This is a genomic window from Enterococcus sp. AZ177 (assembly GCF_050544585.1).
Lineage (GTDB): Bacteria > Bacillota > Bacilli > Lactobacillales > Enterococcaceae > Enterococcus_L > Enterococcus_L plantarum.
The window spans coordinates 2,935,268-2,992,938 of sequence record NZ_CP172944.1 but is presented as its reverse complement, the minus strand read 5'-3'; the positions used below and the strand labels follow the sequence as shown (position 1 = coordinate 2,992,938).

Annotated in this window: 55 protein-coding genes and 1 pseudogene (2 of these 56 running past the window's edge); 33 read left to right on the top strand and 23 right to left on the bottom strand. The window is 36.7% G+C overall.

Annotated elements, in window-relative coordinates; genetic code table 11:
* The 3 genes from IGJ34_RS14670 to ruvB all read left to right on the top strand — a co-directional run.
* Positions 1 to 1,541: the 3' portion of a peptide ABC transporter substrate-binding protein gene (locus IGJ34_RS14670; RefSeq protein ID WP_111246846.1), read on the top strand. Its footprint begins 127 nt before the window's first position; the window shows 1,541 of its 1,668 coding nt (coding positions 128–1,668); its start codon lies beyond the left edge, outside the window; it ends in the stop codon at positions 1,539 to 1,541.
* A gap of 206 nt (positions 1,542 to 1,747) precedes the next feature.
* Positions 1,748 to 2,359: a Holliday junction branch migration protein RuvA gene (ruvA, locus tag IGJ34_RS14665; RefSeq protein ID WP_069653407.1), complete on the top strand. Its 612-nt coding sequence runs from the start codon at positions 1,748 to 1,750 to the stop codon at positions 2,357 to 2,359.
* Between the two features lie 12 nt (positions 2,360 to 2,371).
* On the top strand, positions 2,372 to 3,382 hold the full coding sequence (gene ruvB / locus IGJ34_RS14660) for a Holliday junction branch migration DNA helicase RuvB (RefSeq protein ID WP_430597756.1): 1,011 nt from the start codon (positions 2,372 to 2,374) through the stop codon (positions 3,380 to 3,382).
* A 185-nt stretch (positions 3,383 to 3,567) separates the two neighbouring features.
* Here ruvB and IGJ34_RS14655 read toward each other — a convergent pair whose 3' ends face one another.
* Complete coding sequence (locus IGJ34_RS14655; protein WP_430597755.1) at positions 3,568 to 3,921, bottom strand: hypothetical protein; 354 nt, start codon at positions 3,919 to 3,921, stop codon at positions 3,568 to 3,570.
* A gap of 669 nt (positions 3,922 to 4,590) precedes the next feature.
* Here IGJ34_RS14655 and IGJ34_RS14650 point away from each other — a divergent pair.
* From IGJ34_RS14650 to lepB, 12 genes are all read left to right on the top strand, one after another.
* A complete protein-coding gene (locus tag IGJ34_RS14650; RefSeq protein ID WP_430597754.1) occupies positions 4,591 to 5,268 on the top strand; it encodes a CPBP family intramembrane glutamic endopeptidase in 678 nt (225 codons plus the stop codon).
* Positions 5,269 to 5,485: 217 nt separating this feature from the next.
* Entirely contained in the window at positions 5,486 to 6,544 is a 1,059-nt protein-coding gene (locus IGJ34_RS14645; protein WP_430597753.1) for a hypothetical protein, read from the top strand.
* 328 nt (positions 6,545 to 6,872) lie between these two features.
* Entirely contained in the window at positions 6,873 to 7,031 is a 159-nt protein-coding gene (locus IGJ34_RS14640) for a transposase (protein ID WP_430597752.1), read from the top strand.
* Positions 7,032 to 7,449: 418 nt separating this feature from the next.
* Complete coding sequence (locus IGJ34_RS14635) at positions 7,450 to 8,559, top strand: tyrosine-type recombinase/integrase (protein ID WP_069654923.1); 1,110 nt, start codon at positions 7,450 to 7,452, stop codon at positions 8,557 to 8,559.
* A gap of 351 nt (positions 8,560 to 8,910) precedes the next feature.
* Complete coding sequence (locus tag IGJ34_RS14630) at positions 8,911 to 9,582, top strand: helix-turn-helix domain-containing protein (RefSeq protein ID WP_069654723.1); 672 nt, start codon at positions 8,911 to 8,913, stop codon at positions 9,580 to 9,582.
* Positions 9,583 to 9,722: 140 nt separating this feature from the next.
* Positions 9,723 to 13,391 carry a pectate lyase-like adhesive domain-containing protein gene (locus IGJ34_RS14625; RefSeq protein WP_430597751.1) on the top strand — a complete coding sequence of 1,223 codons (3,669 nt, stop codon included), beginning with the start codon at positions 9,723 to 9,725 and terminating at the stop codon, positions 13,389 to 13,391.
* Between the two features lie 14 nt (positions 13,392 to 13,405).
* Positions 13,406 to 13,729 carry an LPXTG cell wall anchor domain-containing protein gene (locus IGJ34_RS14620; protein ID WP_206837875.1) on the top strand — a complete coding sequence of 108 codons (324 nt, stop codon included), beginning with the start codon at positions 13,406 to 13,408 and terminating at the stop codon, positions 13,727 to 13,729.
* Complete coding sequence (locus tag IGJ34_RS14615) at positions 13,726 to 14,535, top strand: WxL domain-containing protein (protein WP_069640336.1); 810 nt, start codon at positions 13,726 to 13,728, stop codon at positions 14,533 to 14,535. The genes IGJ34_RS14620 and IGJ34_RS14615 overlap by 4 nt, the downstream gene beginning before the upstream one ends.
* Before the next feature lie 32 nt (positions 14,536 to 14,567).
* Positions 14,568 to 15,389 carry a WxL domain-containing protein gene (locus IGJ34_RS14610; protein ID WP_430597750.1) on the top strand — a complete coding sequence of 274 codons (822 nt, stop codon included), beginning with the start codon at positions 14,568 to 14,570 and terminating at the stop codon, positions 15,387 to 15,389.
* An 88-nt stretch (positions 15,390 to 15,477) separates the two neighbouring features.
* Complete coding sequence (locus IGJ34_RS14605; RefSeq protein WP_111248933.1) at positions 15,478 to 16,626, top strand: DUF916 and DUF3324 domain-containing protein; 1,149 nt, start codon at positions 15,478 to 15,480, stop codon at positions 16,624 to 16,626.
* 22 nt (positions 16,627 to 16,648) lie between these two features.
* Positions 16,649 to 17,317 (top strand): hypothetical protein, encoded by a 669-nt coding sequence (locus IGJ34_RS14600; RefSeq protein ID WP_111248932.1) that lies wholly within the window; start codon positions 16,649 to 16,651, stop codon positions 17,315 to 17,317.
* A 15-nt stretch (positions 17,318 to 17,332) separates the two neighbouring features.
* Positions 17,333 to 17,983 (top strand): signal peptidase I, encoded by a 651-nt coding sequence (gene lepB / locus IGJ34_RS14595; protein ID WP_111248931.1) that lies wholly within the window; start codon positions 17,333 to 17,335, stop codon positions 17,981 to 17,983.
* A gap of 141 nt (positions 17,984 to 18,124) precedes the next feature.
* Here the strand turns inward: lepB and IGJ34_RS14590 are convergent, their stop codons facing one another.
* Both IGJ34_RS14590 and IGJ34_RS14585 read right to left on the bottom strand, forming a co-directional pair.
* The gene (locus IGJ34_RS14590; protein ID WP_430597749.1) at positions 18,125 to 19,402 is read right to left on the bottom strand and encodes an ISL3 family transposase; all 1,278 of its coding nucleotides are present in this window, start codon (positions 19,400 to 19,402) and stop codon (positions 18,125 to 18,127) included.
* 190 nt (positions 19,403 to 19,592) lie between these two features.
* On the bottom strand, positions 19,593 to 19,955 hold the full coding sequence (locus IGJ34_RS14585) for a hypothetical protein (RefSeq protein ID WP_430597748.1): 363 nt from the start codon (positions 19,953 to 19,955) through the stop codon (positions 19,593 to 19,595).
* Positions 19,956 to 20,388: 433 nt separating this feature from the next.
* Between IGJ34_RS14585 and IGJ34_RS14580 the strand changes: the two genes are divergently transcribed.
* The 3 genes from IGJ34_RS14580 to IGJ34_RS14570 all read left to right on the top strand — a co-directional run bounded on the left by IGJ34_RS14580 (position 20,389) and on the right by IGJ34_RS14570 (position 23,218).
* Positions 20,389 to 20,964: a TetR/AcrR family transcriptional regulator gene (locus tag IGJ34_RS14580; protein ID WP_069654936.1), complete on the top strand. Its 576-nt coding sequence runs from the start codon at positions 20,389 to 20,391 to the stop codon at positions 20,962 to 20,964.
* Positions 20,965 to 21,072: 108 nt separating this feature from the next.
* Positions 21,073 to 22,767, top strand: coding sequence for an oleate hydratase (locus IGJ34_RS14575; RefSeq protein WP_430597747.1), 1,695 nt, complete (start codon positions 21,073 to 21,075; stop codon positions 22,765 to 22,767).
* Positions 22,768 to 22,996: 229 nt separating this feature from the next.
* The gene (locus IGJ34_RS14570) at positions 22,997 to 23,218 is read left to right on the top strand and encodes a hypothetical protein (RefSeq protein ID WP_069654938.1); all 222 of its coding nucleotides are present in this window, start codon (positions 22,997 to 22,999) and stop codon (positions 23,216 to 23,218) included.
* Between the two features lie 64 nt (positions 23,219 to 23,282).
* Here the strand turns inward: IGJ34_RS14570 and IGJ34_RS14565 are convergent, their stop codons facing one another.
* Positions 23,283 to 24,020 carry a class A sortase gene (locus IGJ34_RS14565; protein ID WP_069654939.1) on the bottom strand — a complete coding sequence of 246 codons (738 nt, stop codon included), beginning with the start codon at positions 24,018 to 24,020 and terminating at the stop codon, positions 23,283 to 23,285.
* 271 nt (positions 24,021 to 24,291) lie between these two features.
* On the opposite strand from IGJ34_RS14565, the gene IGJ34_RS14560 reads away from it, so the two are divergent.
* On the top strand, positions 24,292 to 25,074 hold the full coding sequence (locus IGJ34_RS14560; RefSeq protein WP_111248928.1) for a hypothetical protein: 783 nt from the start codon (positions 24,292 to 24,294) through the stop codon (positions 25,072 to 25,074).
* Between the two features lie 104 nt (positions 25,075 to 25,178).
* Here IGJ34_RS14560 and IGJ34_RS14555 read toward each other — a convergent pair whose 3' ends face one another.
* The 5 genes from IGJ34_RS14555 to IGJ34_RS14535 all read right to left on the bottom strand — a co-directional run bounded on the left by IGJ34_RS14555 (position 25,179) and on the right by IGJ34_RS14535 (position 28,018).
* Complete coding sequence (locus IGJ34_RS14555; RefSeq protein ID WP_069654941.1) at positions 25,179 to 25,577, bottom strand: DUF1622 domain-containing protein; 399 nt, start codon at positions 25,575 to 25,577, stop codon at positions 25,179 to 25,181.
* Positions 25,578 to 25,615: 38 nt separating this feature from the next.
* Positions 25,616 to 26,359, bottom strand: a complete 744-nt coding sequence (locus IGJ34_RS14550; RefSeq protein ID WP_430597746.1) for a class I SAM-dependent methyltransferase — start codon at positions 26,357 to 26,359, stop codon at positions 25,616 to 25,618.
* A gap of 128 nt (positions 26,360 to 26,487) precedes the next feature.
* Entirely contained in the window at positions 26,488 to 26,871 is a 384-nt protein-coding gene (locus IGJ34_RS14545) for an ACT domain-containing protein (protein WP_430597745.1), read from the bottom strand.
* 27 nt (positions 26,872 to 26,898) lie between these two features.
* Entirely contained in the window at positions 26,899 to 27,402 is a 504-nt protein-coding gene (locus tag IGJ34_RS14540; protein WP_430597744.1) for a GNAT family N-acetyltransferase, read from the bottom strand.
* Between the two features lie 250 nt (positions 27,403 to 27,652).
* Complete coding sequence (locus IGJ34_RS14535; protein ID WP_206836907.1) at positions 27,653 to 28,018, bottom strand: hypothetical protein; 366 nt, start codon at positions 28,016 to 28,018, stop codon at positions 27,653 to 27,655.
* Between the two features lie 241 nt (positions 28,019 to 28,259).
* Here IGJ34_RS14535 and IGJ34_RS14530 point away from each other — a divergent pair, with 241 nt between their 5' ends.
* The 5 genes from IGJ34_RS14530 to IGJ34_RS14510 all read left to right on the top strand — a co-directional run bounded on the left by IGJ34_RS14530 (position 28,260) and on the right by IGJ34_RS14510 (position 32,209).
* Entirely contained in the window at positions 28,260 to 29,024 is a 765-nt protein-coding gene (locus IGJ34_RS14530; protein WP_111248923.1) for a C39 family peptidase, read from the top strand.
* Between the two features lie 198 nt (positions 29,025 to 29,222).
* Positions 29,223 to 29,921, top strand: a complete 699-nt coding sequence (locus tag IGJ34_RS14525; RefSeq protein ID WP_069654947.1) for a glucosamine-6-phosphate deaminase — start codon at positions 29,223 to 29,225, stop codon at positions 29,919 to 29,921.
* A gap of 112 nt (positions 29,922 to 30,033) precedes the next feature.
* A complete protein-coding gene (locus IGJ34_RS14520; RefSeq protein WP_069654948.1) occupies positions 30,034 to 30,597 on the top strand; it encodes a DNA-3-methyladenine glycosylase I in 564 nt (187 codons plus the stop codon).
* Between the two features lie 474 nt (positions 30,598 to 31,071).
* Entirely contained in the window at positions 31,072 to 31,308 is a 237-nt protein-coding gene (locus IGJ34_RS14515; protein ID WP_206836904.1) for a hypothetical protein, read from the top strand.
* A gap of 127 nt (positions 31,309 to 31,435) precedes the next feature.
* Positions 31,436 to 32,209 (top strand): MurR/RpiR family transcriptional regulator, encoded by a 774-nt coding sequence (locus IGJ34_RS14510; protein WP_111248919.1) that lies wholly within the window; start codon positions 31,436 to 31,438, stop codon positions 32,207 to 32,209.
* 163 nt (positions 32,210 to 32,372) lie between these two features.
* Here IGJ34_RS14510 and IGJ34_RS14505 read toward each other — a convergent pair whose 3' ends face one another.
* Entirely contained in the window at positions 32,373 to 35,363 is a 2,991-nt protein-coding gene (locus IGJ34_RS14505; protein ID WP_430597743.1) for an LTA synthase family protein, read from the bottom strand.
* A gap of 229 nt (positions 35,364 to 35,592) precedes the next feature.
* Positions 35,593 to 37,056, bottom strand: coding sequence for a helix-turn-helix domain-containing protein (locus tag IGJ34_RS14500; RefSeq protein ID WP_206850782.1), 1,464 nt, complete (start codon positions 37,054 to 37,056; stop codon positions 35,593 to 35,595).
* 390 nt (positions 37,057 to 37,446) lie between these two features.
* Between IGJ34_RS14500 and IGJ34_RS14495 the strand changes: the two genes are divergently transcribed.
* On the top strand, positions 37,447 to 38,931 hold the full coding sequence (locus IGJ34_RS14495) for a lytic polysaccharide monooxygenase (protein ID WP_430597742.1): 1,485 nt from the start codon (positions 37,447 to 37,449) through the stop codon (positions 38,929 to 38,931).
* Positions 38,932 to 39,135: 204 nt separating this feature from the next.
* Here the strand turns inward: IGJ34_RS14495 and IGJ34_RS14490 are convergent, their stop codons facing one another.
* The 7 genes from IGJ34_RS14490 to IGJ34_RS14460 form a co-directional block, all read right to left on the bottom strand.
* On the bottom strand, positions 39,136 to 39,405 hold the full coding sequence (locus IGJ34_RS14490) for a hypothetical protein (protein WP_086443686.1): 270 nt from the start codon (positions 39,403 to 39,405) through the stop codon (positions 39,136 to 39,138).
* Between the two features lie 12 nt (positions 39,406 to 39,417).
* Positions 39,418 to 39,726, bottom strand: a complete 309-nt coding sequence (locus IGJ34_RS14485; protein ID WP_430597741.1) for a hypothetical protein — start codon at positions 39,724 to 39,726, stop codon at positions 39,418 to 39,420.
* A 14-nt stretch (positions 39,727 to 39,740) separates the two neighbouring features.
* Positions 39,741 to 40,937 (bottom strand): hypothetical protein, encoded by a 1,197-nt coding sequence (locus IGJ34_RS14480; protein WP_430597740.1) that lies wholly within the window; start codon positions 40,935 to 40,937, stop codon positions 39,741 to 39,743.
* A gap of 2 nt (positions 40,938 to 40,939) precedes the next feature.
* On the bottom strand, positions 40,940 to 41,353 hold the full coding sequence (locus IGJ34_RS14475; protein ID WP_430597739.1) for a hypothetical protein: 414 nt from the start codon (positions 41,351 to 41,353) through the stop codon (positions 40,940 to 40,942).
* A complete protein-coding gene (locus tag IGJ34_RS14470) occupies positions 41,350 to 41,478 on the bottom strand; it encodes a hypothetical protein (protein ID WP_430597738.1) in 129 nt (42 codons plus the stop codon). Before IGJ34_RS14470 ends, IGJ34_RS14475 begins: the two co-directional genes overlap by 4 nt.
* Positions 41,478 to 41,873, bottom strand: a complete 396-nt coding sequence (locus tag IGJ34_RS14465; protein ID WP_430597737.1) for a hypothetical protein — start codon at positions 41,871 to 41,873, stop codon at positions 41,478 to 41,480. The genes IGJ34_RS14470 and IGJ34_RS14465 overlap by 1 nt, the downstream gene beginning before the upstream one ends.
* Positions 41,874 to 42,230: 357 nt before the next feature.
* On the bottom strand, positions 42,231 to 42,866 hold the full coding sequence (locus IGJ34_RS14460; RefSeq protein ID WP_069654958.1) for an NAD-dependent epimerase/dehydratase family protein: 636 nt from the start codon (positions 42,864 to 42,866) through the stop codon (positions 42,231 to 42,233).
* Positions 42,867 to 43,126: 260 nt separating this feature from the next.
* Between IGJ34_RS14460 and IGJ34_RS14455 the strand changes: the two are divergent.
* Positions 43,127 to 43,558 (top strand): annotated as a pseudogene (locus IGJ34_RS14455) (glycoside hydrolase family 65 protein); the annotation flags it as partial.
* A gap of 170 nt (positions 43,559 to 43,728) precedes the next feature.
* Positions 43,729 to 46,194 (top strand): heavy metal translocating P-type ATPase, encoded by a 2,466-nt coding sequence (locus IGJ34_RS14450; protein WP_430597736.1) that lies wholly within the window; start codon positions 43,729 to 43,731, stop codon positions 46,192 to 46,194.
* 101 nt (positions 46,195 to 46,295) lie between these two features.
* Here the strand turns inward: IGJ34_RS14450 and IGJ34_RS14445 are convergent, their stop codons facing one another.
* The 3 genes from IGJ34_RS14445 to IGJ34_RS14435 form a co-directional block, all read right to left on the bottom strand.
* The gene (locus IGJ34_RS14445; protein WP_240485879.1) at positions 46,296 to 46,967 is read right to left on the bottom strand and encodes an NAD(P)H-dependent oxidoreductase; all 672 of its coding nucleotides are present in this window, start codon (positions 46,965 to 46,967) and stop codon (positions 46,296 to 46,298) included.
* Positions 46,968 to 47,074: 107 nt separating this feature from the next.
* Positions 47,075 to 47,428, bottom strand: coding sequence for a winged helix-turn-helix transcriptional regulator (locus tag IGJ34_RS14440; protein ID WP_430597735.1), 354 nt, complete (start codon positions 47,426 to 47,428; stop codon positions 47,075 to 47,077).
* Between the two features lie 46 nt (positions 47,429 to 47,474).
* Positions 47,475 to 48,458 carry a serine hydrolase domain-containing protein gene (locus IGJ34_RS14435; RefSeq protein ID WP_430597734.1) on the bottom strand — a complete coding sequence of 328 codons (984 nt, stop codon included), beginning with the start codon at positions 48,456 to 48,458 and terminating at the stop codon, positions 47,475 to 47,477.
* Between the two features lie 438 nt (positions 48,459 to 48,896).
* On the opposite strand from IGJ34_RS14435, the gene IGJ34_RS14430 reads away from it, so the two are divergent.
* Positions 48,897 to 49,805, top strand: coding sequence for an AEC family transporter (locus IGJ34_RS14430; protein ID WP_111248907.1), 909 nt, complete (start codon positions 48,897 to 48,899; stop codon positions 49,803 to 49,805).
* A gap of 58 nt (positions 49,806 to 49,863) precedes the next feature.
* On the opposite strand, the gene IGJ34_RS14425 is transcribed toward IGJ34_RS14430, so the two are convergent.
* Positions 49,864 to 51,381 (bottom strand): UDP-N-acetylmuramoyl-L-alanyl-D-glutamate--L-lysine ligase, encoded by a 1,518-nt coding sequence (locus IGJ34_RS14425; RefSeq protein WP_430597733.1) that lies wholly within the window; start codon positions 51,379 to 51,381, stop codon positions 49,864 to 49,866.
* Positions 51,382 to 51,844: 463 nt separating this feature from the next.
* On the opposite strand from IGJ34_RS14425, the gene IGJ34_RS14420 reads away from it, so the two are divergent.
* From IGJ34_RS14420 to IGJ34_RS14405, 4 genes are all read left to right on the top strand, one after another.
* On the top strand, positions 51,845 to 53,494 hold the full coding sequence (locus IGJ34_RS14420; protein WP_069654965.1) for a putative polysaccharide biosynthesis protein: 1,650 nt from the start codon (positions 51,845 to 51,847) through the stop codon (positions 53,492 to 53,494).
* A 130-nt stretch (positions 53,495 to 53,624) separates the two neighbouring features.
* The gene (locus tag IGJ34_RS14415) at positions 53,625 to 54,347 is read left to right on the top strand and encodes a pseudouridine synthase (RefSeq protein ID WP_206850045.1); all 723 of its coding nucleotides are present in this window, start codon (positions 53,625 to 53,627) and stop codon (positions 54,345 to 54,347) included.
* Between the two features lie 124 nt (positions 54,348 to 54,471).
* Positions 54,472 to 55,359 carry an ABC transporter ATP-binding protein gene (locus IGJ34_RS14410; RefSeq protein ID WP_206850043.1) on the top strand — a complete coding sequence of 296 codons (888 nt, stop codon included), beginning with the start codon at positions 54,472 to 54,474 and terminating at the stop codon, positions 55,357 to 55,359.
* Positions 55,356 to 56,177: an ABC transporter permease subunit gene (locus IGJ34_RS14405; protein ID WP_430597732.1), complete on the top strand. Its 822-nt coding sequence runs from the start codon at positions 55,356 to 55,358 to the stop codon at positions 56,175 to 56,177. Before IGJ34_RS14410 ends, IGJ34_RS14405 begins: the two co-directional genes overlap by 4 nt.
* Positions 56,178 to 56,347: 170 nt before the next feature.
* On the opposite strand, the gene IGJ34_RS14400 is transcribed toward IGJ34_RS14405, so the two are convergent.
* Positions 56,348 to 57,190: an NAD(P)H-hydrate dehydratase gene (locus IGJ34_RS14400; protein WP_069654969.1), complete on the bottom strand. Its 843-nt coding sequence runs from the start codon at positions 57,188 to 57,190 to the stop codon at positions 56,348 to 56,350.
* A 150-nt stretch (positions 57,191 to 57,340) separates the two neighbouring features.
* Here IGJ34_RS14400 and pepV point away from each other — a divergent pair, with 150 nt between their 5' ends.
* On the top strand, positions 57,341 to 57,671 hold the 5' end (the start) of the coding sequence (gene pepV / locus IGJ34_RS14395; RefSeq protein WP_430597731.1) for a dipeptidase PepV. Its footprint extends 1,091 nt past the window's final position; only the first 331 of its 1,422 coding nucleotides appear in the window; its start codon is at positions 57,341 to 57,343; the stop codon falls past the right edge of the window.

Genomic DNA, 57,671 nt, shown 5'->3' with positions numbered 1-57,671 from the left:
AGCTTTTTAAATTAGTAGTCCAACAAGAAATGCCAAGTGCAGATTTATCAGTTGCAACCAATACAATTAGTTTTTCAGCTTTGAACAATGTTTATGAAGGGTTATATCGTTTAGATGATAAAAGTAAACCACAGCCAGCTGGTGCAGTTGAGTTGGCAAAGAAAAGTGATGATGGATTGACCTATACATTTAAACTTAGAGAAGACGCTAAATGGTCAAATGGTGATCCTGTGGTAGCGGCAGATTATGTCTATGGTTGGCAACGAACAGCAGATCCTAAAACAGCAGCAGAATATGCTTATATGTTTGAATTAGTTAAAAACGGTGCCGATGTTTCTGCTGGTAAGAAAAGTTTGGATGAGTTAGGGATCAAAGCAATTGGGGATCATGAATTAGAAGTAACGTTAGAACAAGAAACGCCATACTTTGATTATTTATTGGCCTTTCCATCCTTTTTCCCACAAAATAAAAAAATCGTCGAAGAAAAAGGCAAAGACTATGCAACAACTAGCGACGCATCCGTTTATAACGGCCCATTTACGTTAACTGATTTTGACGGACCTGGAACAGACACCGAATGGTCGTATACAAAAAATGATCAATATTGGGATAAAGACGCAGTTAAGTTAGATAAAATTGAAGTAACAGTGGTTAAAGAAGCACCTACATCATTAAATCTATTCCAAGATGGTCAAGCAGACGATGTCATTTTAAGTGGAGAATTAGCAAAACAAATGGCGGATGATCCAGAACTTGTGATTGAAAAAGATGCTAGAACCTCTTATCTTGAATTCAATCAAAGAGATGCGAATTCACCGTACCACAATGAAAATTTACGTAAAGCAATTTCTTATTCAATCGACCGTGATGCATTGGTTGACCGAATCTTAGGAGATGGTTCGATTGCTTCTACTGGTCTTGTACCAGCTGGAATGTCATTCTCACCCACAGGCAATAAAGACTTTGCGGATGAAAATAAAAATGTGTTGACACATGACACCAAAAAAGCCAAAGAATACTGGGAAAAAGCAAAACAAGAGTTAGGCATTGATTCATTCAAATTTGATATCGTGGGTGATGATACTGATTCTACCAAAAAAGTACTAGAATATATCCAAGGCGCAGTGAAAGAAACACTTGATGGTGTAGACGTGACCGTTACAAATGTGCCCTTTACCGTTCGATTAGATCGCGGTAAAAATGGTGATTTTGAAGTGATCATGGGCGGTTGGGGAGCTGATTATGCAGACCCAAGCAGTTTCACTGATTTATTTGTAACAGGTGGTTCATATAACAGAGGGCGCTACTCAAATGAAACATACGATGAATTAGTCAAAGCTTCAGGTAGTAAAGACGCCTCTGATCCAGAAAAACGCTGGACAGATATGGTAGAGGCCGAAAAACTATTGATGAACGAGATGGGCGTTGCACCAGTTTATCAAAAAGCAGAAGCACACATGCGTAGTAAAAAAGTCCAAGGCGTAGTAGCTCACGGAGCTGGTGCGCGATACGATTATAAATGGACTTACATTTCTGAATAAAAAGTAAAAGAGGGCGAAGGTGTAACTCGTAGAGATATACCCCTACCTCATCATATGACCAGTACGAATGGAAGCATAGTTCGTATTGGTTTTTTTATAGTTAAATAAGATGCTTTTTTTCAAGCTACTGATTTCCTTTAATCTGTGCTAAAATAGAAACATATGTGCGTGTGATGCGCAAGCAAGGTTTCAAGAAAGGTGAAATTATGTACGAGTATATTATTGGTAAAGTGACGTTTATCAGTCCATATTATATTGTAGTAGAAACAAATGGAATTGGCTATCAAATTTCTGTAGGAAATCCCTATCGTTATTCTGGAAAAACGGATCAGCAAACTAAAATTTATGTCCATCAAGTCATTCGTGAAGATGCCCACTCTTTATATGGGTTCAGTGATTTAGATGAAAAACAACTCTTTTTAAAGTTGATTAGTGTCTCAGGAATCGGACCTAAAAGTGGTTTAGCAATCATGGCTTCAGAAGATCACGGTGGGTTGATCAATGCGATCGAGAGTGAAGATGCTGCTTATCTAACAAAATTTCCTGGTGTGGGTAAAAAGACTGCACAACAAATGGTACTTGATCTTAAAGGGAAATTAGGAGAGCTAGAAACGTCAGATGCTGCTGTTGAAGCGATGGCTAAAACACCAAATACGCCATCAGCAAATCAGTCGCTGACAGAAGCATTAGAAGCGTTGAGTGCGTTAGGTTATAGTGAAAAAGAAATCAAACGTATCACGCCGAAATTGGAAGAATTAGGTACACAAGCGACAGATGAATACTTGCGCAATGCATTGAAATTTATGATGAAACGCTAAGGAGGAATCGTTATGACAGAAGATGAAAGACTATTTTCCGCTCAAACAAGTGAAGGGGAAGAGTCCTTGGAAAAGTCGCTACGTCCGCAATTTCTCGAACAATACATTGGGCAAGACAAAGTCAAGCAAGAGCTTACGATTTATATCGAAGCTGCTCGCAATCGGGAAGAAGCCTTAGACCATACGCTTTTATACGGTCCACCTGGGCTGGGTAAGACGACGATGGCAATGGTGATCGCCAACGAAATGCATGTTAATATCCGAACGACGAGTGGACCAGCAATTGAGCGAGCAGGGGACTTAGTCGCGATATTAAACGAATTAGAACCAGGAGACGTTTTATTTATTGATGAAATCCATCGCTTACCTCGTGTAGTAGAAGAAATGTTGTATTCTGCAATGGAAGATTTTTATGTAGATATCATGGTGGGACAAGGAACAACAGCTCATCCAGTTCATTTTCCATTACCTCCGTTTACCTTGATAGGAGCCACGACAAGAGCTGGGATGTTATCTGCGCCACTTCGTGATCGCTTTGGCATTATTTCACATATGGAATATTATGAAACACAAGATTTAAAAGAAATCGTATTACGTTCAGCTGATATTTTCCGAACGGAGATCGTAGAAGAAGGCGCTTTTGAAATTGCACGACGTTCTCGTGGCACACCGCGAATCGCGAATCGCTTACTAAAACGTGTCCGTGATTTTGCCCAAGTACAGTCGAATGGCACGATCAACCGTGAAATTGCAGACCAAGCATTGACCTTATTGCAAGTTGATCATCAAGGATTGGATTATGTCGATCAAAAATTATTAAAAACAATGATTGAATTATACGGCGGTGGTCCTGTCGGATTAAGCACAATAGCGGTCAATATCAGTGAAGAAACTGAAACGGTAGAGGATATGTATGAACCGTATTTAATTCAAAAAGGATTTATCAAGCGTACGCCAAGAGGTCGAATCGCAACCGTATTAGCCTATGAACATTTTGGTTATGAATCGTATTATCAAGAATAATGAGGGGGAACAGAGGTGCTTGTTACTTTTGTTCCTCCCTCATTTTTTTAGTTTTTATTATAAGAGTAACTAAACTTTGTGAGTAGACTTGATTCCACGATGTTCTTTCTCCTATCTTTTTAGGGTCATAAAGAAAGCTTCTAGTTCGGCTGCAATATTTGCTTGGTCAAGTATCTTCAATGTATTCAATGCCCAAAGAACTTTTTTTCTCCAGCGATAGTGTCTCCCTGACAAATAGCAAAGAGTCCACTGTAATAGAGAAAGACGATTCGAAAAAAGCTGCTGGTAAATTCTTTACTCAGTTCTTCCAACCAACCTAATGCCTGTGAAATGTCAGCCCATTCTTGTTTACGAAACAATGTTGGCAATAGGTTCGCGAGTAGAGACGCGTAGACTGGGACTGCTCGATCGTATGATTGGTAGTGAGGGAGGGATTTTAGTAGTAGCTTAAAAAAGAAAAGTTGCTGTTCTTGGTTAAACATATCAGCATTGTTGCTAAATAAGAGAATTTCTTGTAATGAACAACTTTGAACATTCATCAAATAATGACTAAGGATTTGGATATCTTCAGGATTGCCCTGCCAATTCTAAAAATTTTTATGGCTCTCAAAATAGCTGAGAGACTGGATTCTTAAACGTAGTTCTGCCTGACGTACAAGGGTCAAAGCAGTAGGGTCGGTGAGGTGCAATTGGGTTTGGTACATTTTTTCTAAAGCTTGAATATCATGGCGATTGGCCGCGTGAGAAAAATTGTTGATATATTCATTTTCTTCCCGTAATTGATACTCATTATGAATATAAAAAAATTCGTCGCTATCCTACCATTAAGCGGTCTAAAATCTGCATAAATAAAAAGAGTGATATATCATGCTTTCCTTGTTCAAATTCAATAGCATAGGATTTTGTTATGATCTCGTTATATACTTCTTTTTGACTATATCCTTTATTTAAACGAATTTGTCTGACAGTTAGCCCATAATTTTTCCTTTATTCAGCACCTCCTAAAGCTAGTTTAGCTTGTTTTTCTACAGGTATCAAAAGGTTGGATTCCGTCAGGTCTTATATATCAGACTAAATCAATTAAAAACATGAAAAGTGGTTATTATCTAAACAGCGGAAGTGATTTGCTTGTAAACTAGGCGAATCATTTGTTTGCTACAAAGATAAAAACTATACTAAAAGAAAATAACCTTAAGGGCGTGGAGAAAATGCAAGAATTATTTGATCGAAAAGTAAAATTAGTTCCAGCAATTGTTTCGTTATTATTATTAGGAGGTGCGTTTTATTCATTATTGAACACGGCATTTATTTTGAATTTTTGTATGATTCTCGTTGCAGGATTAGTAGGAATGTACTTGATGTATGGTGTGGAAGGCATTAAACAAATTTATTCCCCACTAAAAAAAGGATCAGTTAAAATTATAATGATTGCATACGTTTTAAGTTGGGTAACGGCTCTCTTGGCAAACGTTTTAGCCGGAGCGATTGGACAGCCGACTGCTGCTAATCCAATCGTGGATGAATTTAGTCATGGCTTGGTACCGGCGCTTACTTTATTAGGTAAAACGTTATTCATGCTTGCAGGAGAGGAAATCATTACGACGATTCCACTGATTTTACTAGTTCATATAGCACTGCAGTATAAAGTTGAACGAAAAACAGCTATCATTGGTTCAGTTATTTTAACAAGTCTTATGTTTGGGTCACTACATTTATCAACGTATGATTGGAATTGGTTCCAATGCTTGGTTGTGATTGGGTTGACTCGCATCCCTTTTACATGGGCGACATTAAAAACAAATTCAATCTGGGCGGGTACAATCATTCATATCGCTTTTGACTGGTTGATTTTTATAGGTGTTATTTTGGGGACTTTAGCACACTAACATACTATTATTATCATCGAACATATCATGTTAGAGCTATACCAATAGTTGGTATGGCCTAACATTTTTTTGCATTAGATGCAAATGATATACCTTGTCACAGAAGAAGTGAGTGTTTGATTAGAAAAAAAATCATATCATTTGCACAAAATATTTTAAGCTTTTATAGTTGATAGTGTACCAATTAGTAAAAATAATAAACGAAAGGATGGAAATTATGGAAAAGAATACGAGAAAAAAAGGGTTTGTATCGTACTTAACGACACAAGATGAAGCAGGGGTAAATATCTCTTGGGGGGCAATCATAGCAGGTCTAGTTTCCTTCTTTGCGATTTTCTTTACCTTAAGTTTAATTGGTTCAGCAATTGGTTTTGGTATTGTTAAGCCAACAGCGGATAATCCGTTAGATGGTGTAGGAATGGGCCTTATTATTTGGACAGTGGTGACATTTGTTCTTTCATTATTTTGTAGTGGATTTATTGCAGGGGTAGCAGCACGCAGAGTAGGCTTAGTTCATGGTTTTCTAACATGGGCAACAAGTGTCTTGGTATTATTGGCTATCCTATCTTATACAGCAATCGGAGCATTTTCAGCAATAGGTTCTCTATTTGGGAATATCGCTTCAGCAACTGGCAGCACTGTGGAATCTGTAGCTTCAGGCACATCTGATGCGATCAGTAAAGGATTTGATAAAGTGACAGATGGGGTTCAATCAGTGGATACGACAGAACTTCAAGGACAAGTTAAAAAAGTCTTATCTGATACTGACGTAAAAGAACTACAACCAGATTATTTGAAAGATAAAATGAAAGAAGCGACAGATGAAATCACGGATGCTGGAAAAGAAATCATCAAAAATCCTGATAACTCTGATAAAATCTTCAAAGATACTGCAGATTCTTTAGAAGCAAAAGCGAAAAAAATCGGTGATTCAGTTGATCGCCCAGCAATCGCAAACGCAGTAGCAAAAAATACAGATTTATCGCAAGAAGAAGCCGAACAAGCAACAGATAATATCTATAATGAACTACAAAAAGCGTCTAAAGAAACACAAACACAAATCGAAAATGCTAAAACAAGTCTAGAAGATGCAAAAGAAGACTTGGATAAAAATATCAAAGAAGCTAGACAAACTGCGGAAGATGCTTCAAATACAGTAGCAAAAGCGTCTATCTGGGGCTTTGTAGCTATGGTTCTTGGGATGATCATCACTTCCCTAGCTGGTTTATGGGGATCTAATTTAGTGAAAGACCCTGTAACTGAAAGTAAATTGTAAAAGTATTCGTTAATAGAACTCTATAAAAAAATAGGCTGGACAGAAGAGATTGCTTCTGCCCCCACCGTTTATTCGTATTTAGGGTGTGAAACAAAAGTGATTTACTTTCGTCCCACACCCTTCAGACTGTAGACAGACTCCTACATTAGGAGTTTATCTACAGTTTTTTTATACTAATTTATATAAACTATTTTGGAAGTGATTCTAATGATGAAAAAACAATTTGTTGAAGGAAGAAACCAATCCGCTAGGTTAACGCTTGATGATCTTGGACTAAAAGATTGACGCTACAATTTAGTTTGATTTCATTCACCTCATTGTAGAATCTATGTATTCGGCTTGTGCTTGTCCCAGTGTTGATACAGTGAACATGATCAATCAATACTTGTTTAATATTCGTTCTATGAGAAAGAGAATCAAAGAAATTAACGAAAATAGTGCTTATTGTTGGTTTTTCGGATGTTCTTCGAAGGAGCCTGAAACATAACCTTTTTAGTTATGTCCCAGGCTCCTTCGAAGATTTAGAAAAACTACTTAATTTAAAGCTTGTTTTCTTACGGAAGACAACGTTATCTACAGTTTGATAACCAACTCCCTTTTTGTTGAGTATGTACGATTGATATGTTTCCTCGTTTTTTTTATACTACGTAAATAAGTGTAAATACTATGCATTGGAACCCACAAAAGAGTTTTTATTTGTTTTAAATCAAAAAAAAAGGATAATGGATACTCTTTATAAGAGGAAACTATTTATTTTCTATTATTATTATATCTGTTAAATGATTAAAAACAACCCTTTTTTTAATTTTCTTCTTACTTTTTTCAAAAAAGAAGAGTTTTTAACTAGATAATTACACTTTTTATTGAACGTCAAATAAGCCGTCAATTTAGAAAGGATGAATATTATGGCACGTAAAGGTGAAAATATTTATAAGCGAAAAGATGGACGCTGGGAAGGGCGTTATAAAAAAGGACGAAAAAAGAATGGTCAATTGAAGTATGGCTATATTTATGGGCAAACATATGCAGATGTTAAATACCGTCTCTATACCTACAAATTGCATTATCATGCGCTCATTCAGCAACAAGGAGAAAGTGGCTTTTCTTATGAAGAATGGACTCTTATCTGGCTTTCCCAACAACAATCTACCGTTAAAGTATCTACCTATACAACCTATCTCTATAAGTTAAAGAAATACATACTCCCGTCAATCGGAAACTGTCCATTGAATCAATTAACGCACGAAACTGTTCAAAATCTTGTGAATAGTTGGCTTCAGTACGGTCTCAAAGCTTCAACCATCCATGTTTTGTACCAACTAGTAAAAAAAACATTAAAAGATGCGACAGAACAAAGCTATTTAAAGCAAACACCCTGTACAAAAATTCGATTACCAAAAAAAAGACAAGTACGCGTACGTGCTATGACAAAAAAGGAACAACATGTGCTAGAAAGTTGTGCAAAGGGGCTTCCCTTATACAAAGGATTATCTGTTTTATTGGCTCTGAATACAGGACTAAGAATAGGGGAAATTGCAGCATTACGTTGGACTGATATAGATTTGAAGCAGCGAATGATTCATATAACTCAAACCTTTCAACGCGTATCGTTAGAAGGTGGAATAAAAAAAACGCAACTGCTCATGGATAGTTCAAAAACAGAAAGTTCTAATCGAGTGATCCCTATTAGCACAACGTTATATAAATACCTAAAAAAGTGGAAAAAGAAGGCGCCTGGGAGTTATGTATGCTCCAATAGTGAACTGCCGAGTGAACCTCGCTTACTGACCTACTATTTCCATAAAATACGAAAACAATGCGGATTTGAGCATCTTCATTTTCATCAGTTAAGACATACGTTTGCGACACGTTGTATAGAAACAAGCTCAGATATTGTGTCGCTGAGCCGTTTGTTGGGTCATACGTCTACAAAAACAACATTGGATATTTACGCCGATTCTATGGTCGAAAGTCGAATAAAAGTTATCACAAATATGAGTAAAGCATTGCAATAAAAAGTAAAAAATACTAATCATTTATAAATAAGTAAAACAAACAAATGTAAACGTTTTCTTAAAGTGTGAAATTTTTAAATAGATAGTGAAAGATACTAGACTCTACTCGAATAGAGTCTAGTTAGTTGTCGTCACTTTTATTTATACGCCGTCAATCATCGTCACAAGTAGGCACAAAGTAGTATATCTGGAGGGCTTAATGGTTATTTACGTAGTATAAAAAAAACGAGGAAATCTTTTTCAAACGTCTCTTCTATATAACTATAATTTAGTTGAAATTGGAATTAAAAGGACTTGTTTGTTTACCAACAAATAATTAAAAAGATGACATATAGAAAGGAAGAGGAAGACATGCTTCATTTAGGCATTGTAGGCCAAACAAATTTAACTGATAAATGGACACATGAGTGTAAGAATAACCTCTATGATCTTATTGAAGTGAAAGACAAAGAACAGCTCGCTTACTTAGATGGCGTAGTGATTCCAATGGAAACGACAGAGCAATTAAGTCAAGTTATTGACTGGATAGTTGCTTGTCGAATCAATCCAACGGTTTTCATTTGGGTGTTCTCCGAAGTACCACTTGAAACAGAGAAAAAAATTATGATGAGTATAGGTGCGACAGATGTGATAGCTATGCCAGAAACCTTTACGTATCTATCAATGAGCGTTGAGAATACGTTTGTCCGATTAGGACACAAGTACAAGGAGAAGTCAGAAAAAGAGGAAGAGGCACCACAAGTAATTCAACTGAATGAACTAAATCAGTCCTTAGTTGTAAATGAAGTAGAGAAAGAGTTGACTCGAAACGAGTACAAGGTGTTGTCATTACTCTATGAAAAACCAAATACTACTGTATTATACAGCACCATAGCAAAATCGTTGTGGCCGGGAAAGGAATTTAACATTTCACGTATAGCTAATATTATATGCCATATACGGAATAAAATAGGAAAGAACGATACCTGTTCTATTGCGACAATCCGATCAAAAGGATATATGTTTCGCCTGAATAACTCTTGATAAAACAGATATTGAACGTCTATGTGTTCCGGGAATTTGATTAAATAGAGAGTATTTCAGGAGACATGTTTTTTTATGTAAGGGGGGTGATACTATTTTTTTAGAAGAAACCATGTCGTACATAAGAGAGGAGGAATAAAATGAAAAGAAAAAAAACTATTTTTTTTCTAGTGGGTTTGATTACATCATTATGTGTGTATCTATATCTAGGTGCGCCACTGATTAAAGCAGATGAAATGACTCAGTCAACTACAGAAATGTCTGCAGCTATAAAATCATCTGAAACAAGTATGTCTAAGGAAAACGATACAACGATAGATTCCGAACAGAGTATGAAAGAACCAATTCAACCAAGAATGGAAAATATTGAAGCCTATGAACTTACTGCGAATGGTACGGGAATTGTTGCTAAAAATATTGCAAAAACGATGACAGATATTCAAGGTTACAATGGTGACATTGCCGCAATTAAACAAATGATTCTCAAAGAGACAGGTGCCAAAGCATATGGGTTATCCGGGGGATCTGTAGTGGATGTCACAGACAGTATCCAAGTATCTGACTTAAAGGGACTAGAGACCGTTTCATCGAATAATTTGCAAGAATTTCATTTAACGCTAACAGTACCGGCGACTCAGTCAGGAACAGGTAGTGCGTTGAGTAGTGACGTCATCGTATACATTGGAAATGTCGCAAAGGTAAGTAATTGGAGTCAATTAGATGCTGCTCTAATGAGCAATACGGTAACAATCGTTGATGTGCAAAGTTCTATGACAAATACGGCGACTGGTAGAGCAGACCGCAATCTTTCAGACAATCGGCCCAATTATGTATTACTAGGGAATGGCTATTCGCTCGATTTCATAGGCTATTCCTATAGATGGGGCACGAATACATCCATCGTGCACAAAGCAGTGGTCGATAACGTTGACCTATATGGCGGACACTACTATGGACCAGTGACAATGTGGGATCGAAATGCCTATGGTTCAAGTATTACGTACCGCAATGTAAATTATACTGGATCACAATTGACCGCTTCTTTCCAAGCTGTTCTGCGCTTTGAAGGGAAAAATGTGATTAAATCGAAAGCTACTCAGTATACATCCTATAATGGGACAGTCCGAAATATGGCTGATACAAACCAATCTGGTTTGGAGTCACACACCCTAGTGTTTGCCTCTAATACAGATACGACTATTGAAGCAGAAAACGGAGACGGTGTGATCTTAGGTAGTTGGTATTCTGACTGGGATACGGTCGCTACTATTCAACCGTCATTAACACTTGAAGAGAATGCCACCGCCACAATTCGTACATTAGGCAATACAGGGGAAACCAACTCTTGGCAAACAAATGGAGGAAGTATTCCGTCCGTCATCAGTGTACAAAGAAATGGAAAAATCGACGTTGGGAAAAATGCTAATCTAAATGTTGAAACGGCTGATGGAACGACACGTGTACCAGTTCGTTTGGGTTATCAGGCAGCAACATCGCAATGGACGACGAGTATCAATCTTGAAGACAGTAGTAATTTCAATGTAACGATCAATGGACCAATCAGTAACACCAATTCTCGTGCAGGATTCATGCTTCAACAAAATTCAGCAATCAATGTAGGAGATAACGCAGAGATGGTCATCAATGCCAATCAAATGACCACTGGAGCACCGGTTATTTCGATGGGGCAAAATGCCAAATTTGATGTCGCCCAAAAAGGAAGTCTCGTCTTGAACAAAAACGGAGGAACTGGTCGTCTTTTGGATCTTTCAACGGGATCGAAATTCCAAGTAAAAGACCAAGGTGTGACGAAATTCATCTCTACTAATGAAGGGGCCTCTACCAGTTCAATGATTTATGGTGGAAGTGGGTCATCCTTTATCATTGGTGATAAAGGAACATTTGAGTCTGTGATAAAAGAGGGTACAGGCGTAAGGAATATGTTGGATTTTGGTAGTAACACGACATTTCAGTTTTCAAACGCACAAAAAATTGATTTGGACTCACGTGGCAATACTAACGTAAATCTGATTAATATGACAAATCCAGGTACATTTACTGCGGATATCCAAGAGGTTTCTGCTTGGAGTAAAGCAGATGCTAGCCAAGCAACGCCAACTTTCCATTGGACACCAATGTATGGTATGTCAATCAAGTACAATGGTACTACTACAACAAGTGTAGTAGGAAATAGTATTACTAACGCTATTCAGAAAAGCTTTGTAGATAATTATCGGACAGAGAACTTTTCTAGAATTGTATACGACTATATTCCAGATGTTCTTGTAGGATTTGACCAACCAAGCGACAATAAGACACTGGAAAGTGGACAAAAACTAACGGGAACGGTCAATAATAATGCACTGATGCTCTTTTATCTTGTAACGGATGAAAGTGATCCAAGTACAGATGTACTATTGACAACACCTACTGTTACCTCTCCTATAGAAGGAGATACCCGTAAATTTAATACGATCGCCGATAATAATGGGAAATTTACATTTGATTTACCAAGTAGTGTAACGTTAAAAGCAGGCCAAAAAATCAAAGCATACGCTTGGTTAGATGGTAAAGACAGCTATGCACTTCAAACGGTCGCAGATAAAACACCGCCCGAAGGAGAATCTGTCAACTATCAGGTTGCGTTGAACGGCCCAACACCAACTGCAGATAAATTCGTAAAAAATCCGACTGATTCCAATCCAACGCCACAAAACTTCACGTATGCATTTAATGCTGAAACGCCACAATCAACGGTCGAGGGCTTTATGAGTCAAATTGGCGAACATACAGTGAAAGTGGATTTATTCGATGAAGCAGGCAATAAGACGACCATCGTATCAAAACTTACAGTGAATAAAGTGATAGACGGTTCTGATTTTAATGCACCGTATAAGGACATTCGTGACTTATCCGATGATCAATTAAAAAGCTATATCCTTGAGCAGAGTCAATCAACGGCGTATAAAATTGTTGATGGGCAGAAAACGGATATCAGTTCTTTGATAAAAGTAACTGATTTTGGCGGATTGAATGAGACTGAAAATCTTCGACCTAAAGCATATCCAGTAACATTGACGATAAAAGCAGCAGATTCAGGATTAGCAACAGATATCTCAATAACAATCAATGTGACGGTTGTTGACATGGATGCTGTATTACGTGTTGAATTTGTGAATGAAGCGAATCAAGTGCTTTCAGGTTACACAGTAACTATCAATACAATAGTAGGCAATACCGTAGACTTAACGACAAATGATGCCGTTCAAACTCAAGTAGAAAATGTCACCGCTGCAGGGTATGACATCGCGGAACGTCCAGCTAACGAGAACGCAATCACAATCGATAATACGGCAGTTACTGTACAGTACAAGCTGCAAGGAGTCTTAAGTCTGACATCCGTGCCCAATGCCCTTGATTTTGGAACCTTGACATACGATGCAAGGACTAAACGCGTGGAAGATCCATCTTTCGACGAGCAATTAGTCGTAACGGATACACGAGCAGATGCTAAAAATGGTTGGCGTATGACCGCATCTTTATCTACACCAATGCGCAACAGTGAAGGACAAGAATTGGTTAATGCCTTGCGCTATATGAATCAAGGCAAAGAAACAATATTATCTCAGGATGCACAGGTGATTTACACTAATACTAAAGGTACAGCGGGTAGTTATGCCATCAGCGATGGTTGGGGTAAAACATCTGATACAGACGGGATAAAACTCCAAATCAATTCCTCTGATACGGTATATACGGGAGATTATGTCGGCGTCATTACATGGAAAGTGATGGCAGGACAACCATAAAAGGAGAGAGGGAAATGAACTATTCACGCATTATCTTGTTCGGCTGTTCTCTGCTTCTATGGGTGGGTACAATAGTTTCTGGACCCATTGTCCAAGCTAAAGAGGGGACTGGCGGTCAAGTCAGTACGACAGGTAAGATTTCTTTTTATGAAGAAGTGACTGAACCCAGCAGCTCTGCTCCAGTGGAATCAAGCACAGCGAAGCCGACTAAACCCATTGGGAACTTTCCTAGTACTGGGGAACAAATTCGAACGTACAGTTTGATTTTAGGCGGTATGATCCTTTTATTCCTTCTCTTACTCCTTTTACGGAAGCGTAGGAAGGAGGAGCGGGAATGAGCGTAACAAAACAAACTTTTTTACTCAGTATGGTACTAATTATCGTGCTTTTCAGCAGTACGTTCAATTTGACTGCTAACGCAACACCTGCATCGTTAAATCAATCTGGAACTGTTTCAGTTGAAGGGAGCGTAGTGACGAATCCAATCGACCCTGAAAATCCAGGAGTACCTATTGATCCAGGACCAGGTCCGTCCACAGAAGGACCACTACGTATCGACTATGCATCATCTCTGGATTTTGGCGAAAGCAAAATCAGTAAAGGTACGCGTAAGTACAATGCATTAGCACAACAGTTTTTTGGAGAAACTGGACCTAGAGGTAGTTATATCCAAATTACGGATCAACAAGCGGATTCCTCTGGTTGGACACTACAAGTTAAACAAGAAACACAGTTTACCAATCAGATTATTCAAAATAAAAAGGAACAAGAACTCAAAGGAGCCGTTCTTTCCTTAGACAAAGGATGGGCGAATTCTAGCGGCACTAGCGAAGCACCAACGGTGACGCGTGAAACGATTGCGTTGAATTCTATCGGTTCAGCCTATGAAGTAGCGACAGCGCGAGCTGGCAGCGGAAAAGGGGTTTGGACCATCGCATTTGGAGCGTCAGATACCAATACGAATAATCAACCACATACCTTGAGCCCTGTAGTGGATGCTTCAGGTAAACCAGTAATAGACCGTACTTACAACAAACCGGTCTATCATAATTCAGCAATCACTTTAACTGTACCAGAGTCGACGGTTATTTATCCGGTCGAATATCAAACGGAGTTAACTTGGATATTAGCCAAGTTGCCTTAATAGATTACACACATTTTAGGAGGAAAAACAATATGAAAGCAAGAAGTCTTTGTACAACAACATTAGCAGCAATCTTAGGAGTAGCGGTGGTAGGAACAGCATCCCCTGCTTTGGCGGCACCAACAGAATTAAGTTCAACAGGAAATGTAACTGTAGAAGAAGGAACAGCCGGTGGTGGTGACCAAGGAACGGTCGATCCAGAAAATCCTGATCAAACATTACCAACTCCAGATCCAGACTCTCCAGGAGAAAATACAAACCCAGATACTGGTTCCCTAGTGATTGAAAAAACAACAAATTTAGACTTTGGAACAATTAAAACATCAGCGAATACTGTAACAAGTTTTGCGAAACCAATGAGCTTTGAAAGTGGTGCGAAAAAGCGTGGCGCATACGTACAATGGGCAGATGTTCGTGCGGGAGGAACATACGGTTATACAGTGACCGCTCAATTATCAAGCCAATTCAAAGATAGTACAGGAACAAACGTATTGACAGGGTCAACAATTGATTTCAGTAACGGATTACTTGCGGCACAAGGCGACAATACAAATACAGTACCATCAAGCGCACAAACTGCTTTTCAACTAACGGAAACAGCGAACGATGCAAAAACAATCGTAACGGCAAGCAAAGATAAAAAAGAAGGTAAAGGTCGTTATGCAATGGAATTTGGTCAAAGTGAAAATTCAACTGTGGGTGTCGCAGGTACTGATGCGAATTCAGTGAAATTAACTGTCCCAGCAGCTACAGCTTCAAACATGGCAGCAACAAATTATACTGCAACAGTCACTTGGAAAATTACTGCTGCACCAGCTGAAGAAGAAACACCAGAAGAAACGCCAGAAGCATAAGCAGGCTCTTCGATTTTTGTAGAGGAACAAGTGTAACTTGTTCCTCTGCGTACATAGAAAAAATACTTTAGAATAAATGAGGTTAGTTATGAAATCACATATAGGATCTATAAAACAATGGGTGAGTATCTTCTTGAGCATCGTGGTTATTGGGCTCTTTTTTTTAAAAGCAGTTCCTAGTTATTCCGCTGCTGAGAATCCAGCAGGTGCTACAGGTTTTACTTACAGTATCACTTTTCCTGACAATCAAGTAGATAAAGAATTAGGCTATTATCAATTAAAAATGACGCCAGGACAGCACCAAAAATTAGCAATTGCCTTAAGCAATCCCAGTGATGAAAAAGTGACCATTGATGTGAAAGTCAATGGAGCAAAAACCAATCAAAATGGGGTCATTGAATATGGGGAATCTACAATCAAAAATGATCCGTCTCTAAAATTTGACTTTACAGATCTAGTAAAAGCACCAGAATCTGTCGATCTAGCGCCAGGAGAAACCAAAAACTTAGAATTGACGGTGGCTATGCCAGAAACCGGCTATGATGGCGTTATAGCTGGGGGTGTTCAGTTGATGCGTGCTGGCCAAACAAATGCCGCAACAGGCGGTGGGGGCTCGAAAATCATCAATCAATATGCCTATGTTATTGGGATGGTTCTACAAGAAACTGAGACCAAGATAGATCCTGATTTGACTCTAAACAACGTCAAAGCTGGGCAAAGCAATTATCGTAATGCAATTTTCGTCAATTTTTCTAATGTGATGGCCACGTATTTAAATAATATGACTGTTGAAGTACAAATTACAGAAAAAGGAAAGGAAACGGTATTATACGAACGCAAACAAACAGCGATGCGGATGGCACCAAACTCATTTATTGATTTTCCAGTCAGTATGAATGGAGAGCGCATGGTTCCAGGCGATTATGAAGCGGATATCCTAGTTACTTCAGGGAAAAAAAAATGGACATGGAAAAAAGAGTTTAAGATTACAGATGAGGATGCCAACAAATTTAATGAACGCGATGTAGGTCTGGTTCAAGAAAAAGGATTAGACTGGAAATTGATTCTACTAATCGTTGCAGCCTTTCTAATATTGATCATTCTGCTCTTTATTCTTCTACGTTTTCTTCGAAAAAAGAAACAAACCAAAGAGGACATAGCCAAAAAAGCACGTAAAAAAAAGAAAAAACAAGTAACTGAACCGACAAGCAACAAACGAAAGAAGCCAAAGAATTAATGGAGTATAGGAGCTGAAGAGAGTGTCTATCGTAGATTGGATTTTCGTTACAGGTATCGCACTAACGATCGTTGCACTCCTAGGATCCGCCTATTTTTTGGTACAGATCTTACGAACATCGCAGCAGATTCGCCGGCTACCAGTCAGACGAATAAAAAATAAGAAAAAACGACGTTTTATAGCGCGCAAACGTCAAAAGTTGATAAATAAGAGGAAACGAAGCCTTAGATATTGTCTTGTTCTATTGGTAGTAACGGTTCTATTTGGTGGAGCATCTGGCTATCTTTCCTACTATCAATCAATGAATTTGACAACAGATGATTCGGATTCTGTCGTTAAAGGGTATTATCTCTTGCGTGATTTTGAAGAACAGATCACGATTGCTAAAGAAAAGGGCGATGACGAAGAAAAAATGCAAAAAAATATTCGGTATCTTGCTACCGCAATGGCAAGTTACGGATCGAAAACGGCAAGTACGTCTAATTCACAAGAAGGGCAGTTGACATTGAATCGCTATTATAATGCCGTCAAACAATTAGGGATGAATGCCAGTACTCAAACCAAAAATTTTTATGGCAATGCCGCTGTTGTCAACGATTTTTTAGAAGACATCAAAAAGGTAGAGACGTATGAAAAAGCAGCATTCGCTTATTATAATGTGGATGAGTCTGCCTTCTCACAAGAGAAATAAATGGAGTGAGAAACGATGAAACAACGTCCGATACCTAAAAGAAAGAACACGACCAAAGTTAGTCGTAACACCCATATACCATCTAGTGGGAAAAGACGTAGTCCTTCAAGAGACAAGCGAGTCTCTAAGAAAAAGCGGCGCAGACGCGGGTGGCAGATAAAAGAATTCTTTCTAGCAGTGACTTTAGTTAGCGTAATAGCTATAGGGGTAAGTGTCTTCTTCATCAGCATCCTAACAGTTCGCGGCTATAGTATGGTTCCGACATTGCGTGAAGGAGACAAGGTATTAATTCAAAAAAAAACAACGTTTCGCCGATTTGACTTAGTCGCATACACTGTCGGCGACGGAGACCCGCAGATTCGACGAATCATCGGATTACCAGGAGAGACAATCCGATATACTCAGGATACGTTGTTTGTGAATGAGCAACCAGTGGACGAAAAATTTTTGGTAGACGAAATCAATGAGAGCCAAAAAAATGGACGTGATTATACGGAAGATCTTGAGCAACAACCGATTGTGATTCCAGAGGGGTATTATTTCGTATTGGGGGATAACCGCCCCTATGCGACGGATAGCCGACATTACGGATTGGTTGCGGAAAAGCGTTTCCTTGGTAAAGTGACCACACAGTTGTTTCCGTTCAATGAAATCAAAGCATTTTAAACTATAGTGAGGTCAGCAAATAAGCTCCGTTAACAAAAATAGCCGGTTGAAAATTGGGTTCTACGTCAAATTGTGTTGGTGAACAAAAAACTGAATAGAAATCAAAGTCTGGTAAGGATAGAACATTCTTATCAGGCTTTTTTATTGTTGTGAAAAAATAAGACCTTGAATAATATAAATACGTGAACGAAAATGATAAAAGTTTCGATAGCCATAGGCTATCCGTTTGATTACCTTAAGTTTATTGTTTAAGCCTTCAGTAATACCATTAGAATAAGGGAAGCGAAACGAATTCTTAATGCCTTCTTTATATTTGTTAAAGAAGAGTAATTTCTTTTTGAACCAGTGTGGTAGCTGATTATCTAGCTGTTGAAGATACTCAAAAAAGAGCGTATGTTCTCGATGAGAAAAAGCATATTTTAAATATTGAACCGTATCATAGCCTGTTCGTAGGACATCATCATAGTGCAACAGTTCATCGACAATATCTTGTTGACTTAATGGCCGTTTAAATAAGGGCTGATAAGCTCGACAGTTTATATCTAATTTATCGGAATCTTTCAATAGTAGCTTCCAATAGCGTTTTAAACGACGGTATTGTTTTGGTTCAGAACTTTTCAAACGGTTCATCGTTTGAATTCGCAGTTGGTTCAACGTACGATTCATTTGTTGGACGATATGAAAGCGATCCGTCACTAATTGAGCATTCGGAAAAACCGTTCGAAGAAGTTGATGGTAACTAGCGTTCATATCGGTTACGAGATACGCTACATGTAGCCGAGCTTCACGTGTAAAGCGCATGAAATGAGCGGTCAATTTGTATAGTCGTCTATCTTCCAGCACTTCTAACAACTGATTCCGTTCTCCATCCACACAAATAAAGCTCATACTTCCTTGGCAAGATTTCATGGATTTAAATTCATCGATACATAGAATTTTAGGGAGGAAGTTCCAGTTTGTTCGATAATTTTTTGATAGTCTCTCCATCATTCTAAGGACTGTTATGTCTGAAACAAAGTGTTTTTGAGCAATCATTTTTCTTGAAACATTCTTTTTCAAGTCAAGCATAATTTGGTATTGAAGCTGTTTAGATAAGTGATGATGTTCTTCAATCAGCTCTGTATGAGCGTGGAAAGTAGCACCACATTCATGACAAAGAAAACGTGTCCGTTTTAGTTCTAATAGAGTGAAGCGCTCATTAAAAACAGGCAATTGAGCTGTTGTTGTATGACTGCCATTTTTGATGATTTGTCCATGATTGAGGCGCCCACATTTCTCGCAATGAGTAGGTGAATAGGTCAGCTTGGCTTTAATCACTTGAGCTTGCACTCCTTTTACTGGTCTTTGTTCCAACCAATTTTCTTCAAACCGGAGGTTTTTGTCTGTAAGTCCGAGCAATAATCTGGTATTCTTATCCATAGGGAACAACCTTTCTGATGATTTGTGGTTTTTGTCGATTTCATTTTATCAGTTAGTTGTTCCTTTTTTGTATTTAAATGCTCAAAAAAGTGCTGGTAGAAAATCTTTTTTGATTTCCACCAACACAATATATTATAGAGCCGAAAATTGAGAAAATTTTCAACCGGCTATTTTTTCTTAAAAGGATCGATTATGGTAAAAATTTCTTTTTTAGTTTTTTAACGAATATGATCAAAATTTTCGATACAATAAAACTGACAGCTATTGTTGAAAAAATAACTATGGCAACCTTAATTCCGTCATTCTGCCATTCTCCGTTTAAAATAGATAAATTAATCAAGCTGTAATAAGCTATTATAGAAAAGAAAATACCTAAGAAGTAAAAAGCCATAATCTCACAACTACTTTGAGTCCCTTTTCTTGCTTCATATTCGGAATAACCACTTTGAAAGGGGATTGGACTGCCATTTTGCGAAGGGTCAGGTTTCATTGTATTTCTAACTAAATCAGTGGTATCTATTTTAGTAGCATTTTTAAAGTCATGTTCAGTCATAGTTTTCTCCTTAATTTTAATAAAACATAGTGAGATTTGGTCCCATTTCTTCATTAGCAGCCACTTTATCAGAATAAATATATAACTGAACTGATTGTATAGTAGTTTCCTTCAAATTGGTACAGAAACGAATAGATGGGTTAAAAAGCTTGTGTATGGCAGGAACTGTTGGACCGTTTGCTTTCAATCCTTTTGAAATGGGTCATTGTACACATATCCCCACAGCCAGTATAGAAAGTATATTGATTAAAAACTCTGTATGAGTAGGAACCATTTCTGAACAGCTCTCTTAGAAAAAACGAAATACCATCCATTAAAAGCCATTTTCTACGAGGACCAACCATTAACAATCCATAAAAATCCCTCAAAACCTTATATTTTCCTTTCATTTTTTGGTATGATGAAGCTATCTAAAAAAAGTGAGGAAAAAAACATGAGTGAATCACAAATAACCAAAAAAGCTATTTCATCGGCATTGATTGAATTATGCGATAGAAAGTTATTCAATAAAATCAGCGTTCAAGATATCACCAAAGAAGTTGGCTTAAATCGTCAAACGTTTTATTATCATTTTACCGACAAACAAGATCTTTTGCGCTGGATTTACACACACGATGCATTGATTTATCTAGATTCACCAGATGTGTCTATTGACAATTGGGAAGAGCAAGCTTTGAAAATGCTAAAAGCGATTCAAGCCAAAAGTGATTTTTACTATAATACGGTCAGTTCTGATTCAGATATCTTAAGAACATGCTTTTCAGCGATAACGAATAAACTGTTCATTAATTTATTTGATCAAATGGATAAAGAAAACCAATTGCTGCCAGAGGACAAAGTATTTTATGCCCGATTCTTTTCATATGGCTGTAGCGGTGTCTTGATTGATTGGATTCTCGGTAGTTACAAAGAATCACCACTAGAAATCGCGACACAGTTATTCCGTTTGGCTAAAGATACTGAATTTTTCTCTTATCGTCTCTATGCCCAGGAAAATGAACTGTTGTGACAAATTGTCCATAGTGTCTAAAAAGAAGACGGAATGGAAAGGCTATCACAAGACATTTGCATGAAAGCATTGTACGCTAGGTACATAAATTGAATCGGGGGGATTTTCATGAAAAAAAGACATATTGGATTAGCTGCCGCAAGTGCATTAGGTGCGGCTTACCTTGCTAAAAAAGTATCTGCTGAAAAAAAAGCAACAACTGCTGCTGAAGTAGAAGAAGAAATCAATAGCCGTTATTATGGAGACAAACAGGTTTATCTGATTGGCGGTGGTATTGCAACTATGGCGGCAGCGGTTTACTTAATACGAGATGCTAATTTTAGTGGAAAGAACATCCATGTGATCGAAGGGATGAAAATTCTTGGTGGAAGTAATGACGGGATCGGTACGAATGACAAAGGCTTCGTCGCGCGTGGTGGTCGGATGCTAAACGAAGAAACTTATGAAAATTTCTGGGAATTGTTCGACAGTATTCCTTCACTTGAATGGCCCAATCATAGTGTGACAGAAGAGATTTTGAATTTTGATCATTTACATCCGACGCATGCACAAGCTCGTTTAGTGACAAAAAATCAAGAAATCCTTGATGTTCATACAATGGGCTTTGACAACGAAGATCGTCTAGCGATGACAAAACTATTAGCGGCATCTGAAGAAAGCTTAGATGACGTAACGATCGAAGAGTGGTTTGGTCCGCATTTCTTTGAAACAAATTTCTGGTATATGTGGCAAACAACATTCGCGTTCCAAAAATGGAGCAGTGCGTTTGAATTACGTCGTTACATGAATCGAATGATTTTAGAATTTTCTCGTATTGATACCTTAGAAGGGGTTACTCGAACACCGCTAAACCAATACGATAGCGTGATTTTACCATTGAAAGCATTTTTAGAAAAACATGGGGTAGACTTTACGCTAAATGAAGATGTGGTTGATTTAGAATTTGAACCAGGCGCTGAAATTACCGTAACGGCGTTGAAACTTGGCGATGGAGAAACAATCGAACTAAACGCAGAAGACGTGGTAATCATGACTAACGGAACGATGACAGATAGTTCGACAGAAGGGGATTGGAGCACACCAGCGCCAGTTGTTACAGAAGAATCTCGTTCTGCACGTCTATGGCGCAATATTGCGAAGAAAAAAGCTGGCTTAGGGAATCCTGAACCATTCTTTGGAAACGAAGCTGAAACAAATTGGGAAAGCTTTACTGTCACTTGTCGTGGGGACAAATTATTAAAACGAATTGAAGAATTTTCTGGCAACATTCCTGGATCAGGTGCTTTAATGACGTTAAAAGATTCAAGTTGGTTGATGAGTACCGTTGTGGCGGCGCAACCTCATTTTAAAAATCAAGACCCTGATACGACTATTTTCTGGGGCTATGGTATTTACACAGATAAAGTCGGTGATTACGTGAAAAAACCAATGCGTGATTGTACTGGGGAAGAGATTTTATACGAATGGATTTGCCAAATGGGGTGGCAAGCGGATTGGGATGAAATCATCAAAGATGTAGTGAATGTGATTCCAGCTTACATGCCTTATATTGACGCACAGTTCCAACCACGTAAAATGACAGATCGTCCGCAAGTTGTTCCAGAAAATAGTACGAATTTTGCGATGGTCAGTCAATTTGTGGAAATTCCGAAAGATATGGTCTTTACAGAAGAATATTCTGTACGAGCTGCGAGAATAGCTGTCTATACGTTATTTGATATTGATAAGGAAATCATTCCGGTGACACCTTACAATCGTGATCCAAAAGTGTTAGCAAAAGCTGCTCAGACGATGTTTAGATAATAAGTGATAGGTACTAAAAGAGTGAGGCTGGATGTGACGCGTAGTGTGATGTCCTAGCCTTACTCTTTTAGGATAACTCTAATCAATAGAGTTATAGGAAGAATGACCTAGAAAAATCTCGGACTTTAGATGGATGTTTCTCTCAAGACAAAAACGTATAATAGAGAAGTAGGGAAATAAAGAAGAGAAAAAATAACAGATAAAGTCAAAAGGAATAGGGGAATGGTTCATGAAACGAGTATTTAAAACAGTAGTATTTGAGATGAGTTTGTATTATGGGTTGTTGGCCATTGTGTTGCCATTGATTTATGCAGTTACATATCATGTTTCATTTATGTCTGTTTTTAGCGTTGAGTGGCTTGCGGTGACACTATTCATCTATCCAATCGTACTTATTTTATCCACTATTCGTTATGGATATGGTCGAATGAGGAAAACGACTCATCTGTAAATAGAATAAAACAGCTAAATTAAAAGCATGCAACTTTTAGTTTAGCTGTTTTATTTTTGAGAACCTATAATGTTAATTGTTCCATATTGAATGCGTCTGTCATTGCTTGTGTAGCCTTTTCCATTGGTGTGACTGATTCTAATTCACCTTGCACAGCGATTCGTGTTGTCGCATACATATCGCCACAGGTGATCAATGTGATCATCTTCTTGCCTGGGACGTCATCGATCAACTCTACTCTGGAAGGATCGATTTTTTCAACATAAGTGATTTTATATGTATAAACATTGTTCAAATCTGTCGTATAAATCAGTTCTCCTGGTTTTGAATATTCCAGTGGTGAAAACAAAGAAATCATGTCCTGTACACGATGACTAGCAAGAGCATAATTGCCTTTCCCCATCTCTTGATCCGGCTTCATCGTTCCAGCACCCGTTAGTAAAACAACATTGTCTAATCCTCTGAAAATCGGCAAGTTGATTTTTACATCAGGCAGTGCAACGGCACCAACAACAGGCAGGTTTTTATTTGACAGCTGGGCTTTTAGAACAGCTTCTGTACTAAGAGATTCAACTGCAGCAAAGTCAAAAGAAGTATCGGTCTGATTATTTTTTTGAACGATTTCAGGCGTTAACTTCTCTACAGCATATTCTTTTCCATTTTGTTGAATCAACCAATTTCTGATTTGTGTATTGAAAACTAAGGCTAAACCAACAATGAGTAATAAGAATAGGAAGATATTAATCAGCCAATTACTTTTTCTTGATTTTTTCTTTTTAGGGCGTACTTTTTTCGAGGCCATAAGCATCCTCCTTTTTTCTTTTAAGTGTATCATAAATCAATTTGAAACCCTAGTTTAAAATTCTTATTTTTTTTATAAATAGATATATTAAAAAGGAACCTTAAAAGTACGGAAATTGCACATTATTTTTTAGTGGATATCCTTTATCTGATATAGAAAGTGGGCACTTTTTAACTCTTTGTAACTTAATCTTAAAATAAAAGACACAAGCTTTTCTTTCAGAAATATTGTAGAATGGAATAGAAGACAAACGATGGGGGTGATAGAACAAATGTTGGATTTGATTTATGTACATATTGATATGACGAGTAATGCAGTATTATCAAAAGGGATCACACATACAGACTTTACGCGCTCCATTGTTCATCACCCTAAGAACCTGCTATTACTGAATCCTTCTGTTGAAGAAGGGGAGTACGATATGCACAGCGGATTAAAAATTATTCGCGGACAAGAGAATGTAGAGTACTATTTTTCTACTGCTCATCGGCGCAAAATGAACGAAGAGATTAAATGGATCGATTTTTCAGATGTTACAATGCTCAAAGAATTGACACCTTTGGAAATTTCAGAGCTGCTTTACTTTGGTCATATGAAAACGAGTCTTCATTCGCCATTTTTTTATAAATTACAAAATGATTTCGTTTTTTTTGAATTTGTCGATCACATGACAAGGGTTTATTATCGTTATATCGACGAGTTTTATCGGATTTTGGCGGATAAGATCACTCGGGTGATTTTGGAAAAAGTCAATGATCGAAAAACATTCTTTAAACGAGGCGTTTCAGTTGAGAAGCTGGATGTAGAATTATTGAAAGAAATGAAGACAATTTTACAAGAAGGCGTTGTTTTTTGTTTCGATCAGATGGATATCAAAGGCAAAGAATACCATATCCCTATTCATGTAGTGGAGGATTCTTTATGGAAAACAAAAAACTTTGCGTATCGCAACGAACCAGTAATAGCAATACTGATTTACAATACAGCCAAACGAAGATGGCGTTTAATGCAAGAAGATGAGTTTGGATTCACCGATTTGCCCAGACAGGCATAAGGACATTATAGAATAAAATGAGCAAGCGGAAGAAAGTGAAAACTAAACCGACCTACAAACGTTAGATCAAAATCTAATGCTTTTAGGTCGGTTTAGTTTTTAATTCAGCTTGTCTTTTTTTCGTCTAGTTCATTTTCCTTATCTTTCAACGCATCTTCAATTTCTTTATGCAAGAAGTACGAAATCACTGTTCGGATCACGACCAAAATGGCTAATTTTAAAATATCTTGAAAGGTTGGTTTGATGATCGATTCAATAATATCTGCAGCAATCAGTATTTCCAAACTAAGCAAAATATAACTACCTAGAAAACTTTTAATGAAATTATTTTGTCGGGCCATCACAATACGATTTCGGTCTAAGCGTTCACTTTTTAGAAAATCGATTCCAGCCATGATAACACCCCAAATCAAGACAATGATTGAAAAAATATTCAACGCTAAAATAAATAGATCAAAAAATGGAATCAAGTTATCCATAATATTTTGAGCTAAATCGTGCATTCGGTATCCCTCCTTTTTGGTAAGACCATCGAAATGATTTAGTCTTGTTGGATGCCTTTTTTAGCAGAAACCAGCAACATCATCGGTCTACGCAACTCATTACGCATTTCAGTACTAGCTTCTAACATTTCAGGAGCAGGCATTGGCTCGACAATTCGGGTAAGCTGAAAGCCGTTCGTTAATAAGCCATCTAGATAAGTTGTTAAAGTCTTATGGTATTTCAGGACTGATTCACCTAAAAAGGTTGTTTCGCGAATACTCTCATCAAAATAGCGGTCAACTGGCCAATAAAGGGGTTGCTTATCCTGGTCGTAAACCCAATCTTCTGTTCCTTGTGCGGTAAAAATTGGATGTTCTGCGGAAAAGACAAAATCGCCACCAGCGGTTAAACAGTGATTGACCTTCTTTGCAATCTCATGGAATGAAGGCACATAGTGAAGTGCCAACGAGCTGATGACAATATCGAATGTTTCGTTCAACCCGTCGATTTCTTCCATACCCATTAAGTGATAACTGATTTTTGAGGAATTTGTCATTTCCTTCGCTTTTTCAATCATTCGTTCAGATAAATCAATGCCAATGACTTTTTTAGCACCGTTCTCAACGGCATATCGGCAATGCCAGCCGTAACCGCAGCCAAGATCCAGAACCGTTTTTCCAGTAAAATCAGGGAGTAGTTTTTTCAGCTCATGCCATTCGCCGGCACCTTCCAGCCCTTTTTTTGATCGATCCATTTCGCTGTACGCTGCAAAAAAGATAGGGTTGTCATACTCATTTTTCATTGTATAGCTCCTTTTAAAAAGTGTATGTTCTATAGTCTATATTGTATCAGATTGCTAAAATAATACCCATAAAAGAGAATGGAACAAGAAGTTGAGCTTTTATAAGGTGCAACTTGATGCTTACCGTTTTAGTGAAAAGTATGACCGCAATCACACAATACACGAATAGCGTTGTCTTTATCCTTGTTTTTGATTAAAAGGTAATCTGTATTATAAGTAGAGAGGGCGAAAATCGAGATATGATTTTCGGCTAAAGGGTTGGCTAATTGTGTTAAAATACCGATTAAAGAAAAGTCTAATTCACCGACGATCTGGATAATAAACCAATCATTATCGACAGAAAGAGCTTGATCCGTTTCAAGTGAGCCACAAGGAACAACAATCGAACATTCATCTTCTGCATAAGTGATACTTTTGAAGTCGTTTATCTCATGAAAAGACATAGGGATTTTGGTATGGGTAGGAAATTTCATGATTGTATAGTTTAGTTTATCTAATAATTTTAGTTGCATTGTGTTTCCTCCATATACCTTTTATATTTAAACAGGAAGCTGTAACCGTACTTGTGAACCATAAATAGGCGGGACCAGCTGACAGGTGTCTTCAAAGCCTGCATCCACACATAATGCTTGGGTGAAGGCTTTGTCCTCATTGACAACAATCATAAGTTGGTCGATCGTTGAAAAGTGTTGACGAATGAATGATGGAAGCAATTGAATGGCTTGTCGAACATACCCATTATTTAAATGGCGAAAGTCAGTTGAAATATCTTGCACAATTAAACAGTTTTTATTATCAGAGTAAGGACTACTGCCCTTTGCTTCAAACAGGGTCAAAAAAGCAACCAAATGCTCGTCTTCGAAAATAAGAACAGCGTGCCGTCGTGGGTCTTTTTGTGTTAATGCAATAGCAATTCTAGGCTCACGAACATAGCGTAACTTTATGTCTGATAAGCAGTAATGATCGATAAGTGTTTGATGTGTATCATTATACATTTTCAAATACATGATTGTCCCTCCTGACAGATAAGATACTTTCTTCATCTTTAGTATACCCCGTTTACTTGCTTTTGTGCAGTGATCTTATACTATTTTTTCTCTCGGAACAAAAACAGCCCATCTATTTCTTGCTAAGGTTCTGTAGACGTAAAATCGAGATGTTTATAAAAGTCAAAAGCATAAGGAGAAGTGTTTAGCGTTAGTTTTTTAGTGTTATAAGTTGGCGAGTAATCTCTTGTTTTTAGATAAAAAAACAGCCAGAGAGAAATAGTATCTTTCCCTCTAACTGCTTTGTTTATTTGATTAGACGTTTGTCATTTTTAGACAAAGTACTTACTTTTTTTATATGTTCAACAGTAATCATCCGAATTTGTTGACTATCTTCTTGTAAGCGTAGCATGATCGAATCACCAATTTTTTTAGAAACGATCCAACCGGAAACTGTTTCAAACTTTTGAGAAGTCGGCACTTCCTTTAATTGTAAAACAACTAAACTTTTTTGAGCAGAAGCAACTTGTAATTTCTTAAGAATTTCTTCACGCTCTTTATTTTTGCTCTGCTTATCTTTAGAGTCGTCTAAAAACGCCGAAAAGAAACTTTGGGAAGACTGGCTGATCAATTTTGAAATGCTTTTCATTGTTGATTTATGGTTATTGTCCATTCTTCTACCTCCTTTACGAATTTACTGCTACTGTCAGACTCTGAATAATCAGGTACTATCATTCTACCTAAAAAAGACAAAAAATTCAAGAAAATATGTTCGTAATAATTTCGTCAATGATTATTCCTACTTGCTTTTTTCAATATATTCAGTAATATTAGAAGTACTGATTACTGTATATGTAATTCGTTTGAAAGTGAGTGATCGGCTAAGACTTTCAACTGAAAAGAAGGAGATACCAATGAACCAAAAAGAGACGAAGAATTCAAAAGTTTATATCATAGGATTATTAGTAGCAACTGCATTTGCAGGAGCGATTTTAGCAAAAGTAGCACCGATGGAAGAAGGACACGGATTTTCAGCTTTATTTAATGATAGTAAGGCGGACGAGATAGAAGTAACGGAGACAAGTGAAACTAAAAAAGAACCAGAAAAAGTCAAAAAACTAACTTATACTGAACAAATCAATCAAGATTTAAGTGATGGGAAATTTGCGAACCGGATGCCAATCAACTTATTATTGCAAACAGACGATAAATGGAAGACAACGCCATATGGCATGGGAAATCCTGATGGGAATACCTTAGAAATTAATGGTTGTGCGATTTTGTCTTTAGCAATGGTATCATCTTATTTAGATAACAAATCATATACACCTCAAGATATTTTAGACTGGTCCAAAAATGATTATTTTGTTGAAGGGGAAGGTACGGCTTGGTCGGCGTTCTCTGATTTTGCAATGGTAAAAGGGTATCAATTTCAAGATCTTGAAACAGATATTGCCTCTGTAGAAGAGCACTTGAAACAGAAACATCCTGTAATCATATCTGTAAAGCCAGGTTTATTTACAAAAACAGGTCATATCATGGTGCTTAGTGGGACAAATAACGGAAAATTTTGGCTGAATGATCCAAATGATTCAGAAGCAAAAGGACATTCGAAAAAAGAGTTTACAGCGGATGAATTGATGAATGAAGCCTTGAATTTTTGGGTAATCTACAAATAGAGAGTTGAAAGATTTTAATTGTACATTATCGCAACAAGATAAAGCTGATATTTCATAGTGCTACTTAATTTAAAGTGTGGAGCAAAACGGCGTTTTTCGTTTGGGCTACACTCTTTTCTGTTTTTCGGAAAAACCGTTGACATGGGATGGTTCCCACATTATACAATGGACGTATAAAAAGGAAATGGAGTGAGCCACATGAAAATTATGATTGAGAAAGACTTTGAAGCAATGAGCGAAACAACTAAAAATATTTTATTTGGTCATATGAGCCAAGATAAACGGGTTAACTTATCAATAACAGCAGGGAATACCCCAGTTCATGTTTATAAAAAAATGGTAGAAATTGTAAAAGATTCCCCCAATTATGCCAATGTTCACTATTATAACTTTGATGAAATTCCTGTCGCTGGTCAAAAGGAAGGAATAACGATCACAGATTTACGAAAACTATATTTTACTCCTGCCACTATCGATGAAGCCAATATTCATCCTTTAACCGTTGAAAATTATGCTGAACAAGACAAACGTTTGGCAATGGACGGCGGATTAGATGCCATGTTGATCGGTTTAGGTGGAGATGGTCATTTCTGTGGGAATATGCCGACAACGACAAGTTTTGAAAATTTGACTTACAAGATAAAGGTCACTGGTGAAGAACCTTGGTTTGTACCAGACATGATGGAAAAAGATATGGAGTTCGTTACTATGGGACCTGTTAGTGTCATGCGGGTAAAACACTTGATTTTGATCGTGAATGGTGAGAAAAAAGCTGAGATGGTAAAGAACGTCTTACAAGGACCCGTCACCGAAGAGTTCCCTGCATCTATTTTACAATTACATCCGAATCTTACTGTTATCTTAGATGAAGCAGCAGCAAGTAAATTAGATAGATAAATAGCTTTTAAAGATTAAGGGAGTAAACGGCCTTGATCTTTTTTAAAACTCAATTTACAAACGTATGTTCTCGTGTTATTCTTGATTAAACGTTATAAGAATGGAGTCGAATATGGAAAAAATCAGATGTGATTGGGCACAGGGTAAAGAATTAGAAGAAACATATCACGATGAGGAATGGGGAACCGCTGAGCATAGTGATCAAAAACTTTTTGAAATGCTGATTTTAGAAAGTATGCAAGCTGGGTTGAGCTGGTCAACGATTCTAAAGAAAAGAGGGACACTCACCAGTGCATACGATCAGTTTGATTATACAAAAATTGCCGAGTATACCCAAGAGAAGATCGATTCTTTATTGAAAGATCCAGGAATCATCAGAAATAAGCTAAAAATCAATGCAACAATCAATAATGCGCAAGTCTTTATGAGGATTCAAGAGGAATATGGTAGTTTTGATCAATTTATTTGGGCGTATGTGGATGGAACACCAATTAAAAATAGGTGGAAAGAAGTTGGAGAAGTTCCAGCATCAACGGAATTATCAGATAAAATCAGCAAAGATTTGAAGAAAAAGGGATTTAAATTTTTAGGTACAACGACAGTCTATGCATTTATGCAAGCAACAGGCATGGTAGATGATCATTTAGCACATTGTTTTAAGCGACAAGAAGAGTAAAAATGCATAGGACAGGGTATTTCTAATGTGTAAAAATAGAAAGGATTTCAAAAAGAACTACTTTCTTTTGAATTCGTTTTTCAGTTTACATACTAAAGGCAACGGTTTGCTATGTATCTGGATTGTAGAGGATATATTTCAGGGAACGTTGCATGTTTTACCAACCTAAAACGGGAATAATAGTATCATGCAATTTTTTATCAATAAATAGATTGACCCCGTCAGAACTGTCTCATACATACAATCTGGAGTATAAAGTAGAAATTTCCTCTTGTACTTTTTTTGAAATAAGATAAGCTTTAAAGAGTAGATCTTGAAAATTATTTGTATAGGCACCATTTTCTTCGACTCATGATAGTTTGAAATAAAAGAAGGCAGCAATTACGTATCTAACAGTGCGCTATTTATTAAAAAACGGGTCGATTAGAAGAAATAGATGGAACAAAAGAACTAGACATACAGAGTACAAACAAAGTGAGTTTATTCACGTATAATGTTTTACTTGATAAAACAGTTGGCTATCTGCAACAGGGGAACCTGTTTAGCCAAGATAAGGGATGTCTATATAGAAAGATGATGCTGTCTTTAATCAATCCGCAGACATGTAAAATGGTCGAAGTTGACTCTATTTACTTGATGATCGAGCTAATGAATAAAGGAGAAGGCCGATCGGTTTTACCTAAGCGTTTCTTTCTGGAGAAACAGGATTAATCGTTGTAGTTCACTAAAACAGAACAGCAAGTTCCTATCAATATCGTTGGAAATACTTGGAACTACCACCATGTTCGTTCGTTTTCAGAGAATAGTAACGCTTTGAGATAGAGAGGATTTGATTTGTGTGAGTGATATTTATAAGGATATCAATTCAAACTATGAGAGATTGTCAGAAGCCGAACGGGAAGTTATTCATTTTATTTTAAAATTTGAAGAAATCGAAGGGTTAAAATTGAAAGACATCAAAGATGCGCTGTATATATCGAATACTACAGTCATTCGGGCATGTAAAAAATTAAATTACGCGACATTTAACGAACTGAAAGCTGCATTCATCCAATCGAGAGAGAAAAAGAAACAGATTTACCCAAAACAATCCAATTTTTTACATGTATTAGATAGTATAAAGAAAGAGACGTTAACGACTTTAGAATTAGTGGACGAAAAAAATATCGATAAAATATGTAACTGTCTAATCAATGCAAGAAGAATTTTTTGTATAGGAACGGAATCAAGTGCTCAAGTCGCATCTGAATTTAATGATAAGCTAAAATCAATCGATTTTTGGACGAATGATTTTTCAGATAAACGACTGATTGAACGCATTCCTAAAATCAGCACGTTTCAAGATGTGGTTGTTGTATTTTCGTTAAGTGGTCGACACGAAGAGCTCGATGAGATCATGATCGAAGCTAAATGCAATAGAACAACCATCATTTCAGTGACGAATATAGCAGCGACTAAATTAAAATCGATTAGCACATACTGCGTACTGACCAGTAACACTGGTAACCAGAAAAAATTTTGCTCACGATTGATGCTCCATATGATGAGTAATCTGATTTATGAAAAATTAATAACAAAAGTACCTATTTTTGATGGAACATCACGTAACTAAATTTTTGTGACCAAGTAGGTACTGTGCAACATCAACTCGTTCCTCGTTGTGTTTTACAGCAATTCCAGCTTATTTCCGAAGGGATTGCTTCTGCTCCCAACGTTTATGTGCATTTAGGGTGTGATACAAAATGATTATTACTTTTGTATCACACCCTTTTTAATTATTTAACTTTTTGTTCTGCCCATTCAGCAGAATATTGTTCACCTGCAACTAAGTCATATTGAATGTACTTATAATCCTCTAGTATTTCTTTTTGTTCCTCCGTTAAATCTTTTTCTAAAATGATTTTATTTTTTTCTGTAACAAATACTTGTTTCCCGTTATAACGGTTTGAGACACTTTCTACTGGATCAATCGTGGATGCCGGAAGTTTATTTGTTACCTGAGTTAATAATGCATAGAAAGGAGTTACCTTGATATTGGCTTGCTCAAATGCTAAGGCATTAAAATTAAAGGGTGATACAACGTTTTTATTTAATTTTTTTATTTGATCTCTGCTAAAAGCATTGCTGTAAATAAAATAATCTGTCTCATGGTGCTCTAAACCATATTTTTTTTGATCATTACCACTATAAAGAGAAGGCAAGTGGTCACCATAGAAGACAAAGGTGATCGGTTTTTGGATTTTATCCAATTCCTTTATGAACTCTTTAACAGCTTCATCTGTATAATGAAGTCCTTGCATGAAGGTCGCTAGTTCCCCTTTTCTGCTCTCTAAAACAGCTTTTCCTTCAGCACTGTAATCGAGCTTATCATAATAATCTTGGTAAGGCATATGATTTTGCATGGTTGATAATTGAATAAATTGAGTAGTCTCTGTATTACTTTGTAACGCTTTTAATGTTTCTTTGTACGCTGACTCGTCAGAAATTCGTGGACTTCTTTCGATTTTATCTGTATAAGTCAATTTGTCTGGGCTGTCTACATAATAAAATTTATCAAACCCAAATTTTTCAAAGACACTTTTTCTTTGATACAGCGATGCAGTAAAAGGGTGAATTGCAATTTTTTCGTCGAACAGGTTTGTAATATTAGGACTTACATGTTGCCCTCCGACTAACTGGGTATAGGGTGTAACTAATGAGGCGGATAGACTACTGATATCCAAACCAGTCAAACTTTGCCATTCCATATTAGCGGTACCGCCACCATAACCTACGGATAGCATTGTACCACCGGTATTTTTTTTCATGAGCTCTTTAATCGTTGGGATTGGGTCATTCAGTACATTAAGGTTAGGAACTCTAGCAGGATCACTAAAGGTTTCACTTAAATTTAAAATAAGAGTTTGATTTTCCAACCAATCGTTTCTTGTTTGATTGATTTTTTCAGCTTCGGCATCATATTTTTTCATTAATTCTTCAATTTTATTTTTTGAATAGTTTTCTGGTTTATCCATTATCTTGATATCGATATTATTCAGAAATTGAATAATCGGACCATTTTCTAAAACTGTTTCACCTTGGTTGATAAAGAGTTTATTGACTCTAAATAAATTAAACAATAAGAAAGAAGGTGAATTTTTATGATTTATAAAAAAGACATTTGAAAATAGAACGGACAACGTAATGATGCCAATAATTCTTTTTTTCCAATTGAATTTTAGCGCATATTGATGCTGTAGCTTTCTTTGCACCACGATACTAGAAATGGTCACCACGAGGATTAAAATCGCACCAGTCATAACCAAAACAGGACTAACCATGGAAAGTAATTCCGAAATACTATTTAACATCTTCAAGTCTGAAGGAAAAACAGGCTCATCTCTTAAATTGACTTTGATCACACTGGAGACAGTTAAGAGTAAGTCAATCAAAAAAGTTAACGAAAAAACGTACCAAAAGCGATTCATAAGTAATAAAAGTAATAGGAAAAAGCCCATGATGATCATAGTCGTTAATATCAAAATAGATTGACGTTGCGTAAAAATTTTAAGGATTACTTGGAAAGTCTGCGACCAACCTTCTGTTTTATCAAGTAAAAAGAGTTGTACGCATGTGAAAAAGTAAAAGAAGATTGCAACGAAAAAGAGCGCTTTTCTTCTGTAAATCCACGATTTTATGCTGCGTAGCTTTTGATAAAATTGAGTAGGAGAATCGAAACTTAAGTCGTTTATTCGCTTTTTATATAAGGATGATTTTTGAAGCAGTAAGCAAATCGTAATCAAACTAATCGCTATAAGCAAGTATATACCAGTATACTTAAGGATATTTAATAGCCAATTTAAGCCGGAACTAGAGAGCTTTATCTTCCAAAAAGTGGAAACTCTATAATTAGTCAATGGCCAGCTAGTGAGTACTTGTGTGACAATCAAACTGGTAGCGATAAAAGTACCAGTAGCTTTTAAGCTGATTTTTTGTGCTATAGATTCTGAAAAAAGAAATAAGCTTAAAGCATAGTAGACCGAAAATAAAGAATAGGGTACTGAAAATCGATTAGCTGTAGATGCATCACCTCGAATAAATAAAGAAACTTGTGTCATCAGTAAAATCAAACCAAAAAGAAGCCCTAAACTAAAACCTAGATGCAAAAATTTAAATTTTATTTTTTTTTCTAGATTTAACTGTTTGACGACATAACCAATAAAAAATAAATAGAAAATCCAGACCACATTTTTCCCTTCTTGAAAGCCCCAAATGTCTTTATTAAATAAAGTAGGCAATAGGACGAAGGCAATGGTCAAACCAATGGTTATTCTTTTTAAACGGTCTGTCGATAAGGTATTGAGTCTCTTTGTTAATAGTGGAATACTGCAGAATAAAAGGACACAAGACACAGCATAAATGAAGTAGTTTTGGCTAATTGGAAATAGTATTATCCAATAATCGCGAAGATTCAATGCGGAAGACTTAATATAAAAAAAGACATTGTTTGTAAGTGCTATAACCATGTATAGCAGGAAAAAACTACTTAGATAGCGCAAGACTTTTATATTAGCTATTTTCTGATAATGATAGCCCATATATAAGGGAACCAAACTAAGACCAGCTCCTACTGCCACCTTCATAAAGGAATAGATGTAAAACTTCCCAGGATACAACGTGTAGGTTGGTACAGTAGTTGCAGAAAGTAATACTCGTTGCATGATGATTAGAAAACATGCAATCAAAATTGTTAAAAATTCATAATTTTTAGATTCATTTTTTTTCAAAGAAACACACCCGCTATATACATATTTAAAGATACCTTATTCGCATAATGCCGAATAGGTATCGCTATTCTACAATATATAGTAGCGTAAAATGGCTGGTATTACAATCCTTCTTGGAGGAAGATGATAGTCTTATATTTACTATTCGCTTATAGGACAAATTTCTCACGTTTGAATAAATATAATTTCGCTATTTTTTATATAATAAAGTTTAAATAAAATGAAAAAATCAGTTTTTTTCAAAATAATCTTCATAAACCAACATTAATTTATCAAAACTCTTAGCATCTGGGATTAGTGGCATAACAATGATCGGAATCGTATCAATATAGATTTCAGGAATATTTGTAATAATGCAATCATAAGCAGAAGCTTCTTTTTCCAGCTCATCTAATGACCTAACCTGTAGCGGTGTACAGGAAAAGCGACCTCGTAAATAATAATTAATTCGTTCAGAGAGCATGTTCATGTAATCCAAACCAGAATTAAATAAAAGGCAGGCTTTCAAGGTAGGAGTGGAATATTCTAATCGGTCAAGTAAGTTTGGCCAATGGGTAAACAAAATCGAAATCGCTTCGTAAACCATATATTCTTTATAAGGATTCGCATAAAAAATTGCTTGCAAAGAGTGGATCAGTTCCATTGGAAAATGACCATATAAGTTTTTGATACTTGTAAGAAATTCTTTGTTTTTATCATGCAAAATATAGGTTCGTCCATGAATTTGATAGTCTAGGTTATAGAGCCGCATAAAAATATCATCAAAATTGTCACAATGACAATCCATTTTTTTCTCGATTTCTTGTAGAAGATGTTCGATTTTTTGATACTTTAAAAGAGCATTGCGGTCGCTTTTTACCAGTTCTCGTAGCGTTTCAATCGAATCAATATATTGATCACTAAAAATTAAATAGAAAAAAATACTTACATTACTTGCGGATAAAGGTAGCTGAAATTGGCTATAAAATTCAGCGCAAGCATAGGAATCGTTAAGAATGTCAAATTCTTTTTCTGATAAATCGTGAAGTTGATTGTCACTATTATGTTTTAGCAGATTGATAATGGTATACGTGTAAAAACGCAGACGATTCAATAAAGAAAAATCTAAGTTGCGCAATGATTCATCTGGAATGGCTTGACTAATAATCTGAAGGTCAACTTGATCTAAAATAGCTAACTGAGCGGGTGTCAACAAACTTTCAGCTACTCCGTACTTCTCATGAAAATAATGTTGCATAAAATTACAAATACTATGTGGATCGCCGACAAGCTGCATTTTTTTTAAGTTGATCGTAAAACCTTCTATTTGAAGAAGTTGATTGACGCGAAGGACGATTCGCTTGATTGTCGAGACACTGATGTAAAGATCGTTAGCTAAATCAACGATAGTAGAGAAATTATGTAAGAAAATCTTTTCAATTAACTGGAATTCAACACTATTTTTTATGAACTTTTGATAAATAATGGTTTTGCAGAATCCAAAATTTGTGGCTAAACGAATACCATATATTTTTGACGATTCAATCGTGGCAGGTGAAAGTACTGTTTCTAATTCAACAATATCTGATTTCAACGTTTTTACAGGAACATTTAGAGATTCGGATGCTCTCGTAAAAGAGAGCCAATCGTTATCAGCTAATAGCTCTACTAACTCTAATTGACGTTTTGATCGAGAGGAAAGAATTTCTTTCAATAGTATCAACACTTTCTGTTTTTATGTTATTTTTTTTATTTATTCTGCTTATAATGAAGTAAATATCAAGTTGCACCCTATTTTAACTTGAAACAGTCTATTTTGTCTATATAACCTAGATAATAATGTATTATTTTTTACAAAAGCTCGAAATATATAGACCATTTTTTTCTTTTAAGTAGAAAAAAATGACCTTTATAATCGCCATTTTGGGATAACATTTGTAATATTTAGCGTATTTTGTTTGATTGTTATGATTATTTTAATAGAAAAGACTGATTTAACCAAGTATTCCTTTTTTATGACGATAAATGACCTCTTTTTTTCTTACAAAACGTTTAAACTAGTGTTAAGCCAATTGAAGGTGAAACAAATAGATGGGAGACAATTATGAAGAAAAAGTTATTAGGGTTAGCGTTGATGTCAACAATTATTTTAGGTGGAGCAGGTTTGTTAAATGCAGATGAAGTGAATGCTCACGGCTATGTAGAAACGCCAGCTGCTCGTGGTTACCAAGGGTCATTAGACAAAAATACTCTGGGCTGGACAGCAGCGATGGAAAAATATGGGAATGTTATTACAAACCCGCAATCGTTAGAAGCGCCAAAAGGCTTTCCGCAAGCGGGTCCAGAAGATGGCCGTATTGCTTCTGCAAACGGTGGATTAGGACAAATTTCTGACTTCGTATTAGATGAAACTGGAGCTGACCGTTGGGTGAAGCAAACGGTTAAGACAGGTCAGAATACATTCTCTTGGTATTATACTGCGCCTCATAGCACAACGAAATGGCATTACTATATCACTAAAAATGGTTGGAATCCAGAAAAACCAATCGCTAGAAAAGATTTACAATTGATTGGTGAAGTAAAACATGATGGTTCAACTGCATCAAATAATAAATCACATCAAGTAAATATTCCAGCAGACCACTCTGGCTACCATGTTGTTTTAGCTGTTTGGGATGTAGCAGATACACCAAATGCCTTTTATAATGTCATTGATGTAAATGTAAAAGGGAATGGAGAAATTACACCGCCAGTTGAAGAGATACCAGCAGCCCCAACGAATGTCAAAGTATCAGATGTGACGGTTTCCTCCCTGAAATTAACATGGGATACTGTTTCAAATGTAAAAGAATATAATGTATACCGCGATGGAAAAAAAGTTGCGACAGTTGGTGGAACGCAATTTAATGATACGAATTTAGTTGAAAATACAAGCTACGCTTATCAAGTAGAAGCAGTTGGAACAACTGGTAAAATTTCTGAAAAAAGTACAGTTGTTAAAGCAACAACACAAACATCAGAAGCAGAAGACAATCAAAAACCGACAGCACCAACCAACGTTCATTCTATGGGAACAACTGAACATTCAGTTGACTTGATGTGGACAAAATCGGCACATTTCTTAGGGGTCAAACAGTATGAAGTGTACCGCGATGGAAAAAAAGTTGCCACGACAGAAAAAACAAGCTTTAAAGATACTGGGTTACATGCTGAGACAACGTATAAATACTCAGTGAAAGCCATCAGCGTTGGCGGAAACGTATCAGATACTAGTGATGTATTTTCTGTAAAAACAAAAGAAAAACCAAGTGGTCATTCTACTTGGAAGGCCGACAACGTTTATAATACAGGCGATAAAGTATTCTTCAATGATTTAGAGTATGAAGCAAAATGGTGGACCAAGGGTGATCGTCCAGACAAATCAGATGCGTGGAGATTACTTTCAGATAAAGTTCTGGAATGGGAAACAAGCAAAGCGTACAGTGGTGGCGATACCGTAACGTTCCAAGGTCAAACATACAAAGCAAAATGGTGGACAAAAGGCGACCAGCCAGGAACTGTAATAGTTTGGGAATCTATTAAGCAATAGAGGATATAGAAAAAAAGTGTTAGATAAGATGTACCGACCCTCAAAAGATAGAGCTAAACATCTAACTTTTTGGGGTCTTTTTATATGGCAAAATATAGTATGGAATTTAAAATGCAAATTATACAAGAGATGATTTTACACTACTTTAAGCGATTTAAAACAAGTACAGTTTTAGTAGAGTGTTATCAATTTAATCATTGAATGCTAAGAAGATAGCTTATCTAAAGTTTGTTGTTGCTTCTCAAAAGCTTCTGTTACTTTTTTTCCAAACTGACCTTTAACTGCTCCTTCTAAAGTTTGAGAGGAAGAAGACAATGCCTTTTTAGCACTTTCTATGGCTGTTTCACCTTGTTTCTTAGATTCTTGTTTCATGTTATGAGATTTCTGTATCTTGGCTGAACCAATTGCTTGTACACGTATTTTTTCTAAATTCTTTTTTAACTCTTTCAATAATTTTTTTGCTAATTCTTCCAATAGAACAACTCCTTATTCTTTATTTGCTTTTTGGAGGTCATTTCGATAGTCTTGTTCAAGTTTTTCTTGTTGTTGATACAGCTGTTTTTTTGCTCTTGATAACTCTTCGTGATAGTCATTTTCTATTTGCATAATTGATTGTTTGGCCCGATCAAAAGGCTCGCTATCTACAGCTGACTGTTGAACAATTCGGTAAATATCTGACAACGTTTCTTGTATTAATTGTTCTCCTGTTCGTTGTGTATTTTTTAGTATATCTTCATCCTCTTCGAGTTCACGGCGTTTTCGCTGATAATCTGCTGTAATCTGTTCCTCTTTCATCTATTAGCTCCTTTTTAAGGCTTTAATTGTTGCGCTAGTTGTTGATCTGTTTGAACCATTTCGTTGATTTTACTTTTGATTTCTTTAGATAACGATTCGAATTTCTCATCCATCGTTCTTGCTTTATTGATTTTTTGCTGAAAAAATTCGGTCGGTTCACCAACTATTCGTTGTTCAGTAGCTCCTATCGCTGATAAGCTATCCTTCATTTCATTATCTGACAGTACTTCTATTTGAGAACGGGCTTCCCGTAATGTTTCTTGCCAGATATCTTCTGCATCTGTAATTGCCTGTTGATATACTTTTATAGCATTAGCCATCGCATTTTGATAAGCTGCTCGCCCTGTATTAACTGCTAGTAACGCCTGCTGGTCATCTAAATAAATTTTTTCATTCTTTGATAGTCCACCACCACTGGCAGTTAGTTTGGCTTTTAGTTGATCTAACATAGTCAATTGAGTTAAAAATCCTCGCATGAGAAAATGACTTGCTTGTATCATTGCTCCTTCAGAATTTCCCGAACTATCTGAAATTTTTAATTGACCTGTTTTTTTATCAAATTCCCAGCTAGTTAATGCATGGCTGCTACCGTCTATCCATACAATTGTTCCAAAATCATCGCTATTTCCAAAACGAGTATTAAAGTCATTCAATCGTGTAATATCATCATTTTTCTGACGGTAATTTAAAAATAAATGAGGATTTTCTTTCATAAATTTTTCTTCGGCTGGTGTTAAGGAACGATATTGAAACCAGCCACTAAAAACTGTAGCTGGGATTTGAAAATGAGCTCCCACTTTTAGCATATAAGCTGATTGGGAATAGCCAGATAACTGATTAATCGTCCAATTTGGATTATTATCAATAAGGTCTCCCACATACTGTAAAGCAACGTCTGCTTGAGGGGAACCATTGGGAGACATCCCTTTTAAAGCAGCTTTAAAATCTCTTCCATCGTCAGGATACGTTCCAGCTGCCACAACTGTTACTTGAGATACATCTGGTGTGCCGTTCACTATCGGTGCTACAGCCATTCCTTGAAATCCGTAATCTCCATCTTTTACTGATAATACTTTATACCTTTGCTTATCAGTAGTTTCGAAAATTGTATTTTTTTCTAATTGCTTAACGGGTTTCCCGTTATCTTTAAAATTTGGGTCAACTGAATATACAATTTCATTCAAGTCTTTTAACTGTTCTTCTGTAGCCACGTTTACACTTCACTTTCAGAACCATTTGAATAAATTACCTTAACTTTGTCCTGTGTTTTTCCATTCAGGACAATTTTATCAAAATCAGAATCAATGGGCCCGAAAGCACCTAACTCCGTCTGTTGATTGCTCGAAAAATTTATTGTTCCAGGACTAGAAGTACCCTTATCGGTTGTAATATTCACAGTAAAAGTCCAATAGCCAGTTTTATCATTGTATCCTCCTGACATTTCGGAAATAAAATCTACAACTTTCACATCTGCAAATCTATCTTTTATTAGTTTAACAACAGTTGTTTCCATTTTTATTACTTGCTGTTCTTTTCTTTCCTTCGCATTTTGGTTAAAAGTAAACAAACTAACACCTCCAATTAATATAAGTACAAGTAAAGTAATAAACCATTTTTTCTTTTTCAAAGCCTCACGCTCCTTTGACTATCTGTTTTATCAGTGTATTTAACTTTATTCCCATTATCTTTATAGTTAGGATCAACTTTGTAAACCTCTTTATTCATATCTCTCGATTCTTTTTCTGTAGCCATTATAAATTCCCTTCGGCTTTATTTGAGAAAATCACTTTAACTTTATTTTCTGTGATACCTTTTTCAAATTCAACTTTACCAGAATAAGATTCTAATAGCCTATCTCTATTATTCATAGACATGTTTACACCAATATATGAACTTTCTCCGAAACTATTAGTTATAGTAACCATAACTAAAGTATAACCAGTCAATTTATCTTCACCATATTCTTCATCGAATTCAATTTTTGTCACATTCGCAAAGGTATTTTTAATTTGCTTTGCAGTTACTGTTTCCATTTTTATTATTTGTTGCTCTTTTCTTTCCTTCGCATTTTGATTAAAAGTAAACAAACTGACACCTCCAATTAGTATAAGTACAAGTAAAACAATAAACCATTTTTTCTTTTTCAAAGGCTCATTCTCCTTTAATTATCAGGATCTTAGTGCAAGAATAGATATGTAAAAATAATATTACTATAAACTAATTATCACAACTAAATTAAAAAGAGTCAATGTTTTAATTGTGATAAATCATCTTCATTAGTTGTTAGTATGTCAAAGTGAGCGCCGGCTTTTAGCATATAAGCAGATTGGGAATAGCCAGATAATTGATTAATCGTCCAAGTGGGATTATTGTCAATAAGATCTCTTACATATGTACAGTTTGCATTTTGAATTTCATACTATATTTTTCCATATAAAAAAACTCAAAAAAGTAGATGTTTAAGTCTAACTTTTTGAGGTCGGTACAATTTGAAAATCCTTTTTTTATGTTCGTCTATGTGTGTAAACAGAAGGTTTTCCTTCGAGAACATTGGCAATTTCGACAGCTAATTGTTCTCTTGAAATGGGGTCATATCTTTTGGTAAGTTTTTTGATTCCAGGTATTTTTTTTAGAAAATTGATCGCTGCCGCGCTTATCACGGAAGAAAAACGCTCTTTATCCACGACAAGACTAGGGTAAATAATTACCGGTTCACTTGCTTGTTCTTTGATTAATTGTTCAGCTTGGAGTTTGGCATCCATATAGTTTCTTAACGGGAATGGTGCGCTGTTTGCTGATAGAAATAGAAACTTAGCAGGAGTTGCTTGTGTGTTCAGATACGTTAAAATAAGTCGAACGGGTTCTAGAATAAAGCGGTCGTAAGTAACATTTTTAGTCGGTTGCTCTCTTAAAATTCCGATTGCGTCAATGACCCAATCTGCTTTTTGAACAGCTGAATGCCAATGGGTGTCTGTTAAAATGTCAGAGCGAACCCAATGGACTTTTCGTGCCCAATCTGTTGTTAAGTTACTTGGTTTTCCGTTACGGGAAATGCATAGTACGTTGTGTCCGCGGTCAATCAATTCTTCGGAAAGTTTTTGTCCAATAAAGCCACTTCCGCCAAAAATAGTTATCTGCATTTGCTCTTCCTACTCTCTTCTTGTTATCATGCTAAACCTGTCTTATCGTTAGTTTATCATTATCTATTAAAATGAGACAAAAAAACGTACGCAAAAGGAATTGACTTCACCTTATTGCATGTAAGATTAGTATTGTATACTAACTGAAACACCAAAATGATCGCTGATTTTAGGCGTATTTTTCTATCAAAAACGATTTTGTAGGTAGAAGCCGTTAATTCTTTTGACGTGAAACTATAGTCAATTCTCAACTTTATGAAAAGTTAGGCGTTTTCGTACAGCATGATACTTTCTTAGATAAGGATTTGATGCCGAAAACAGCATTATCATTAGATGATTTACTATTGAATCAACATTGGTCTTGGGATTGTATTTTAGGTTCTTGCTTTATCAAACAAGCAGATATGTTACAAGGGATTTATTACTTTGGTGAACGTTTTTCTTGAGCGGAGAGAGAGCGAAATTTCTTATTCTATGAGCCGATGACTGTTTATGAGTCATCTTTATCGGCAAGTGTTGATGCGATTTTAGCAGCAGAATTAGGAATGGAAGAAAAAGCGGTAGAAATGTATCAGCGCACAGCTCTCTTGGATTTAGATAATTATTATAATGATACTGAAGATGGAGTGCATATCATCTCAATGACAGGGTACCGGCTTACAATCGTGCAAGGCTTTGCCCAAATGAAGAGTTAAAATACGATTTATAATTGAAAGGAATAGTAAATTTGATCGTGAGTATAGGTCTGCTTTTTGTATTGACAATTCTATTATCCTGCCTTAAAATAAAGAAGAAATAGATTGACTACAATCATAGTCGTTTGGTTTATACAGCCAAAAATAAAACAAAGGAGATGTAAAAAATGGAAGCAAAAACCTTTGATATAGAAGGAATGACCTGTGCGTCATGCGCACAAACAGTAGAAAAAGCCACTGCTAAACTCGCTGGTGTGTCAAAAGCAAGTGTCAATCTAGCCACAGAAAAGTTAAATGTTGAATACGATGAAAGTAAACTATCAGAACAAGACATTCAAAAAGCAGTGTCAGATGCGGGGTATGAAGCGTTAAGGAATGTTCAACAACGAACATTTGATATTGTTGGAATGACGTGTGCCTCATGTGCGCAAACGGTTGAAAAAGCAATAAGTAAATTAAGAGGAGTCACAAAAGCTTCTGTCAATTTAGCCACAGAAAAAATGGTGGTCGACTTTGATCCCGCTGTTTTAAATAGCGTAGACATTACCAAAGCCGTATCAGATGCAGGCTATGAGGCAATTGAGCAAGTAGATTCTGCAGATACTGTAGACAAAGACCGCGAGAAAAAACAAAAGCATATCAAGGATATGTGGCAACGTTTTTGGTTATCAGCAGTTTTTACGGTGCCATTATTATACGTCGCAATGGGGCATATGATTGGGTTACCACTACCCGCATTTTTAGATCCAATGATGCATCCGGCCACATTTGCGATGGTGCAATTGATTTTAACGATTCCAGTATTGTATCTAGGGAGAAGCTTCTTTACGGTTGGGTTTAAAGCATTAGTCAAAGGTCATCCTAATATGGACTCTTTAGTTGCTTTAGGAACAAGTGCGGCTGTAGCATACAGTTTGTATGGAACAGCGATGATTTTTGCTGGTGATCCACAATTTACAATGGCCCTTTACTATGAATCAGCTGTCGTGATTTTAACCTTGATCACATTGGGAAAATATTTTGAAGCTGTTTCAAAAGGAAAAACATCAGAAGCAATCAAAAAATTAATGGGATTGGCACCAAAAAATGCCCGTGTCTTCCGTGATGGGCAAGAAATGGAAATTCCAGTAGACAGCGTTCAGTTAGATGATACGATCATTGTTCGTCCAGGAGAAAAAATTCCGGTAGACGGTGTGGTGATTGAAGGCTCATCAGCCATCGATGAATCAATGCTGACAGGCGAAAGTATGCCAGTTGAGAAAAAAGTCGGTGATAATGTTATCGGTGCAAGTATTAACAAGAATGGTAGCTTCCGTTTTAAAGCAACTAAAGTCGGCAAAGATACAGCATTGTCTCAAATCATCAAATTAGTAGAAGATGCGCAAGGCTCAAAAGCACCGATTGCCAAAATGGCGGATAAAATTTCTGGTGTCTTTGTACCGATCGTAATGGTTTTATCTATGTTAGCTGGTTTAGCTTGGTATTTCTTAGGACAAGAATCTTGGGTCTTTGCGTTAACGATCACTATCTCCGTTTTAGTCATTGCGTGTCCATGTGCTTTAGGTTTAGCAACACCGACAGCCATTATGGTTGGAACAGGAAAAGGTGCTGAAAATGGCGTATTGATCAAAAGTGGTGATGCACTTGAAACGACACATAAAATCCAAACAATCGTTTTTGATAAAACAGGAACTATCACAGAAGGAAAACCAAAAGTTACGGATATTATTACCGCAAATGGGATGGAACAAGAGGCGCTACTACGTCTAGCGGCATCCGCTGAAAAAGGCTCAGAGCATCCGCTAGGTGAAGCAATCGTCAATGGTGCGGAAGAAAAAAATCTTACTTTCGCATCCACAGAAAAATTTGTTGCCATTCCTGGTCATGGAATCGAAGTAACGATTGAAGGAAGTCGTTTATTATTAGGAAATAAAAAATTAATGGATGACCGCAACATTTCTTTAGGAGATTTAGGAGCTACGTCAGATCAATTAGCAGAACAAGGAAAAACACCGATGTATATTGCAAAAGACGGTAGCATTGCTGGAATTATCGCAGTTGCTGATACAATTAAACCAAACAGTGTTCCTGCAATCAAAAAACTCCACCAAATGGGCATCGAAGTTGCGATGATCACAGGAGATAATAAACGAACAGCCTATGCAATTGCTAAACAAGTAGGGATCGATCGTGTCTTAAGTGAAGTCTTGCCGGAAGATAAAGCAAATGAAGTAATGAAACTTCAAAAAGAAGGTAGGAAAGTTGCCATGGTTGGTGATGGAATCAATGATGCACCGGCATTAGCACAAGCAGATATTGGAATTGCGATTGGCTCTGGAACAGACGTTGCAATGGAATCAGCGGATATCGTATTGATGCGCAGTGATTTGATGGATGTACCAACAGCAGTAGAGTTGAGTAAAGCGACAATCAAGAATATCAAAGAAAACTTATTCTGGGCATTTGCTTATAACACGTTAGGAATCCCAGTTGCGATGGGTGTCTTGTATCTATTTGGGGGACCGTTGTTGAATCCAATGATTGCAGGAGCTGCGATGAGTTTTAGCTCAGTGTCTGTATTGTTGAATGCATTGAGATTAAAAGGGTTCAAGCCTTCTGTGTTGAAGAAATAATTAGATAAAAAAATCGACTACTCTCTTAGTGAACAGTAAAAAGCACTGTTTCTAAGGCGAGTAGTCGATTTTTATTTATATAAACGTGTAAATAGGTCTTTTTAGACAACCGTTGTGAAAATGTCCTCTTTTGCTTGTCGTTTTTTTAGTGGTATTTTTCCACTGTGATAGCCTAATCCAAGCATATAAGAAACACCAAATTCGGAGCGATCTAATAGCCCTTTTTCACTTAAATAAGCTTCTAATTCAACTCGATCAAAGCCTTCAATTGGACAACTGTCTATGTTCAACAACGCTGCAGTGGTCATCATATTAGCCAAAGGGATATAGGTTTGTTTCGATGCCCAGTCAAATAGTGAACGCTCACTATTTAAATCAAAATCTTTTGTCTGAAATTGCTTGAACATTCGAGTCTGTGGAGCATCGGCTGAAAACGGTAGACCAAACACGTCTTCTACCATGTGTTTGACATGTGCGCTTTCCGCTGTAACATTTTTACGTGCTAGCGCTATGATAAAATGACTGGCTCCGTTTAAACTGTTGATTGCGCCCCAAGCAAATTCTTTCAACTCTTCTTTTATCTGCGGGTTTTCAATTAGTAAAAATGCCCATGGTTCATACCCAAACGAACTTGGAGACAAACGAGCAGCTTCTAAAATTGTTTCCCAATCTTCTGTCGGGATTTTTTTAGCGGGGTCAAATCCTTTTGTAGCATGACGGTGTTCAAAAGCTGTTAAAATCTCTTGTCTTTTTTCTGGTGTATTTGTAGTCAATTGGTTTTCCTCCATTTACTTGAACGTTTATCGCATAAGCAATAAGTGACTTTAGTGTAAAGGAAGCATGCATCGTTGTAAATCGGGGAATTTTTTTATACCATCGTTTAATGTACTTGTGATTTTGACTGTTGCGTATTAAATGGATTGCCCCAATGATACAGTGCCTCAATAACAGGAGCTAAGGTTTGGCCATAATCCGTTATGGAATAACTCACAGCAATCGGTTTTTCCCGTAGTACGTTTCGTTGAATAAGGCCATCTATTTCTAACTCTTTTAACTGTAAGCTCAACATTCGTTTGGTAATGCCAGGGACAAAGCGTTGTAATTCACTGTAACGATAAGCACCTTCAAAAATCAAATGGTATAGTAGGACACATTTCCACTTGCCTGAAATGAATTGCAAGGTTGATTCTACAGAACAGCCATCTAAACAATTGTGGATTTTTCGTTGTTTCATGATCTCACGCCCTTTTATTCATATTATTAATGGAAGTACCTATTTTTTAAAGTAAAACGGCAGAAAGTTCTTTGTGCAATGCCCACACATGTTGTCCCAAGTTACTCATAATTGTGATGGTTTTGTTCAAGGAGCGATCATACGAAGATATAAACGAAATACCTGGGTCTTGTCCCTGCATATAAGGGAAAGTCCGTTCATTCTTTTTTGCAATCCAAAAACCATAACCGTAATAATCAGAAGCTTGCATTGTTTGCATTAGATTGACTGCGTGGGTAGAAAGTATTTTTCCACTTAACAATGTCTGCCAAAAACGTTCAAGATCTTTTAAGGTAGTAAAACAACCACCAGCGCCAGTGCCTTTAACATCTATGCTATAAATATTGCTATAGTATTCTTTTGATTCTTCATCATAGATGTACGCATTCGCGGTATTAGCAGGCAACCGGTCTAAGGCAAAGTAACCTGTTGAAGTCATACCAGCAGGATCGAAAATCACTTGTTTCAAATAGCTATCAAAATTCTGACGAGTGAGTTCCTCGATGATCGTAGCTAAAAGAACATAGCCTGTATTATTATATTGAAATTTTTTCCCCGGTGTGTCGACCATTTTTTTATCAATAAAAAGTGGAAGAAGAGCGCTGTTTTTGCGTATTTTATAATTAGGATAATCTTCCCATAATTCAGCATAATCATTAAGTTCTTCTTCATCATAATAATCTCCAATCCCAGAAGTGTGATTGAGTAGTTGGTGCACAGTAACGCTAGGGTCGATATTCGGCATTTTTTTTGAGATAATTTGGTTGATAGGTTGATCGATCCCAATTTTCTTTTCTTCTATCAGTTTCATAATGGCAACTGCAACGAAAGTTTTACTGCCGGATGCTGTACCGAAAGCCGTATCAACAGTATTTTTTAGTTTATTAGGAAGATCTCGGTACCCAAAAGCTTCGAATAGTAACGATTCATTATTTGATGTGACGTTAACAAAACCGCTGAAGTCTGATGGGATAGATTGTTTCAAGTTCATGAGTGAAGCTCCTTTATTTGCATATGTATTTGCCTAGTATATCGTTACGATTAGTTTATCATTAATTAGCTGATAGGTGGTTCATTTTTTTTACTTTCTATAAATATTTTGCATGGGGGAGAAAATGGATACTGAAGAAGACCTATCTAGTCTCAAAAAAATTGAGTAACATCTCTCTGAAATCATTTTTACCACCAGAATCAAAAATTTTTGACCGTTCTCTTAGTGCTTCAAAACACAGGAAGGTGCGAGTTGATGCTAGTAGTATTAAGCTCCTGATACGACCTTAATACTAACACTATCTTGTACTTATGAAGGGAAAAAGACAGCTGCATAAATCAATTTACGTGGCTGTTTTTTGTTGAACTCGGTAAGAAATCAATTTTTTTGCTATACTTTAGAGGAATGCTAGAAATTGATAAGTGAGGGGCGAGTTGGTTGAAAGAAATTTTATTACAAGCAATTGGGTTTTGTTTTGTCATATTTTTGGGTTATTTGATGAAACGAATTGGTTTGTTAAGTAAAGTGGATGGTGGAATGTTATCTGTTATTATTGTAAATGTTACGTTGCCTGCAACAGTCATTGTTAGCTTAGCCAATGTAGTTGTTTCGGGCACCTTATTTTTCTTGTTGATAATGGGAATCCTTTTGAATATATTGGTGATTTTGATTGGTGGGAGAGTTAGTAAAAAGCGGCCTGTTTTAGAACAGAAATTTCAAATGTATTCAATGTCAGGATACAATATTGGCAACTTTAGTTTGCCTTTTATTCAAGGGTTCTATCCGTTGGCTGTGCCATTTCTTTTGATGTTTGATATCGGAAATAGTGTGATGCTGACAGGCGGAAGTACGTTGTTGATCGATAAAATCGTGGGGACTAAAGAAGAGACAACACTTAAGCGAATTGTTTTGTCTTTATTTAAATCAGTGCCTTTTACGGTCTATATGGTCATGTTATTGCTGAGGATCATTCAAGTTGGATTGCCTGTGGAAGTGTTGGGCATAGTAGAAATGATCGCAAAAGCAAACGGTTTTTTATCGATGTTTATGATTGGGTTATATTTTGAACTAAAATTACCTAAAAAAGCCTTGCAATTAGTAAAAGAAGTTCTAGTTTGGCGTTATCTGTGTGGTGCAGTTTTTGCGTTATTATTTGCTTTCGTGGTGCCGTTATCTCCATTGTTGCGTATCGTGTTAGTCGTTCTAAGTGTTGCGCCGATGCCGACCTTTTCAGTAATCAATAGTGTTAAAGCTGGAATGTCAGAAGAAACAGTTGGATTTACCTCTTCCGCAAGTATTCTGATCAGTTTGGTATTGATGACGCTTGTAATGATGTTGATGGGCTGATAAAAATAAAAGAGGCGGAGAGGTGACTCGTAGAGTTCTATCTCCGCCTTTGTTGTTTTTAGTCAATTATCAAACGTTCTGCGATATAAAAGTCACCCTCATAAGGCGTATCTTCCCCGCCGACTTTTTGATACAAGTCAGCACCCTTACCAGCTAGAACAACTGCATCGTCCGATCTGCATAAAGACAAGGCCTCTTTGATTGCCTCGCTACGGTCAAGAACTGTTTTTATTTCAATATCTGTTGTAATATGAGCTGCAATCTCAGCACAGATATCCGCCGGATTTTCATCCGCTGGATCATCAGTCGTTAAAATGGCAACATCAGCCAGCTCCGATAAAACAGTGCCAAAATCTTTTCGTCTAGAAATGGCTTTATTCCCCGTACTTCCAATCACGACAATTAAACGACCACTAGGATGTTCTTCTTTGACAAACGTTAAAAGATTTTTTAAACTGTCGTAATTGTGCGCATAATCCACATAGATTTTTGCCCCATTTTTATTTGTTAATAATTCCATTCGGCCAGGAACCGTGGTTTCCTTGATTCCTTGCTGACAATCATTTCGTGTAGCACCTACTAAAGCACTAGCGAGAACGGCACTTAATGCGTTCCCTTTGTTGAAATCCCCACCTAGACGTAAGTGATACTCACCAGAAACAGCTAGTGTATCGTTGTTCGCTTCGATAGAAAAGGCAAGTGAATCATCTGGGTTCGTTTGGTAGAGATACTCTGTATTTACAGAGGCTTGATTACCGTAAACGATGTAAGGAACTTTATGAAGATCAGCTGTCTCTTTCAATAATTGAAAGTAATCAGATTCATGGTTTAAAACCATGGTTTTTGAATGTTTGATCAACTGGCGTTTGCAATAAAAATAATCATCGAATGTTGGGTGTTCAATCGGGCTAATATGGTCAGGTGTGATGTTTAAGAAAATTCCTACATCAAAAAATAAACCATACACTCGATTGGTTTTATAAGCTTGTGAAGATACTTCCATGATAAAGTGAGTCATGTTGTTTTCAACTGCTTCGGCCATCATTCGATATAAATCAAGCGATTCAGGTGTAGTCAAATGTGATTTGAAAAATGTCTGACCATCTAAAGTAGAATTCATAGTAGACAACATTGCTGTTTTTTTATGTGTTGCCTGATCTAAAATGAATTTAGCAAAGTAAGCGGCAGTTGTTTTTCCTTTTGTACCAGTAAAACCGATTAGCTTTAATTTATTTTGCGGATAATCGTAAAAGGCCATGCTTAAGACAGCCATTGCTTTTTTGATATCTGTTACAATGATACCTAATGTTGCAGGGACATCATAAGGTTGTTCTGCTACATAAACGCCGAGTCCCGAGTCGACAGCTTTTGCTAAATACTCGGATTTAAAATTTAGTCCTTTACAGAAAAAAAGTGTATCAGCATTTACTGTACGAGAATCATATGAAAAAGTGTCGAACATTTTATTATTCAACGAGGCAGGTAGAGTCAAAGACCAGCCTTCTGCTGAAATAAATTCTTTCAAAAGATGTTCTTTAAGTAAACAGTCACGAATTATTTCTAAAGAAATAGTCATTATTACGCCTCCAAGTGGTATCTACAATCTGAATATACGATTTTTGGGATAGAAAACTTTAGAAATTCATCATACAATTTAAACGTCAAAACTTCAAGACGCTTGCTAGTGGAGGCGAAAAAAAACTTGAGAAATCATTAATGAGATCGAGCTAATTCTAAGATTAAATTGCAATTTAAAATAACAAACACATAATAAAAATATTTTAATTAAATATAGCCTGTAATTATAGTTTTAAATTGATAATTGGTTGTTTCGGTCTTGGAATATACATAAAAAATAGATAGTTAAAAATAAAGTGTTTACTTACTTTTTTGGTTTTTTAGAAATGAAAAAGACTGTTTTTGGATGAAAAATTTTAGGAAAATATAAATAAGTTAATTTATTCAAGAAAGTCGTTGCATATACTTGATTTAACAATTAAAATAAAGAAAGCATGTTCAAAGAAAGTTGGAGGAGTTAAATGATAAATCAACCAAATCCTGCTGATCAACCGATCTTGACCAACCAAGAAAAAATGGTTAAAGGATCGGCTTGGATGACAGCTAGTAATATAATTTCTCGTTTGTTGGGTGCGGTATATATTATCCCATGGTATGCATGGATGGGAGAACACGCCAATGAAGCAAATAGTTTATCTTCAATGGGGTATACCGTATACGCTCTCTTTTTATTAATATCTACAGCAGGAATACCTGCAGCTATCGCCAAACAGACGTCTTATTACAATTCACTGAATGAATATAAAATTAGTCGTCAGCTTTTTTATAAAGCACTACAATTGATGGCTATTTTAGGAGGCATTTTTGCGATCGTGATGTATTTGGCCTCGCCTATGTTGGCAAAATGGTCTGGTGGGGGAGAAGAATTGATCCCTACGATGCGATCGTTGAGTTTAGCTGTTTTGATTTTCCCGTGTATGAGTGTGGTACGAGGCTATTTCCAAGGAAATCAAGATATGATGCCATATGCGTTGTCACAAATCGTTGAACAAGTTGCGCGTGTTTTTTATATGCTGTTGACAGCGTTTATTATCATGAAGGTAATTGATGGTAATTATGTTGATGCAGTAACACAATCAACGTTAGCGGCATTTATAGGCATGTTGGCAAGTCTCATTGTCTTATTTTACTATTTTCAAAAACAAAAACCAATGTTTGATTATCTTGCAGAACATAGTGCCAATGTACATGAAGCGTCAACTCGTGATTTATTGACCGAGACATTAAAAGAGGCACTTCCGTTTATCATCGTAGGTTCTGGTGTGACCGTCTTTAAATTAGTCGATCAATTCACGTTTTCTAATTTTATGAATACATTTACAGCGTATTCCGGCAGTCAGTTGCGTACACTTTTTGCGATTTTTAATGCGAATCCAGACAAGTTGACAATGGTCGTAATTGCCTTAGCAACCTCTATCTCTGCTACAGGGTTACCGTTGATTACTGAAGCAATTACCTTAAAAAAATATAGAGATCTATCAAAACTGATCAGTAATAATTTACAGTTGTTTATGTTTGTGATGCTACCAGCGACTTTTGGTATGATCGTTTTGGCAAAACCTCTTTATACAATGTTTTATGCACCAGATGATCTTGGCGTATCGGTCTTGATTCAAGCCTGTTTTGCAGGTCTATTTATGGGACTTTACATGTTGTCATCCACAATGTTGATGGGGATGTACGAGAATAAAGCTGCCATCAAGTACTTTGGCTTAGGATTAGCATTGAAATTGATTGTTCAGTATCCAAGTATCCGATTGTTTGAAGTATATGGGCCGTTGATTGCTACAATGATCGGGTTTACATTATCTTGTGTCTTGATCATGAGAAAAATTAAAAAAGTCAGCCATTTTAATTTTAGTTTAACATTACGACGTGGGCTATTGATTTTCTTGATTACATTGATTATGATGATCGCAGCGATCTTGATGAGACAATTCCTGTATTTATTCCTAGATCCAACACGTAAGTTTCAATCTTTTGTGATCATCTTGATCGTAGCTGCTTTTGGTGGCGGAGTTTACGGTTATATCACGTTAAAACTACGTTTAGCAGACAAGTTATTAGGCGCAGGCGTCGGTAAAATTCGCCGTAGACTAAACATAAAATAGAACTAATCAAGTAGCGGGGCCGATTGCTCCGCTATTTGTTTTTAAAGGTGTGAAGAAACACAATAGCCGTTGAGAGGGATAAGATGAGACTGCATGAGCTCTTTTCGACAGTTAAATTTAGGAGGTTACCATGCGTTTAGACAAATTTCTAGCAGAAACAGGTGTTGGCAGTCGTAAAGAAGCCAAACAACTATTGAAGAAAAATTTAGTAACTGTCAATGATGAAATCGTCAAAGATGGTAAGACGCAAATCGATGAGAAACAAGATATCATTAAATTTGCTGGAGAAGAATTAACGTACCAAAAATACTATTATTATCTGCTGCATAAACCCCAAGGGGTAATTTCAGCAACAGAAGATAAATGGGATCAAACAGTGATCGATTTATTGAAAGACGAAGATTACCGTGAAGATATATTTCCTGTTGGTCGCTTAGATAAAGATACAGAGGGGCTGCTATTGTTAACCAATGATGGTCAGCTTGCACATCAATTATTATCACCAAAAAAACATGTAGATAAGGAATATTTTGCCATAATTCAAGGAATCGTGACGGAAGAAGATATTCGCCATTTTGCAGCAGGATTTGCTTTAACCGATAAGGAGCAAGTCAAACCAAGCGAGTTGATCATTGAATCAGTGGATGAAACAAATGAACAATCAAAGATTCGTCTGACGATCCAAGAAGGAAAATTTCATCAAGTAAAACGCATGTTTGAAGCAGTCGATAAAAAAGTTGTTTATTTGAAACGATTGCGTATGGGGAGTTTATGGTTAGATGAAGAGCTGATTTTAGGGGAATACCGTACGCTGACTGAAGAAGAGCTTGAAAAGTTGAAGCTGAATAGATAAAAGAATGTAATGGAGACTGCTGTTTTGTACTAAAGTACAGTTTTCATTACATTTTCTTTGACTCTTCAGCCGAGATAAAGCTATACTCCAATCGATAAGCGAGCCAATGAGGAGGAAACATAGAATGCAGGCCATTGAACTTAAAGGATTGACTAAATTATATAAAAAACAAGCAGCCATCGATCAACTAGATTTATCGGTAGAAAAGGGTGAAATCTATGGTTTTATCGGTCCGAGTGGTGCTGGAAAATCAACCACGATCAAAACCATGTTGAATTTTATTCACCCAAATCAAGGGACGGCTACCTTACTTGGTTTAGATAGTATTAAAGAGGCGAAGGAAATTCGTAAGCGAACAGGATATGTATCAAGTGATGTCCGTTTTTATCCAAATATGACAACGGGTGAGGTGCTTAAATATGTGGCTGATTTTCATCAGCTAAAGAATAGTAAAAAACAAATCGACTATTTTATAGAGTTATTTGATATTAATGCGAAGAAAAAAATGTCTGATCTGTCCTTGGGAAATAAAAAGAAAATCGCCATTACGGCAGGGATTTTGCCCAATCCCGAGTTGTTGATTTTAGATGAACCTACGAATGGATTGGATCCGTTGATGCAACATCGGTTGTTTGAAGAATTGGAAAAATACAATAAAAAAGGCATGACAATCTTTTTATCCAGTCACGATTTAAATGAGGTGCAACAACATGCGCGCCGAGCTGCGTTTATTCGACAAGGAAAGATCATCACCGTTCAAGATATTACAAAGGAAAAATCGCTAGGTAAAGTTATTACATTGGTGGGAGATCATATTCCCTTATCCTTATTTGAAAAGATGGGAGCAGCGATTTTAAAGCACCAAGGAAATGAAACACGGTTGTTGTATGAAGGCGATTTGCGGGAAGTCTTACCGCTGTTAGGGGATACATCGATTCAAGATTTCACGATTACAAATCCAGAACTAGAAGATCAGTTTATGGCGTTGTATGAAGGAGGAGAGGTAAAATGATTACGGCTAAAATTGAAAGCAAAGGACTTATCAAGGGACTAATTATTTGGACGATATTATTTGCGGTGATTATTTTTGGCTTTAGTGCTATTTATCCTCAAATGCATAGTTCTGCAATGGAAGATATCTTAGGCGCAAAATTAGAAGGGCTCTCTCCTGCACTCTTGAAAACATTTAATATCAGTGTGAGTGGTCAAGCGAGCTTTTCAGTTGCTACGGGTTTCTTTGCTTATTATTTTCAATATATGTTTCTAGCTGCATCAATTTACGCTATGATGCTAGGCAGTCAAGCGCTGATTAAAGAAGAGACCGATGGAACGATTGAATTTTTATATGCCCAACCAGTGACACGTAGAGAAATTGTAACAAACAAATTTCTAGCAAACCTACTTATTTTGGCTGTCTTTTGGTTGAGTTCATTTGGCGTTTCGATAGGCTCGACCGTGATGTACCGCCAAGAAACAGATTCAGTGCAAACAATTACTAGAGAAATTAGTAAGATATTTATACAAGAAAGTTTGATTTTGTTGTTTTTCTTAACACTCGGCTTTTTTGTTTCAACAGGTTTAAAATCAAGTAAACAAAGTACAAGTATTTCGTTAGCTATTGTTTTTGGCTTTTTTTTAATTGGAGTATTTTCTGATTTAAACGACTCATTTAGTTGGGCAAAAATAATATCTCCCACACATATGGGGATTCCAAGTAACTTGCTAGATAAAGGATTATCTAGCGGCAATGTGGTGCTGTTGAGCCTCTTGATTATTTTGTTCTTAGGTGGGACGTATATGGTTTACCAAAGGAAGGACCTGAAAGTCTAGTGAAAAAAATCCACGTCCATCAAAAAATAGGAGCGTATGCTACAGTCAGCATTAAAGCAATTCCTACACTTTGCTTCGAGCGCATTCAATTATAAGTGCTAAAGTACCAAAAGTTGAAGGCGTGGGAAATGAGCTGAATTTATTGTAAAACTTAGTGTTGGTTCTCGGAGTTAAACACTTCTTGTCAAACCTTCTGCTTTTTTCATGTAGTAAGGTAAGTGGTTGCTGATTTCAGTAGGTAATACGACGTAGTTTTCTTGTCCTAACTCTTCTCCAATCAAACTGTGTAGATAAACAGCAGCGCAAAGAGCGGTTTCTTTCGTTTCAAATTGAGCAAGAAAACCAGTAATCATACCGGCAAGCGTATCTCCCATGCCGCCAGTTGCCATAGCGGGCGTTCCTAACGGATTTCGATAGTGTGAAGAAGCGGTATAAATGTCGGTTCGGTGACTTTTTAAGACAATCGTTGCACCTAATTGCTTTTGTGCATCGCGATTGTTTGGAACCGTTTGGTCAACGATTTTAAGTTTGCTTAGTCGTTCCCATTCCATTTGATGAGGTGTGAATACAACCTGTTCAGGATAGTTTAAGGAATAATGATTTTGAGCAAATAACGTAATGGCAGATCCATCAAGCACAAGCCACTGCGATGATTTTTGCTGCAGTAGGACGTTTTCTAACAGCTGTTGACTATGGGAATCAATACCTAAACCGGGTCCAACCAACAGAACATCGGCTGTATTTACTAAATTGTTGAACTCTTGACTGATCGTCCAATCCAGTACCATCGCCTCAGGTAAACGAGCATGGAGAGCTGTATGGTTTTTTTCAGCAGTTATAACGGAAGTTAAGCCACAACCGGATTTGACACAAGCCTCTGCACTCATAATAATTGCTCCGCCGTACAGGTCATTTCCACCAATAAGTACAGAACGTCCAAAAGTTCCTTTGTGAGAATGGGGAGGACGTGACTTGATTGCAGCACTCAAAACATCATGTGATAATTCTTTCATCTCAGTAGTCTCCTTCCATGATTTACTTCCAGTATAAATCTGTTTTGAATCAAGCGCAAAATATTGCGGAAAAAACTGTTCCTGCCTTTTTCTTTTAAGCCAGTTAGTGGTATGATGGGGAGGTAGAATAATGAATTGGAGTGACTAAAAATGACAATTGATTGGCAAAAAGAAGTAGACGCACGTAAAGATGCGCTATTAGAAGATTTACAAAATTTATTACGCATCAATAGCGAGCGTGATGATTCTAAAGTAACACCAGATGCACCATTTGGCCCAGGTCCTGTTGCTGGCTTAAAACATATGTTAGCGTATGGCGAACGTGATGGTTTCGTTGTGAAAAACGTGGATAACTACGCTGGTCATATCGAATACGGCGAAGGCAATGAAACATTAGGAATTTTCGGACACATGGACGTTGTACCTGCTGGTGATGGCTGGGATACCGATCCTTACGAGCCTGTCATCAAAGATGGTAAAA

Excerpts from the sequence above, each read along its gene's own strand:
- IGJ34_RS14545 (WP_430597745.1), bottom strand. The coding sequence starts at position 26,871 with ATGCAACTAAAATTATTAGATAAACTAAACTATACAATCATGAAATTT.
- IGJ34_RS14495 (WP_430597742.1), top strand. The coding sequence starts at position 37,447 with ATGAAGAAAAAGTTATTAGGGTTAGCGTTGATGTCAACAATTATTTTA.
- IGJ34_RS14655 (WP_430597755.1), bottom strand. The coding sequence starts at position 3,921 with ATGAATGTTCAAAGTTGTTCATTACAAGAAATTCTCTTATTTAGCAAC.
- lepB (WP_111248931.1), top strand. The coding sequence starts at position 17,333 with ATGAAACAACGTCCGATACCTAAAAGAAAGAACACGACCAAAGTTAGT.
- IGJ34_RS14410 (WP_206850043.1), top strand. The coding sequence starts at position 54,472 with ATGCAGGCCATTGAACTTAAAGGATTGACTAAATTATATAAAAAACAA.
- IGJ34_RS14625 (WP_430597751.1), top strand. The coding sequence starts at position 9,723 with ATGAAAAGAAAAAAAACTATTTTTTTTCTAGTGGGTTTGATTACATCA.
- IGJ34_RS14615 (WP_069640336.1), top strand. The coding sequence starts at position 13,726 with ATGAGCGTAACAAAACAAACTTTTTTACTCAGTATGGTACTAATTATC.
- IGJ34_RS14630 (WP_069654723.1), top strand. The coding sequence starts at position 8,911 with ATGCTTCATTTAGGCATTGTAGGCCAAACAAATTTAACTGATAAATGG.
- IGJ34_RS14580 (WP_069654936.1), top strand. The coding sequence starts at position 20,389 with ATGAGTGAATCACAAATAACCAAAAAAGCTATTTCATCGGCATTGATT.
- ruvA (WP_069653407.1), top strand. The coding sequence starts at position 1,748 with ATGTACGAGTATATTATTGGTAAAGTGACGTTTATCAGTCCATATTAT.
- IGJ34_RS14450 (WP_430597736.1), top strand. The coding sequence starts at position 43,729 with ATGGAAGCAAAAACCTTTGATATAGAAGGAATGACCTGTGCGTCATGC.
- IGJ34_RS14485 (WP_430597741.1), bottom strand. The coding sequence starts at position 39,726 with ATGAAAGAGGAACAGATTACAGCAGATTATCAGCGAAAACGCCGTGAA.
- IGJ34_RS14620 (WP_206837875.1), top strand. The coding sequence starts at position 13,406 with ATGAACTATTCACGCATTATCTTGTTCGGCTGTTCTCTGCTTCTATGG.
- IGJ34_RS14535 (WP_206836907.1), bottom strand. The coding sequence starts at position 28,018 with ATGGACAATAACCATAAATCAACAATGAAAAGCATTTCAAAATTGATC.
- IGJ34_RS14555 (WP_069654941.1), bottom strand. The coding sequence starts at position 25,577 with ATGCACGATTTAGCTCAAAATATTATGGATAACTTGATTCCATTTTTT.
- IGJ34_RS14525 (WP_069654947.1), top strand. The coding sequence starts at position 29,223 with ATGAAAATTATGATTGAGAAAGACTTTGAAGCAATGAGCGAAACAACT.
- IGJ34_RS14585 (WP_430597748.1), bottom strand. The coding sequence starts at position 19,955 with ATGACTGAACATGACTTTAAAAATGCTACTAAAATAGATACCACTGAT.
- IGJ34_RS14605 (WP_111248933.1), top strand. The coding sequence starts at position 15,478 with ATGAAATCACATATAGGATCTATAAAACAATGGGTGAGTATCTTCTTG.
- IGJ34_RS14560 (WP_111248928.1), top strand. The coding sequence starts at position 24,292 with ATGTTGGATTTGATTTATGTACATATTGATATGACGAGTAATGCAGTA.
- IGJ34_RS14640 (WP_430597752.1), top strand. The coding sequence starts at position 6,873 with ATGTATTCGGCTTGTGCTTGTCCCAGTGTTGATACAGTGAACATGATC.
- IGJ34_RS14590 (WP_430597749.1), bottom strand. The coding sequence starts at position 19,402 with ATGGATAAGAATACCAGATTATTGCTCGGACTTACAGACAAAAACCTC.
- IGJ34_RS14405 (WP_430597732.1), top strand. The coding sequence starts at position 55,356 with ATGATTACGGCTAAAATTGAAAGCAAAGGACTTATCAAGGGACTAATT.
- IGJ34_RS14550 (WP_430597746.1), bottom strand. The coding sequence starts at position 26,359 with ATGAAAAATGAGTATGACAACCCTATCTTTTTTGCAGCGTACAGCGAA.
- IGJ34_RS14520 (WP_069654948.1), top strand. The coding sequence starts at position 30,034 with ATGGAAAAAATCAGATGTGATTGGGCACAGGGTAAAGAATTAGAAGAA.
- IGJ34_RS14400 (WP_069654969.1), bottom strand. The coding sequence starts at position 57,190 with ATGAAAGAATTATCACATGATGTTTTGAGTGCTGCAATCAAGTCACGT.
- IGJ34_RS14435 (WP_430597734.1), bottom strand. The coding sequence starts at position 48,458 with ATGAACTTGAAACAATCTATCCCATCAGACTTCAGCGGTTTTGTTAAC.
- IGJ34_RS14540 (WP_430597744.1), bottom strand. The coding sequence starts at position 27,402 with ATGAAGAAAGTATCTTATCTGTCAGGAGGGACAATCATGTATTTGAAA.
- IGJ34_RS14650 (WP_430597754.1), top strand. The coding sequence starts at position 4,591 with ATGCAAGAATTATTTGATCGAAAAGTAAAATTAGTTCCAGCAATTGTT.
- IGJ34_RS14565 (WP_069654939.1), bottom strand. The coding sequence starts at position 24,020 with ATGGCCTCGAAAAAAGTACGCCCTAAAAAGAAAAAATCAAGAAAAAGT.
- IGJ34_RS14440 (WP_430597735.1), bottom strand. The coding sequence starts at position 47,428 with ATGAAACAACGAAAAATCCACAATTGTTTAGATGGCTGTTCTGTAGAA.
- IGJ34_RS14635 (WP_069654923.1), top strand. The coding sequence starts at position 7,450 with ATGGCACGTAAAGGTGAAAATATTTATAAGCGAAAAGATGGACGCTGG.
- IGJ34_RS14645 (WP_430597753.1), top strand. The coding sequence starts at position 5,486 with ATGGAAAAGAATACGAGAAAAAAAGGGTTTGTATCGTACTTAACGACA.
- IGJ34_RS14460 (WP_069654958.1), bottom strand. The coding sequence starts at position 42,866 with ATGCAGATAACTATTTTTGGCGGAAGTGGCTTTATTGGACAAAAACTT.
- IGJ34_RS14610 (WP_430597750.1), top strand. The coding sequence starts at position 14,568 with ATGAAAGCAAGAAGTCTTTGTACAACAACATTAGCAGCAATCTTAGGA.
- IGJ34_RS14420 (WP_069654965.1), top strand. The coding sequence starts at position 51,845 with ATGATAAATCAACCAAATCCTGCTGATCAACCGATCTTGACCAACCAA.
- IGJ34_RS14415 (WP_206850045.1), top strand. The coding sequence starts at position 53,625 with ATGCGTTTAGACAAATTTCTAGCAGAAACAGGTGTTGGCAGTCGTAAA.
- IGJ34_RS14470 (WP_430597738.1), bottom strand. The coding sequence starts at position 41,478 with ATGGCTACAGAAAAAGAATCGAGAGATATGAATAAAGAGGTTTACAAA.
- IGJ34_RS14570 (WP_069654938.1), top strand. The coding sequence starts at position 22,997 with ATGAAACGAGTATTTAAAACAGTAGTATTTGAGATGAGTTTGTATTAT.
- IGJ34_RS14425 (WP_430597733.1), bottom strand. The coding sequence starts at position 51,381 with ATGACTATTTCTTTAGAAATAATTCGTGACTGTTTACTTAAAGAACAT.
- IGJ34_RS14530 (WP_111248923.1), top strand. The coding sequence starts at position 28,260 with ATGAACCAAAAAGAGACGAAGAATTCAAAAGTTTATATCATAGGATTA.
- IGJ34_RS14575 (WP_430597747.1), top strand. The coding sequence starts at position 21,073 with ATGAAAAAAAGACATATTGGATTAGCTGCCGCAAGTGCATTAGGTGCG.
- ruvB (WP_430597756.1), top strand. The coding sequence starts at position 2,372 with ATGACAGAAGATGAAAGACTATTTTCCGCTCAAACAAGTGAAGGGGAA.